The sequence below is a fragment of the Agrobacterium cavarae genome (genome assembly GCF_004310285.1).
In the GTDB taxonomy this organism is placed as follows: Bacteria; Pseudomonadota; Alphaproteobacteria; order Rhizobiales; family Rhizobiaceae; genus Agrobacterium; species Agrobacterium cavarae.
In genome coordinates, this window is record NZ_SISF01000022.1 from 57,672 (window position 1) to 114,456 (window position 56,785).

Annotated in this window: 57 protein-coding genes (1 of these 57 running past the window's edge); 19 read left to right on the forward strand and 38 right to left on the reverse strand. The window is 58.9% G+C overall.

The genetic code is table 11. The annotated features are described in order from the left end of the window. Positions 1-321 precede the first annotated feature (321 nt). The 9 genes from EYC79_RS02735 (at position 322) to EYC79_RS02775 (ending at position 9,213) form a co-directional block, all read left to right on the forward strand. Positions 322-549 carry a Flp family type IVb pilin gene (locus tag EYC79_RS02735; RefSeq protein WP_130977075.1) on the forward strand — a complete coding sequence of 76 codons (228 nt, stop codon included), beginning with the start codon at positions 322-324 and terminating at the stop codon, positions 547-549. 84 nt (positions 550-633) lie between these two features. Then, the gene (locus EYC79_RS02740; RefSeq protein WP_113272949.1) at positions 634-1,146 is read left to right on the forward strand and encodes an A24 family peptidase; all 513 of its coding nucleotides are present in this window, start codon (positions 634-636) and stop codon (positions 1,144-1,146) included. Between the two features lie 140 nt (positions 1,147-1,286). Further along, entirely contained in the window at positions 1,287-2,093 is an 807-nt protein-coding gene (gene cpaB / locus EYC79_RS02745; RefSeq protein WP_062427240.1) for a Flp pilus assembly protein CpaB, read from the forward strand. Then, positions 2,090-3,670, forward strand: a complete 1,581-nt coding sequence (locus EYC79_RS02750) for a type II and III secretion system protein family protein (RefSeq protein WP_130977076.1) — start codon at positions 2,090-2,092, stop codon at positions 3,668-3,670. The genes cpaB and EYC79_RS02750 overlap by 4 nt, the downstream gene beginning before the upstream one ends. Positions 3,671-3,684: 14 nt before the next feature. Continuing rightward, positions 3,685-4,359 (forward strand): CpaD family pilus assembly protein, encoded by a 675-nt coding sequence (locus EYC79_RS02755; RefSeq protein WP_130977077.1) that lies wholly within the window; start codon positions 3,685-3,687, stop codon positions 4,357-4,359. Positions 4,360-4,393: 34 nt separating this feature from the next. Beyond that, on the forward strand, positions 4,394-5,683 hold the full coding sequence (locus EYC79_RS02760) for a CpaE/TadZ family protein (RefSeq protein WP_130977078.1): 1,290 nt from the start codon (positions 4,394-4,396) through the stop codon (positions 5,681-5,683). A gap of 42 nt (positions 5,684-5,725) precedes the next feature. Beyond that, positions 5,726-7,216 carry a CpaF family protein gene (locus tag EYC79_RS02765; protein ID WP_130977079.1) on the forward strand — a complete coding sequence of 497 codons (1,491 nt, stop codon included), beginning with the start codon at positions 5,726-5,728 and terminating at the stop codon, positions 7,214-7,216. Further along, a complete protein-coding gene (locus EYC79_RS02770; RefSeq protein WP_130977080.1) occupies positions 7,213-8,217 on the forward strand; it encodes a type II secretion system F family protein in 1,005 nt (334 codons plus the stop codon). Before EYC79_RS02765 ends, EYC79_RS02770 begins: the two co-directional genes overlap by 4 nt. 9 nt (positions 8,218-8,226) lie before the next feature. After that, positions 8,227-9,213: a type II secretion system F family protein gene (locus EYC79_RS02775; protein WP_113225669.1), complete on the forward strand. Its 987-nt coding sequence runs from the start codon at positions 8,227-8,229 to the stop codon at positions 9,211-9,213. Between the two features lie 108 nt (positions 9,214-9,321). On the opposite strand, the gene EYC79_RS02780 is transcribed toward EYC79_RS02775, so the two are convergent. Further along, positions 9,322-10,038, reverse strand: coding sequence for a tetratricopeptide repeat protein (locus EYC79_RS02780; protein WP_245495177.1), 717 nt, complete (start codon positions 10,036-10,038; stop codon positions 9,322-9,324). Positions 10,039-10,281: 243 nt separating this feature from the next. On the opposite strand from EYC79_RS02780, the gene EYC79_RS02785 reads away from it, so the two are divergent. After that, a complete protein-coding gene (locus EYC79_RS02785; protein ID WP_130977082.1) occupies positions 10,282-11,679 on the forward strand; it encodes a leucyl aminopeptidase family protein in 1,398 nt (465 codons plus the stop codon). Between the two features lie 75 nt (positions 11,680-11,754). Here EYC79_RS02785 and pncB read toward each other — a convergent pair whose 3' ends face one another. The 7 genes from pncB to EYC79_RS02820 form a co-directional block, all read right to left on the reverse strand. Further along, complete coding sequence (gene pncB / locus EYC79_RS02790; RefSeq protein ID WP_062443305.1) at positions 11,755-13,059, reverse strand: nicotinate phosphoribosyltransferase; 1,305 nt, start codon at positions 13,057-13,059, stop codon at positions 11,755-11,757. A 163-nt stretch (positions 13,060-13,222) separates the two neighbouring features. Then, positions 13,223-13,591, reverse strand: coding sequence for a hypothetical protein (locus EYC79_RS02795; RefSeq protein ID WP_418121720.1), 369 nt, complete (start codon positions 13,589-13,591; stop codon positions 13,223-13,225). Positions 13,592-13,675: 84 nt separating this feature from the next. Next, complete coding sequence (locus EYC79_RS02800; protein ID WP_130977083.1) at positions 13,676-14,533, reverse strand: C40 family peptidase; 858 nt, start codon at positions 14,531-14,533, stop codon at positions 13,676-13,678. Between the two features lie 71 nt (positions 14,534-14,604). Then, positions 14,605-14,949 carry a MarR family winged helix-turn-helix transcriptional regulator gene (locus EYC79_RS02805; RefSeq protein WP_112955357.1) on the reverse strand — a complete coding sequence of 115 codons (345 nt, stop codon included), beginning with the start codon at positions 14,947-14,949 and terminating at the stop codon, positions 14,605-14,607. A gap of 314 nt (positions 14,950-15,263) precedes the next feature. Beyond that, the gene (locus EYC79_RS02810; RefSeq protein ID WP_062427252.1) at positions 15,264-16,370 is read right to left on the reverse strand and encodes a DUF475 domain-containing protein; all 1,107 of its coding nucleotides are present in this window, start codon (positions 16,368-16,370) and stop codon (positions 15,264-15,266) included. A 346-nt stretch (positions 16,371-16,716) separates the two neighbouring features. Then, positions 16,717-17,646: a DMT family transporter gene (locus EYC79_RS02815; protein ID WP_062443310.1), complete on the reverse strand. Its 930-nt coding sequence runs from the start codon at positions 17,644-17,646 to the stop codon at positions 16,717-16,719. Between the two features lie 89 nt (positions 17,647-17,735). Beyond that, a complete protein-coding gene (locus EYC79_RS02820) occupies positions 17,736-19,079 on the reverse strand; it encodes a formimidoylglutamate deiminase (protein WP_130977084.1) in 1,344 nt (447 codons plus the stop codon). Between the two features lie 85 nt (positions 19,080-19,164). Between EYC79_RS02820 and hutI the strand changes: the two genes are divergently transcribed. From hutI to EYC79_RS02845, 5 genes are read left to right on the forward strand one after another with little or no spacing between them, the layout of a single operon-like run. Continuing rightward, positions 19,165-20,409, forward strand: coding sequence for an imidazolonepropionase (gene hutI, locus EYC79_RS02825; RefSeq protein ID WP_130977085.1), 1,245 nt, complete (start codon positions 19,165-19,167; stop codon positions 20,407-20,409). 3 nt (positions 20,410-20,412) lie between these two features. Further along, on the forward strand, positions 20,413-21,948 hold the full coding sequence (gene hutH / locus EYC79_RS02830) for a histidine ammonia-lyase (RefSeq protein ID WP_113272961.1): 1,536 nt from the start codon (positions 20,413-20,415) through the stop codon (positions 21,946-21,948). A 1-nt stretch (position 21,949) separates the two neighbouring features. Next, positions 21,950-22,750 (forward strand): N-formylglutamate deformylase, encoded by an 801-nt coding sequence (gene hutG, locus EYC79_RS02835; RefSeq protein ID WP_130977086.1) that lies wholly within the window; start codon positions 21,950-21,952, stop codon positions 22,748-22,750. 12 nt (positions 22,751-22,762) lie between these two features. Then, positions 22,763-24,448, forward strand: a complete 1,686-nt coding sequence (hutU, locus tag EYC79_RS02840; RefSeq protein WP_062427258.1) for a urocanate hydratase — start codon at positions 22,763-22,765, stop codon at positions 24,446-24,448. 3 nt (positions 24,449-24,451) lie between these two features. Beyond that, the gene (locus tag EYC79_RS02845) at positions 24,452-25,018 is read left to right on the forward strand and encodes a HutD/Ves family protein (RefSeq protein WP_130977087.1); all 567 of its coding nucleotides are present in this window, start codon (positions 24,452-24,454) and stop codon (positions 25,016-25,018) included. Positions 25,019-25,178: 160 nt separating this feature from the next. Here the strand turns inward: EYC79_RS02845 and EYC79_RS02850 are convergent, their stop codons facing one another. Continuing rightward, positions 25,179-26,675, reverse strand: coding sequence for a CoA-acylating methylmalonate-semialdehyde dehydrogenase (locus EYC79_RS02850; RefSeq protein ID WP_112955341.1), 1,497 nt, complete (start codon positions 26,673-26,675; stop codon positions 25,179-25,181). A gap of 154 nt (positions 26,676-26,829) precedes the next feature. On the opposite strand from EYC79_RS02850, the gene EYC79_RS02855 reads away from it, so the two are divergent. Together EYC79_RS02855 and EYC79_RS02860 are read left to right on the forward strand one after the other, a co-directional pair. Then, positions 26,830-27,141, forward strand: coding sequence for a putative quinol monooxygenase (locus EYC79_RS02855; RefSeq protein ID WP_112955339.1), 312 nt, complete (start codon positions 26,830-26,832; stop codon positions 27,139-27,141). Continuing rightward, on the forward strand, positions 27,138-28,019 hold the full coding sequence (locus EYC79_RS02860) for a LysR family transcriptional regulator (protein ID WP_062427262.1): 882 nt from the start codon (positions 27,138-27,140) through the stop codon (positions 28,017-28,019). The genes EYC79_RS02855 and EYC79_RS02860 overlap by 4 nt, the downstream gene beginning before the upstream one ends. A gap of 9 nt (positions 28,020-28,028) precedes the next feature. Here EYC79_RS02860 and phnN read toward each other — a convergent pair whose 3' ends face one another. From phnN to phnG, 14 genes are all read right to left on the reverse strand, one after another. Beyond that, positions 28,029-28,628 (reverse strand): phosphonate metabolism protein/1,5-bisphosphokinase (PRPP-forming) PhnN, encoded by a 600-nt coding sequence (gene phnN, locus EYC79_RS02865; protein WP_245495173.1) that lies wholly within the window; start codon positions 28,626-28,628, stop codon positions 28,029-28,031. Next, positions 28,625-29,761 carry an alpha-D-ribose 1-methylphosphonate 5-triphosphate diphosphatase gene (locus EYC79_RS02870; RefSeq protein WP_062443340.1) on the reverse strand — a complete coding sequence of 379 codons (1,137 nt, stop codon included), beginning with the start codon at positions 29,759-29,761 and terminating at the stop codon, positions 28,625-28,627. Before EYC79_RS02870 ends, phnN begins: the two co-directional genes overlap by 4 nt. Next, positions 29,754-30,446: a DUF1045 domain-containing protein gene (locus tag EYC79_RS02875; protein WP_130977088.1), complete on the reverse strand. Its 693-nt coding sequence runs from the start codon at positions 30,444-30,446 to the stop codon at positions 29,754-29,756. Before EYC79_RS02875 ends, EYC79_RS02870 begins: the two co-directional genes overlap by 8 nt. 150 nt (positions 30,447-30,596) lie before the next feature. Beyond that, positions 30,597-31,946: a phosphonate ABC transporter, permease protein PhnE gene (gene phnE / locus EYC79_RS02880; RefSeq protein WP_130977089.1), complete on the reverse strand. Its 1,350-nt coding sequence runs from the start codon at positions 31,944-31,946 to the stop codon at positions 30,597-30,599. Continuing rightward, positions 31,946-32,920 (reverse strand): phosphonate ABC transporter, permease protein PhnE, encoded by a 975-nt coding sequence (phnE, locus tag EYC79_RS02885; RefSeq protein ID WP_111850273.1) that lies wholly within the window; start codon positions 32,918-32,920, stop codon positions 31,946-31,948. The genes phnE (EYC79_RS02880) and phnE (EYC79_RS02885) overlap by 1 nt, the downstream gene beginning before the upstream one ends. A gap of 166 nt (positions 32,921-33,086) precedes the next feature. Next, entirely contained in the window at positions 33,087-33,992 is a 906-nt protein-coding gene (phnD, locus tag EYC79_RS02890; protein WP_113266422.1) for a phosphonate ABC transporter substrate-binding protein, read from the reverse strand. Between the two features lie 94 nt (positions 33,993-34,086). After that, a complete protein-coding gene (phnC, locus tag EYC79_RS02895; protein ID WP_062443354.1) occupies positions 34,087-34,962 on the reverse strand; it encodes a phosphonate ABC transporter ATP-binding protein in 876 nt (291 codons plus the stop codon). 115 nt (positions 34,963-35,077) lie between these two features. After that, a complete protein-coding gene (locus EYC79_RS02900; protein WP_062427270.1) occupies positions 35,078-35,695 on the reverse strand; it encodes a DapH/DapD/GlmU-related protein in 618 nt (205 codons plus the stop codon). Then, positions 35,692-36,399, reverse strand: coding sequence for a phosphonate C-P lyase system protein PhnL (gene phnL, locus EYC79_RS02905; protein WP_062427271.1), 708 nt, complete (start codon positions 36,397-36,399; stop codon positions 35,692-35,694). Before phnL ends, EYC79_RS02900 begins: the two co-directional genes overlap by 4 nt. 1 nt (position 36,400) lies before the next feature. Next, positions 36,401-37,177 (reverse strand): phosphonate C-P lyase system protein PhnK, encoded by a 777-nt coding sequence (gene phnK, locus EYC79_RS02910; RefSeq protein ID WP_062427272.1) that lies wholly within the window; start codon positions 37,175-37,177, stop codon positions 36,401-36,403. Beyond that, positions 37,174-38,091, reverse strand: a complete 918-nt coding sequence (locus EYC79_RS02915) for an alpha-D-ribose 1-methylphosphonate 5-phosphate C-P-lyase PhnJ (RefSeq protein WP_130977090.1) — start codon at positions 38,089-38,091, stop codon at positions 37,174-37,176. The genes phnK and EYC79_RS02915 overlap by 4 nt, the downstream gene beginning before the upstream one ends. Positions 38,092-38,240: 149 nt before the next feature. Next, positions 38,241-39,350 (reverse strand): carbon-phosphorus lyase complex subunit, encoded by a 1,110-nt coding sequence (locus EYC79_RS02920; protein WP_113178849.1) that lies wholly within the window; start codon positions 39,348-39,350, stop codon positions 38,241-38,243. A gap of 3 nt (positions 39,351-39,353) precedes the next feature. Continuing rightward, positions 39,354-39,959 carry a phosphonate C-P lyase system protein PhnH gene (gene phnH, locus EYC79_RS02925; RefSeq protein ID WP_130977091.1) on the reverse strand — a complete coding sequence of 202 codons (606 nt, stop codon included), beginning with the start codon at positions 39,957-39,959 and terminating at the stop codon, positions 39,354-39,356. Beyond that, positions 39,959-40,417 (reverse strand): phosphonate C-P lyase system protein PhnG, encoded by a 459-nt coding sequence (phnG, locus tag EYC79_RS02930; RefSeq protein ID WP_130977092.1) that lies wholly within the window; start codon positions 40,415-40,417, stop codon positions 39,959-39,961. Before phnG ends, phnH begins: the two co-directional genes overlap by 1 nt. An 80-nt stretch (positions 40,418-40,497) precedes the next feature. Between phnG and phnF the strand changes: the two genes are divergently transcribed. Further along, positions 40,498-41,235 carry a phosphonate metabolism transcriptional regulator PhnF gene (phnF, locus tag EYC79_RS02935; RefSeq protein ID WP_165456946.1) on the forward strand — a complete coding sequence of 246 codons (738 nt, stop codon included), beginning with the start codon at positions 40,498-40,500 and terminating at the stop codon, positions 41,233-41,235. A gap of 35 nt (positions 41,236-41,270) precedes the next feature. On the opposite strand, the gene EYC79_RS02940 is transcribed toward phnF, so the two are convergent. From EYC79_RS02940 to rirA, 13 genes are all read right to left on the reverse strand, one after another. After that, positions 41,271-42,206 (reverse strand): TonB family protein, encoded by a 936-nt coding sequence (locus EYC79_RS02940; RefSeq protein WP_130977093.1) that lies wholly within the window; start codon positions 42,204-42,206, stop codon positions 41,271-41,273. Next, positions 42,203-42,706, reverse strand: coding sequence for a TonB system transport protein ExbD (exbD, locus tag EYC79_RS02945; RefSeq protein ID WP_130977094.1), 504 nt, complete (start codon positions 42,704-42,706; stop codon positions 42,203-42,205). Before exbD ends, EYC79_RS02940 begins: the two co-directional genes overlap by 4 nt. A gap of 4 nt (positions 42,707-42,710) precedes the next feature. Next, entirely contained in the window at positions 42,711-43,847 is a 1,137-nt protein-coding gene (gene exbB / locus EYC79_RS02950; protein WP_130977095.1) for a tonB-system energizer ExbB, read from the reverse strand. Between the two features lie 211 nt (positions 43,848-44,058). Next, positions 44,059-44,793 (reverse strand): histidine utilization repressor, encoded by a 735-nt coding sequence (gene hutC / locus EYC79_RS02955; protein ID WP_130977096.1) that lies wholly within the window; start codon positions 44,791-44,793, stop codon positions 44,059-44,061. 151 nt (positions 44,794-44,944) lie between these two features. Next, positions 44,945-45,730: an ABC transporter ATP-binding protein gene (locus EYC79_RS02960; RefSeq protein ID WP_062599077.1), complete on the reverse strand. Its 786-nt coding sequence runs from the start codon at positions 45,728-45,730 to the stop codon at positions 44,945-44,947. After that, positions 45,730-46,503, reverse strand: a complete 774-nt coding sequence (locus EYC79_RS02965) for an ABC transporter permease (protein ID WP_130977118.1) — start codon at positions 46,501-46,503, stop codon at positions 45,730-45,732. The genes EYC79_RS02960 and EYC79_RS02965 overlap by 1 nt, the downstream gene beginning before the upstream one ends. Positions 46,504-46,572: 69 nt before the next feature. Continuing rightward, on the reverse strand, positions 46,573-47,514 hold the full coding sequence (locus EYC79_RS02970; protein WP_130977097.1) for an ABC transporter substrate-binding protein: 942 nt from the start codon (positions 47,512-47,514) through the stop codon (positions 46,573-46,575). A gap of 98 nt (positions 47,515-47,612) precedes the next feature. After that, positions 47,613-48,368, reverse strand: a complete 756-nt coding sequence (locus EYC79_RS02975) for an ABC transporter permease (protein ID WP_130977098.1) — start codon at positions 48,366-48,368, stop codon at positions 47,613-47,615. After that, entirely contained in the window at positions 48,365-49,303 is a 939-nt protein-coding gene (locus EYC79_RS02980) for an ABC transporter ATP-binding protein (RefSeq protein WP_130977099.1), read from the reverse strand. Before EYC79_RS02980 ends, EYC79_RS02975 begins: the two co-directional genes overlap by 4 nt. Continuing rightward, entirely contained in the window at positions 49,300-50,496 is a 1,197-nt protein-coding gene (locus EYC79_RS02985; RefSeq protein WP_245495174.1) for an ABC transporter permease, read from the reverse strand. Before EYC79_RS02985 ends, EYC79_RS02980 begins: the two co-directional genes overlap by 4 nt. A 9-nt stretch (positions 50,497-50,505) precedes the next feature. Continuing rightward, a complete protein-coding gene (gene osmF, locus EYC79_RS02990) occupies positions 50,506-51,417 on the reverse strand; it encodes a glycine betaine ABC transporter substrate-binding protein OsmF (RefSeq protein ID WP_130977100.1) in 912 nt (303 codons plus the stop codon). Between the two features lie 168 nt (positions 51,418-51,585). Next, entirely contained in the window at positions 51,586-52,620 is a 1,035-nt protein-coding gene (locus EYC79_RS02995) for an AbrB family transcriptional regulator (RefSeq protein ID WP_130977101.1), read from the reverse strand. Positions 52,621-52,755: 135 nt separating this feature from the next. Then, entirely contained in the window at positions 52,756-53,232 is a 477-nt protein-coding gene (gene rirA, locus EYC79_RS03000) for an iron-responsive transcriptional regulator RirA (protein ID WP_062427286.1), read from the reverse strand. Positions 53,233-53,512: 280 nt separating this feature from the next. Here rirA and EYC79_RS03005 point away from each other — a divergent pair, with 280 nt between their 5' ends. Continuing rightward, positions 53,513-54,562, forward strand: a complete 1,050-nt coding sequence (locus EYC79_RS03005) for a Fe(3+) ABC transporter substrate-binding protein (protein WP_165456947.1) — start codon at positions 53,513-53,515, stop codon at positions 54,560-54,562. Between the two features lie 90 nt (positions 54,563-54,652). On the opposite strand, the gene fdhA is transcribed toward EYC79_RS03005, so the two are convergent. Further along, complete coding sequence (gene fdhA / locus EYC79_RS03010; RefSeq protein WP_165456948.1) at positions 54,653-55,843, reverse strand: formaldehyde dehydrogenase, glutathione-independent; 1,191 nt, start codon at positions 55,841-55,843, stop codon at positions 54,653-54,655. Between the two features lie 887 nt (positions 55,844-56,730). Then, a protein-coding gene (locus EYC79_RS03015; protein WP_130977103.1) for a restriction endonuclease crosses the window boundary here: on the reverse strand, positions 56,731-56,785 show its 3' portion. 1,160 nt of this gene lie beyond the right edge of the window; 55 of the gene's 1,215 nt are visible here — the last part of the coding sequence; its start codon lies off the right edge, out of view — the gene reads right to left on this strand; its stop codon occupies positions 56,731-56,733.

Here is a 56,785-nt window from a genome sequence, read left to right on the forward strand (position 1 = left end):
AATGAGAAAGTGCCGCGCGATCAAATACAATCCGACGTCGCTACAGCCTGTCGCATAACCGCACAATACCAGCGATGTTGCGATGAATTTCAGGCAAGATAGGCTCGCACTATCCTATACTCTTCAGACGTTCTCTCCATCAATCGTATTTTATCTTTTAATCTTTGGCTTTGTTTACCAAACGTTCGACATTACTCATTTAACGTTACGTTAAGCCCGTTCTTTAAACGCTTGGCAATCGAGATTTTGTAGGTTTGCCTCAACCGAACAACGGGAAACAGTTGTCGGCGTGCTGACAAACAACGAATTAGGAGAATCCGCATGACAAAGATTTTCGCTCGGTTCCTGAAGGACGAGTCCGGCGCCACCGCCATCGAATACGGCCTGATCGCGGCCCTGATCTCTGTTGCCATCATTGGGGGTGCGCAGACCATAGGCGGCAAACTCACATCAACATTCGAGAACATCGGTACCAAGCTGACAAATTCCGGCGCTGCCGGCGCCGCCACGGGCGGTAATGGTGGCAGCGGCGGCAACGGTGGCGGCTGATTGCAGCGACATTCGAACAAAGTGCCGCCCTCCGGGCGGCATTTTCTTTAGAAGAAGAGCCACCTGCCGCATTTGAGGTAAAGCATGATCACCGCTTCGATCTTTCTCGTATTCCCGCTTTGCCTAGCGCTCGCAGCATTGACGGACCTCTTTTCGATGACGATTCCGAACAGAATCTCCGTCATACTTATGGGGACCTTCATCGTGGTAGCACTTGCATCTGGGATGGACTGGCAAACATTTGGTCTGAGCTTTGCCGCTGGACTAGTCGTTTTCCTTGTTTGCTTCTCGATGTTTGCCCTCAATGTCATGGGAGGGGGAGATGCAAAGCTCCTCACAGCTTGCGCTGTCTGGTTCGGGTTCAACGACTCTCTCGCGACGTTCTTGATCGCAGTGGCCATTATCGGAGGTATTTTGACCCTTGGCATACTTCTCTTGCGTTCGCGCGCTCAAGAGATAATGGCGAGCGGCCTCCCTATTCCTGACTCGTTGCTGGTCGCAAAGAAGGTTCCATATGGTATCGCCATCGCGATCGCGGGTCTGTTGTTTTACCCGGAAGCACCCATCGTTCAGGCCGCAATGCGCGCCGTTTTATGATAGACGCTTAGAATCCCATTTAAACTTGCTAATACAGCACATTAATTTCTGATTAACCCAAAACAATCACTTCTTATTAACCATAATTACACGAATGGCAGGCCATCTTCTGGGTAGAGATTCTACTCCAAAGGCCCAGCATGAAGTCCTCACGTGTCGTTATCCTCTCCGTTGCCGTTGTGGCTGCTGGTCTTGCAGGCCTGCTGGCCATGCAGATTTCTGCGCCGCAGGCGGTGGTGGAGAAGGCAGAAGCCATTATCCAGAAAGAGCCGACCGTTAGCGTTCTGGTCTCGGCCGTTAATTTGCCCGTGGGTAGCCGGCTCGACGCAAGTTCCGTGCGCTGGGCGCGATGGCCCCAAGGCAGCGTCAATGATAGTTATGTCACCGAGGAAAAACGGCCTGATGCGATCGCCGAACTGACGGGCGCGATCGTTCGCCTCCCGCTTTTCGAAGGAGAGCCGCTTCGCTCCGAAAAGGTGGTCGATTCCAGCACGCGCATCATGTCCTCGCTTCTGCCCGCTGGAAAGCGGGCTGTGTCCACCGAAATATCGGTTGCCACCGGTGCGGGCGGCTTCGTTCTTCCCAATGACCGCGTCGATGTCATCATGGTGCGCAAAAATGAGGGCGGCGGCTTCTTGACCGAAAACGTTCTCAACAATGTCCGCGTTCTGGCGATCGACCAGCAGATCAAGGAAGGGCCTGACGGTACGCCGTCTGTCATTGGTGCCACAGCAACACTGGAACTGACGCCCGAGCAGGCCAAGATCATCACCGTCGCACACCAGATGGCGGACCGTCTGACCTTGTCGCTCCGCTCCGTTGCGGATGTGCAGGATAGCGACACGGCATCTGCAGATTATCTACTCAGCGGCGAATCCGGCAGACCGGCGATCCAGATCATCAAGTCTGGCTCGATCGTGCGAGAAAATGAGGGAGCCGCACAATGAGCAAGACGAACTCGATCCGACATGGCCTGAAGGCGGCGCTCATTGGTGGCATCGCCTTCAGCATTGGCTTTGCAGGCGTTCCCGGTGCATCCCACTTTGGGATCGGCACCATGGATGCGCTCGCCCAAAGTGCCAGCATTCTTCGGATCTCTGAAAGTGGCACGGGCGTGCGCAAGCGCGTGAAGCTTGGTCTGAACAAGGCCCTCGTCGTGGATCTGCCGCAGGATGCCCACGATATTCTCGTTGCCGATCCGAGCATGGCAGATGCGGTGACACGCACGTCGCGCCGTATCTATCTCTTCGGCAAGTCGGTCGGGCAGACAAACATCTTCATCTTCGGCGCCCATGGCGAAGAGATTGTCAGCCTTGATCTTGAGGTCGAGCGCGATATCACCGGTCTTGAGGCCAATCTGCGCCGCTTCATTCCGGATTCGGATATCAGGGTCGAAATCGTATCGGACAACATTGTTCTTTCGGGCAGTGTCCGTACCCCTCAGGATTCCGCACGCGCGGTGCAACTTGCCACAGCCTTCCTCCAGGGTGGTGAAGCAACAACGCGTAACATCACGGCGACCAGCGAAAGCAACGGCGACGGTGCCGTGGCGATCTTTGCGGAAAACCGTCAGAAGTCGTCGATCGTCAATATGCTGACGATCGAGGGCGAAGATCAGGTCACGCTGAAAGTAACGGTCGCCGAAGTCAGCCGCCAGGTTCTCAAGCAGCTCGGCTTCAACGGTTCCATCAGCGGCTCGGGCTCGGACTTCGGTGGAGCGGTCTCGTTCTCCAATCCAGCCAACCTTGGTAACGCGCTGGCGATCGGAGGCTCCGGCAATATCGGGGGCGCCATCGGCAAGGTCGCTCTGTCCAGCTATTTCAACGCCATGGAGCAGGCAGGCGTCATGCGAACGCTCGCTGAACCGAGCCTGACTGCGATTTCCGGCGAGCAGGCAAAGTTCTATGTCGGCGGCGACTTCCGTCTCGCAGGCGTTCAGAACGTCACTTTCGATGACAATAATGTGCCGACGGTAACGCGCCAGACCGACACGGTGGAATATGGCATCGAGTTGAATTTCCGGCCGGTCGTGCTGTCTCCCGGCCGCATCAGCCTGAAAATCGAGACCAACGTGTCCGAGCCGACCTATGAAGGCAACGTCGTCTCAGGCAACGGCAACACGAGCCGCGTTCCTGGCAGCACCTATCTTTCGATTCGCAAGCGCGAAGCATCGACGAGCGTCGAATTACCCTCGGGTGGCTCGATCGTGATTGCAGGTCTGGTGCAGGACAATGTCCGCCAGGCTATGTCAGGCCTCCCAGGTGCCTCCAAGGTTCCAATTCTCGGCACGCTGTTCCGCAGCAAGGATTTTATTCGCAACGAGACCGAACTCGTCATCATCGCCACGCCCTATCTCGTTCGGCCCGTGGCACGCAATCAGATCGCGCGGCCCGATGACAACTTCAGCCCGGAAAACGACTCCGCAACGTTTTTCATGAACCGGGTGAACAAGGTCTACGGCAACAACAGGCAGCAGGTTCAGGCACAGCCATATCAGGGCTCGGTAGGATTTATCTACAAATGACAAAAACGCACCCTATGACGAATTCTGTTTCTTATCTGCGCCTCTCTAACCTCGTCTGCATGCTCGCTGCGGTCGCTGCCCTGCAGGGATGTGCACGCGATCCTCAGACGACGGGCGCCATTCCGGACGACTATCGCACGCGCCACCCGATCACCCTGTCCGAAGCGCAACACTCGCTGGATATTCCAGTCTCTCCGGCAGACAACAGGCTGCCCGGGGCTATGGCCGAAAATGTGAAGGGCTTCGTCCAGAACTATGTGGCGAGTTCCACGAGCATCGTTCAAATGCAGGTGCCAACGGGCTCGGCCAATGCAGCGTCCGCGTCTATCATCAAGCGTCAAATCCGATCGATCCTGACATCTTCCGGCATTCCAGCGGGAAAGATCGCCGAGGTTCCTTACGGTGCTTCGCCCTATGGCGATGCGGCGCCCATACGGCTTTCCTATGTTGCCGTCACCGCCATGACGGGCCAGTGCGGCCAGTGGCCCGAAGACTTGAACAGCAACACCTCATCCAACAAGAACTGGTATAACTTCGGCTGCGCTTCCCAGAGCAATCTGGCGGCACAGATTGCCAACCCCATGGATCTTGTCGGCCCCCGCGGCATGAGCCCGATCGACGCTGAACGGCGATCGGTCGTACTCGGCAAGTATCGCGCCGGTAAGAACACAGCCACCACGAACGACTAAGACGCGCCTCCCAGCTTGAGCGACAGGATCTGATATGAACCCGGTGAACTACGATATTCGGCACAACAACGCAGATGTGCCAGTCGCCGAAGACACGCTCCGCCCAGGCGAGTTGGAGAGCGTTCGCCCTTTGCCACGCATCTCGATCCACGCCTTCTGTGAAAGCGAGGCTATGCAGCGGACGATGGAGCGGCTGGCAGCCGACCGACGGATGAACAAGGTCAGCATGCGGGTGACCAATGGCGAGATCGAAGCGGCTGCGAGAACGTTTTCATCCACGGCTACGCCTAATCTCGTCATTCTCGAAACCCATCGCGATCCATCGACGCTACTGAGCGATCTCGCACCTCTGGCAGAGGTGTGCGATCCATCGACGCGCGTCATCATCATCGGGCGTCACAACGATATCGCGCTCTACCGCGACCTGATGCGCAATGGTATTTCCGAGTATCTCGTTTCACCGATCAAAGCGTCGGACCTTATGGCGTCGATCTCTGCAATCTTCGTCGATCCGGAGGCTGAGCCGCTTGGGCGGAGCATCGCCTTCATCGGCGCCAAGGGCGGTGTCGGTTCTTCCACCATCGCGCATAATTGTGCCTTCGGAATATCGAGCCTGTTTTCCACCGAGACCATTCTTGCCGACCTGGATCTGCCCTTCGGGACGGTCAATATCGACTTCGATCAGGACCCCGCACAGGGAATTGCCGAGGCAGTCTTCGCGCCGGATCGGCTCGACGAGGTTTTTCTCGATCGCCTGCTGACCAAATGTTCTGAAAACCTGTCCATTCTGGCCGCGCCATCGCTTCTCGACCGTGCGTATGATTTCGATAGAGCGGCCTTCCAGCCACTTTTGGAGCTCCTGCAACGCAGCGCGCCGGTTGCGGTGCTGGACGTTCCACATGTCTGGTCGGACTGGACGCAGGCCGTTCTGGCAGAGGTCGATGAGGTGGTCATCACGGCCGTTCCGGACCTGGCAAATCTAAGAAACACCAAGAACCTTCTCGATGCATTGAAGAAGCTGCGACCGAACGACAAGGCGCCGCATCTGGTTCTGAACCAGGTGGGGATGGCGAAGCGTCCTGAGATCGATCCCACCGACTTCTTTGAGCCGCTGGAAATAGAGCCGCTTGCCATCATCCCCTTCGATGTTCAACTCTTCGGTGCTGCCTCTAACAGCGGGCGAATGATCAGTGAGATCGACGCCAAATCGCCGGTTGCGGAAACCTTCTCCCAGCTTTCGCACGTGCTCACGGGCCGATCGTCGGCCCGCAAAGCGAAACGACCGGGGCTCGGCAAGTTCATGGAAATCCTGAAACGCAAGTAAAACGTGGATTGGTCCACGAGACGACAGACCGGAAGACAAGAGATGTTTGGAAAACGTGGCGGCGAAGGCTTCGGGCGAAGCGCAAACAGTGGACGGCCTGCTTTGCCGGCTGCCCATCCGGCTGTCATGACTGCGCCGCCCGTGATGGACGAACCCCGCCCGTCCCAATCTATCGTGATGCAGCCACCTGCACCTAAACCCTCTGCGGTTCAAAAGGACACAGGCAGCCAGGCCCGCAAGCGTGCGCGCACCGAGGACTATTATCAGACGAAGGCTCAGGTCTTCTCCGCCTTGATCGACACCATTGATCTGTCACAGCTTTCAAAGCTTGACGGGGAGAGCGCGCGCGAAGAAATCCGCGATATCGTCAACGATATTATTACGATCAAAAACTTCGCGATGTCGATCTCCGAGCAGGAAGAACTGCTGGAAGATATCTGCAACGATGTTCTGGGTTACGGTCCGCTGGAGCCGCTTCTGGCGCGTGACGACATCGCAGATATCATGGTCAATGGTGCCGGGCAGACCTTCATCGAAGTCAACGGCAAGACGATCGAATCCGATATCCGCTTCCGCGACAATGCCCAGCTGCTTTCGATCTGCCAACGCATCGTCAGTCAGGTTGGCCGCCGCGTCGATGAATCAAGCCCAATATGCGATGCGCGCCTCCCGGATGGCTCGCGCGTCAACGTGATCGCGCCGCCACTCTCTATCGATGGGCCGGCGCTGACGATCCGTAAGTTCAAGAAGGACAAGCTGACGCTTGACCAGTTGGTGCGCTTCGGCGCGATCACGCCGGAGGGCGCTGTCCTTCTGCAGATCATCGGTCGCGTCCGCTGCAATGTCGTCATCTCCGGCGGCACAGGCTCAGGTAAGACGACCCTTCTCAACTGCCTGACGAGCTACATCGACCGCGATGAACGCGTGATCACCTGCGAGGACACCGCCGAGCTTCAGCTTCAGCAGCCGCACGTCGTGCGCCTTGAAACCCGCCCGCCGAATATCGAAGGCGAAGGCGAGATCACCATGCGTGACCTGATCAAGAACTGCCTGCGTATGCGGCCTGAACGTATCATCGTCGGCGAAGTCCGTGGACCGGAGGTCTTCGACCTTCTGCAGGCCATGAATACCGGTCACGACGGCTCGATGGGTACCATCCATGCCAATACGCCCCGCGAGTGCCTGAGCCGTATGGAATCGATGATTGCCATGGGCGGCTATACGCTACCGGCAAAAACCGTTCGTGAAATCATCGCTTCTTCCGTTGATGTCATCATCCAGGCCGCGCGTCTTCGCGACGGCTCCAGACGCATTACCCAAGTGACGGAAGTCGTCGGCATGGAAGGTGATGTGATCATCACCCAGGACCTCTTCAAATATGAGATCGAGGGGGAGGACTCCAACGGACGCTTGATCGGACGGCATGTTTCCAGCGGAATCACCAAGCCGCACTTCCACGATCGGGTTCGCTATTTCAACGAGGAACAGCGTCTTGCTGCTGCCTTGGAGGCGATGGAGCGCAATAGCCAATGACCATGACAATGCTGCTTCTCATCGTTCTCGTCGCCATTTCTGCTGGCTCGCTCGCCTATGTTTTCCTTTTTCCGCAGATCGAGACGGAGAAAAAAACTGCGACCCGCGTCAACCGCGTGAAGGCGGCCGAAACAGACCGCATCAACATGAAAGCCGCGCGCGATCGCCTTCAGGAAACCACCAAGCGTCGCAAGTCGACGCAGGACATGCTGAAGGAGCTGGAAAAAAAACAGAGCGAGAAGGCCAAAAAACGCAACACTGCAAGCGTGAAGAGCCTCATTCTCCAGGCCAATCTGTCGATCTCGCCCTCCAGACTCTATCTCATCAGCGCCGGTCTTTCTGTTTTCGCCGCACTGGTTGCTCTTCTTTACGACATGCCGCTTCTCGTGGCGCTCGGCATCGGCTTTATTGGCATCCTCGGTGCCCCGCGTTGGGTTTTACGATTTCTTGTGAAACGTCGTCAGACCAAGTTTCTCGAGGAGTTTCCGAATGCCCTCGACGTGATGTGCCGCTCGATCCGATCCGGCCTTCCACTCAACGAAGCGGTACGGCTCATCGCCTCCGACGGTCAGGAGCCAGTGAAGACGGAGTTCAGACGCGTCGTCGATTCCCAGCAGGTCGGCATGTCGCTACCCGAAGCCATCGAGCGCATGACGCTGACAATGCCTCTGCCTGAGGTGAGTTTCTTCGGAATCGTCATTGCAATGCAGGCACAGGCCGGCGGCAATCTGTCCGAAACGCTCGGCAACCTTTCAAAGGTGCTGCGCGATCGGCGCAAGATGAAAGCCAAGGTCAGCGCGTTGTCGATGGAGGCGAAGGCCTCCGCCGTGATCATCGGAGCCCTGCCCTTCATCGTAGCGTTCCTGGTCTATCTTACCTCCCCAGACTATCTGATGGTGCTGTTTACCGACCAGCGAGGGCACCTCATTCTTGGCTGCTCTGCGGTGTGGATGTCGATCGGCATCATCATCATGCGCAACATGATCAACTTCGAGATTTGAGGCCGTTCCATGTTTGATCATATCATGTCCAGCCTTCTCAACCTGCACTTGATCATCGGTGCTCTTGTTGCCTTTGCAGCTTTCTCCACCGTCTATACATTGGCTATGCCCTATCTGAACCGCGCGGACCTCAACCGACGGACGAAAGCGGTATCGACGGAACGCGAGCGCATTCGCGTGCGCGAACGTGAGCGGACGGATGGTGGGAACAAGGCCGGCAAAGCAAGCCTCCGAGCCACGCAGAGTAAATCCGCCACGAAGATCGTGGAGCGCTTCAACCTGCGTGAGGCGCTGGTGGATGCCAATACGATGAACAAGCTGAAGGCGGCAGGTTTTCGCTCTCAGAACGCGCTGAATACGTTTCTGGCGGCACGCTTCATTCTGCCCTTCATCTTTCTGACCCTCGCAGCGTTCTGGGTCTACGGCCTGAACAACCTTGCCAGTTACAGCTTTTTTGTCCGTCTCATGGCTGTCCTGTTGTTCGGCTATCTCGGATTTTACGCGCCGAATATCTATATCTCGAACCGCATCACCAAGCGCCAGAAATCCATCAAGCGGAGCTGGCCGGATGCGCTGGACCTGATGCTCATCTGCGTCGAATCCGGAACCACCATGGAAATTGCCATGCGCCGAGTGGCAGATGAAATGACGGAGCAGTCTCCAGAGCTTGCGGAAGAAATGGTGCTGACCGTGGCAGAGTTGTCCTTTCTACAGGATCGCCGTGTCGCGCTGGAGAATCTTGGATTGCGCACCCAGTTGGACGGCGTGAAGAACGTCGTTCAGGCGCTCATCCAGGCGGAACGCTACGGTACGCCGCTCTCCCAGGCTTTGCGTGTTCTGGCGCAGGAGGGTCGTGACGAGCGCATGAACGAGGCCGAGAAGAAGGCAGCCGCCTTGCCGCCCAAGCTCACCGTGCCGATGATCCTGTTTTTCCTGCCTGTGCTGGTTGCGGTGATTCTCGGCCCCGCCGGTATCCGCGTTGCCGACTCGTTCTGATGACGTTGCCGACAGCGCCAGCCGTGCCGTTCCAGACCGATGATGATGGGTCGCAATGCTGCGGCACACGGCTCCGCCGTCGCTGAGGGGATCTACAAGAAGAAGTGCTTAACGGACGTCCGTCTTCTTGTTCTTGTCGGAAAGCTGCGACCACGCATTTTGCTGAGACAGCATGCCGCGCAGATAGGTAAGGTTGGCCTGCGCCTGCTGAGGAGAGAGCTCCTGCGTGGCGATCTTCTGCGCTTCCTCAAAACGTCCCTGAAGGCCTACGACCAGCGCCAGATTCTGGCGAATACGGCTATCGGCACCGGGCTGCCCGGCGGCACTGCGCAGATAGGTCTCTGCGGTGCGCGGATCGTTTTGCAGAACGTAGGACATTCCAAGATTTGAGAGGATGCTCGGATCGTTGGGTTTCAGGTCAAGCGCCTGACGATACTTCGTCCGGGCTTCGTTCGAACGGCCCAACTGATCGAGAACCGCACCTTCCGCGGAATAGAGGCGCCAATCCGGTCTATCGGGGGTTTGCGCGCGCTGGATGGTGTTGAGCGCCTGTTCCAGCTGGCCAGCGGCAGCCTGGGACTTGCCGTAGGCCGCCAGAACCTCACGGTCTGCTGGATACGCGATCGCCACTTGCTGCATGACGGCAAGCGCCTGTGCGTTCTTACCCGTCATCATCAAGATGTTGGCGTAGTTGAGCCCGGTGTTGCGATCCTTGGGATTGCGGGCATAGGATGCGCCAACCGAGGCTTCCGCCTGGCGCAATTGATCCATGTTCATCTGATCATAGGAATGCGAGACGGCAGGAGAAATCGATCCCGTCGACATGCGGTCCGGACGGTTCGTGGAGCAGGCCGCAAGGCTAAGCGCCAGAACAGCGGCACAGGCACCCCGAAGGAGGATGCGCTTGTTGGCATGATGTGAGGAAATCGCAATCATGATATCGCCCCGGCCCTGTGATCGGATATTTCATCGAAGCAGCGTGCACCACGCAACTTTCGCTCCAGCAATAATCTGTTAACCCTAACAGAGTGTTAATTTGCTCGCCTCAGCCGTTTACGAAAGCAGACAATGGTCCCTTATCAATTCATCGAGCGCGCCACTCCCTTCAGTTCGAAACCTGGGGAAACACTTCCCGTTTTTGCGGTTACGCCCGCCCATATCGATCAAGGTGCCATTGATCCCATCGCTCTCGACTGGGCGAAGAAGGCAGGCTTTAAAGCAGAAGCGGGTGCCATCCTGTTGATTCCTTCTGCGGAAGGCGCTCTGGGCGGCGCGTTGCTTGGGCTCGGGACCAACCCTTCGGAGCTTCCTTTCATCGCCGGAAAACTGGCGCGCGAGCTTCCCGAAGGCGACTGGCATATCGAGACGGCACCGCTCACCGTCAATCGACTGGCGCTCGGCTTTGGTCTCGGCGCCTATCGCTTCGATAAGTATCGCGCCGCCAAAAGCATAGGCCCGAAACTTCTCATTCCCCGCGATGCCGAAGATGCGGAGATCAAGCGCGTGCTGGCCGGTGTCTTCCTGGCGCGCGATCTGATCAACGTTCCTACCAATGACATGGGGCCGGACGAACTCGAGATCGCTTTTCGCAGTCTGGCCGCCCACTACAAGGCGCAGGTTTCCGTCATCACCGGCGACGATCTCTTGAAGGAGAACTTTCCTCTTGTGCATGCGGTTGGCCGCGCCAGTGCCAGCGCGCCGCGCCTGCTGGAAATGTCATGGGGCAAGAAAGGTCATCCGCGCCTGACGCTCGTCGGCAAGGGTGTTTGCTTCGACACAGGCGGGCTCGATATCAAACCCTCCTCCTCCATGGCCCTGATGAAGAAGGATATGGGCGGTGCGGCTAACGTGCTTGGTCTCGCGCTGATGATCATGGATGCACGCCTGCCCATCGATCTTCGCGTCCTCGTTCCGGCGGTTGAAAACTCCATCTCCGCCAATGCCTTCCGCCCTGGCGACATTTACAAGAGCCGCAAGGGTCTGACCGTCCAGATCGACAATACCGATGCCGAGGGTCGACTGATTCTCGCCGATGCGCTGGCCTATGCCGACGAGGACGCGCCCGACCTGATGATCGACATGGCGACACTGACGGGGGCTGCGCGCGTCGCCCTCGGACCTGACGTCCCGCCCTTCTACACGGATGATGAAGACCTTGCGCACAGCATCGCAGAGGCCAGCATGGATACTGACGATCCGCTGTGGCGGCTACCGCTTCATATGGGTTACGATAAGGACATTCGCTCCCGCGCCGCCGACCTTACAAATGCGCCGTCCGGCGGCATGGCCGGATCGATCACCGCGGCACTCTTCCTCAAGCGCTTCGTCACTTCCACGAAGAAATGGGTGCATTTCGACATTTACGGATGGTCGCTCAGCGAGCGTCCGCACACTTCGGTGGGTGGCGAAGCACAAGCGATCCGCGCTCTGTTCCACTACATCTCCCGCAGCTTTGCGAAGAAATAAGCGGACGCATTTTCATCCTCGCCGCTCAAGGCGAGGATGACCGGGCCCGTGTGAGATTGCGGTTCTTGAAGACGCTTACACCAGGACCTTCTGGTCCTTACGGTCTTCCTGGCCGAAGAACTTCAGATAACGTTGCACCTCGTCTGCCTCGCCGGTCGCCTTTTGCGGATTGTCGGAAAGCTTGACCGCGGGGCGGCCATTGGCATCGCTCACCTTGCAGACGACCGAGATCGGCTTCAGGCCTTCGATGGTTTTCGGCGCACAACCGGCAAAATCATTGGTGAGGTTGGTGCCCCAGCCGAAGCTCATGCGCGCACGGCCTTCGAAATGCTTGTAGGTGTCGATAATAGCATCGACATCCAGTCCATCGGAGAAGATGAGAAGCTTCTTCTTCGGGTCGCGACCCATCTTCTTCCACCACTCGATGATTTTTTCACCGCCTTCGATCGGCGGCGCGCTATCCGGTCTGAAACCTGTCCAATCGGCCACCCATTCCGGCGCATTGCGCAGGAAGGCCGCCGTGCCGAAGGCATCCGGCAGGACGATCAAAAGATTGCCGCCATAGAGCCGATTCCAATCCTTCATCACCTGATAGGGTGCTGCGGCCAAGTCCTCGTCGTTCTGTGCCAGAGCGGCCACGACCATCGGCAGTTCATGCGCATTGGTGCCGACGGCTTCGAGATCGGAATCCATCGCCAGCAATACATTGCTCGTTCCGGTAAAGGCCGGGCCGATGCCTTCCTTCAGCGCTTCGACGCACCAGCGCTGCCACAGGAAGCTGTGGCGGCGGCGCGTGCCGAAATCGGAGATGCGCAGGCCAGGAAGTTCGCGCAACCGCTCCACCTTTGCCCACATCTTGGCCTTCGCACGGGCATAGAGCACGTCTAGGGTGAAATAGCCGAGCGAACGCATCGCGCTTCTCGAACGCAACTCATTGACGATGGCGAGCGCCGGTATTTCCCATAGCGTGGTATCCATCCAGCGGCCATGGAAATTCAGCTCGTACTGGCCGTCGCGCTTGAAGAGCTCATATTCGGGCAATTGATAGCTGGAGAGCCAGGAAAGAAACTCCGGCTCGAAAATCTGCGAGCGTCCGTAGAAGGTGTTACCGGCAAGCCAGATGCTTTCCTTCTTCGTCAGTCGAAGACTGCGCGCATGGTCGAGCTGCTCGCGCAGTTCGACCTCGTCGATTTCCTCTGCGAGCCGAACAGTCTTGGTCCGGTTGATCAGAGAGAAAGTCGCATTGACGTCCGGATAGAGCTTCCAGATCATCTGCAACATCAACAGCTTGTAGAAATCCGTGTCGATCAGGCTGCGGATAATGGGATCAAGCTTCCAGGTGTGGTTGTGAACACGGGTCGCTATGTCTGTCTTCGTCATTGCTGCTGCTATCCCCCGCGCCAGACCCTCGCATGAGGCAGGTCCGGCATCGCCGCGCATTTTCAAAGGTCATGAACCTTGTGGGTCAAAGACTTATCTGAAAAGCGCATGGCAAGTCCAGACCGGTTGACGCAGGTATGGTACGCGCGAAAGCCGAAGCAACTTAGAAGTCGGTGGCGGGCGGGTTGATGCCGGGATACCAGTCCTTCGATGTCGGCACTCGGGTGCCGAAGAAAGACGTGCCTGAGGAGCCGGAGCAACGATAGCCTTGAACAGGCAGGCCATCGCTGCCGAAGAGATCGCGATAAGGGCCGTTCGGGTTGCTGGATTCAACCACAGTCGAATGGCAGCGATAGCGTTCCTGCGGCTGCAGCGTCTTCGGGTCCTTCACGCCAGGCAGATTGGCATAGGCGTCGGGGGCAGGGAGATAACCGTCCTTGTAGACGATCTGGGCCATGCCAGCCTGAGGCAGTGCCCAGGCGACAAGGCACAACGTCAGACCGGCAAGAGCACGTCTCAGGCTTCTCATCATGTCGCACCCCAATGCAAGATGACGTTTATATAAGCAGAGCCTGCGTGATCCGCAGGATGCCTTTCAAAACGTTTTCGTGAGCAATCACGGACGGCGATAGGCTGTCGGCCTATCATAGAGCCAGCCAATCCGCTCAATGGCCTCGTCCAGATTTTCGCGTGCGACATTCATCGTATGGCCGTTGGCGTGCAGCAGCGTTTTCTCGTCCTCCATGATGCCCACATGGCCTTTCCAGAAGACAAGGTCGCCGCGGCGCAAGGCGTCGCGCTCGATTTCGGTTCCGAGAGACTTCACCTGCATATCCGTATCGCGCAGCGCAAATTTGCCGGTCATGGCCATCGACAACTGAACGAGGCCGGAGCAATCGATGCCGAAGCCGGAGCGGCCGCCCCAGAGATAGGGTGTTTCCAGAAAGCGCAGCGCGACCGCGACGTAGTCGCTCGAAATCTGCTGGTCGACGGGCAGACAATGGGAGGCAATCACCCCCTCGCCTTTTGCCGTCATCAGGTATCGCGTTCCGCGCGTCTCCTCCTCGCCGACGAATGTCAGGCGGCTGCCCATGGAAAGGGCTGCAACCGGTGGCTTTCTAAGTTCAGCAGCAGGATAGAGAAAGGTGCGGGGAGCGATGACGATATGGGTTGTCGCCTCCACAGCGCCCACCGCAGCATCTGGAACGTAACCGACATAACCATCAACCTCAGCCTGCACAAAGGCCCAACCGTCGGCACTATCGAAGACGCGGATCGGCTCGCCGAGCAGCAGTTCGGTATCGATGCCAGAGGCAATGTCCGGCTTCGGGCGAAGTCCGATAACGGGAAGGGCGACCTGGGCGGGTTCGCCAGTGATGAAACGCTGTGCCTCGACCCTGCCTTTAAGTTTCGCATCTGCGATATCGGCGCGGAAGACGTTCAGTCGGCGGTCAAGCGCTTCGGCAGATGTCATGGTCGTTCGGTCCTGGTTTTCGAAAGGTTTATCTGACGTTCATCGAACGGCAATGCGGCAACTTTCGAGCATTAAGCTTTTCGTGCTCCATCAATAATCAGATCGCCGAATTTTTCCAGATAAAGCGCGCCGGCGACCGTGCGTTTGATCACCACATTGCGGCGGTCCTTCGCATCGCGCTCACGATCGACAAGACCCATCGCGCCCATGCTGTCGAGTGCCCGCGTGATCACAGGCTTGGTGACGCCAAGTATACTCGCCAAGCCGCGCACGGTGTGCGGCGGTGGCACCAGATAGATCTGGAGAAGAATCGCCGTCTGTCTCAGTGTCAGATCAGGCGCATTGTCTTCCACCTGCGCCAACGCAACGCGGTGCCACAAGCCGAGCGCCTGGCTTGGCGACAATTCCACTGGCACGTTCGATCTCTCCGTCCTTTGAACAATCGCGCACATCATCGCGCCAAGCGGTGAATAAAAACAAAACCGCCGCCATCGAAGTTTTCTCTTCGAAATGGCGGCGGTCTGTCTCTGCTCTTTTTGAGCTTCCGTGTCCCCTCTGGACTTGGGAACTTAAGATGCAGGAAGCGTGCCAACCTGCCATTTCGACAGTTTGGCTTCTCCGCACCCTCGATTCGCATCGATTGCGAGGGGTCACGGGCGATTTTTTAAGCGCCGCGCAAAATTAAGGTGCAGCGACCCTCTGCCCTTGGAGTCAGAGGGTCTTGCGCTCGTCAGACTTTGGCACCATGCGCGGCACCAGCTTCGCGGGCTTTTTCCTGCCTGTTGTAGCGGATCGAAGACCAGAGCGCGATGCCGATGAGGGTCGCGCCGCCAAGACCGGTGATGACTTCCGGAATGTGGACGAGGCTCTGAGTGTACATGATCACCGAGAGGATCAGGATCGCGTAGAACGCGCCGTGCTCAAGGTAGCGATATTCCGCGAGCGTTCCCTTTTCCACCAGCATGATGGTCATGGAGCGCACATACATGGCGCCGATGCCGAGGCCGATGGCGATGATGAAAAGGTTCGACGTCAAAGCGAAAGCGCCGATGACACCATCGAAAGAGAAGCTGGCATCCAGAACTTCGAGGTACAGGAATGCGCCGAAGCCACCCTTCGCCGCGCCTTCCAGCATCTGCTGGCTGCGATCGAGGATGCCGCCAAGCACTTCCACCAGAAGGAAGGTCAAGAGGCCCCAGATCGCGGAGGTGAAGAAGACGTTGGCTGCCTCCGGTCCGAGATCAGGGTTGGTGCTGTTGCTGATGATGCGCGTGAAGATCAGCATGATGATCAGGACGAAGGCGATCTCGATGCCCTTGATCGAGGAATAGGTCGCGATCTTTTCCTCGAACCAGCGAACCCAGTGAACGTCCTTCTCATGGTCGAAGAAGAAGCTGAGGCCCACCATCATCAGGAAGGTGCCGCCAAAAGCCGCAATCGGCAGATGCGCGTCATGCATGATCTGGGCGTAACGATCCGGCTCGGTCGCGGCCATCACCATGGCCGTCCAGGGGCCGACATTGGCGGCGATGACGACGATCAGAAGCGGGAAGACGATACGCATGCCGAAGACGGCGATCAGAATGCCCCAGGTGAGGAAGCGATGCTGCCATTCCGGCGTCATGTCCTTCAGCTTGTTGGCATTGACGATGGCGTTGTCGAAGGAGAGCGAGATTTCCAGCACGGCCAGCACCGCGCAGATGAAGAAGATCGTGGCAGTGCCACTCACAGTGCCGGTCATTTCCCAGCCGAGATAGCCGCCGAGAAGCAGGCCGACGACCGTGACGATAAAGGCCCATTTGAAATAGGAGAGCGTGGATTGCGTGGTGGGGGTCATCACAAAGCCCCCGCAACATTAGAGCAGGAGATGTGCGTGACGTCGCGCGCCAGCACCGAATGCATGGTTGAGTTGTTCATGGGTGTTCATCCGCCGGCGTCATAAGCAGGCGGTACCGACATCGCGAGAGCGCCGTAAAACTCTCGCCAGAGGGGCCCGGCACCAAGGTTTCATCCTGCCCGATGTCAGGGGCAGCATGTCACTCTAGTCTCTCAACTTCGTGATTTCGTCAAGGTCAAAGTTGTTTTTTGGCTGGTCGTCGGCCTCTCCGAGGCCCGATGACTCCTGATTTACATCTTTCAGGTTGTATCCGGGCACCAGGCCATCGTTACGGTGCGATTAAGGATCAGACCAGATCTTCGATGGGCTGAACTGCCGTCTTAGCCTGTTTGCGCTTCACGGCATTCTCGCGGAAGAAGATGTAGAGTCCCGAGAGAACGATCAACCCCGCGCCAATGACGATGCTGAGCTGCGGCACATCGCCGAAGATCAGCCAGCCGAAGATGACGGCCCACAACAGCAACGTATATTGCAAAGGTGCGACTGTCGCCGCGTCGGCAAGTTTGAGAGCGCGGTTGACCAGCACATGTGCGGTCATCGCGACGATGCCGAGAAGGGCAAGCAGCGACAGATCGAAGCCCGATTGTATTGGAATCCAGCCGGACGGCGTGACGAGAATGGCAACAACACCCGCAAGCCCTGCCCCGATGATCTGCCAGAAGGCCAGTACCGTGTCCGGCGTATTGCGCAGCTGTCGGCCGGACAGCATCATAAAGGCGAAGGCGGCACTGCCGAGGATGGAAAAGAAGGCGGCGCTGGTCAAAGAGGCCGAACTCGGCTTCAACGCGATCAGCACACCAACGAACCCGATGCCGATCGCCGTCCACCGTCTCCAGCCGACTTTCTCACCCAGAAGGAAGGGTGACAATGCGGCCACATAGATAGGTGCAGCCAGCCAATAGGTCATGACGTCAGCCAACGGAAGTGCTGCGACGGCGAAATAGAAACAGAAGAGTTCGGCCGTTGAGAAGAACACACGTGCTGCCTGCAGACCGGGGCGCTCTACATTCACCAGCTTCGGCAGTCCTGCCTTCCAGACGATCGGCAACAGGATGATGACGGCCGCGATGCTACGCACGGCGATGACCTGACCGAGGCTGTAGGTGGAGACGAGGAACTTGCCCATCGCATCGTTGAGCGCGAAGAGCAGCATGCCGAAAAGCATGACCGCGACGCCGAGACCCGTCGGCGAAAGCTGGCGAAGAAAATGTGGCATGTGTCTGAACTCCCTGACCGCAATGACTCGGCGAGCTTGTTCTCCGAGTCAAGGTCGTCCGGCGCCTATGTTAGCTTCATCTATTCGCGTCAGACGGACAAAAGCTGCCGCATCGTATGCTGGAAGCGACCTGCAATTTCATCACGGCGGATATGTGCGCCGTCGCGCACCACAGGCTTGCCGCTGATCCACACGTCATGCGGCTTGACGAGATTGCCGAAAATCCAGCCATCGAGAATATCGTCGCCTTGCAGATAGGGAGCGGCCTCCACATTCAAGGATGAGAAATCCGCGGCATTGCCTGCGGCGATCCCGGCCTTGACACCCAAAGCCTTCGCGCCGCCCGTCAAAGCGCCATCGAACAGGGTGCGGCCCGTCGAGCCATTGGCCGGAGCAATGACGTTGCGCGCGCGGTGCGAAAGGCGTTGAGAATATTCGAGTTGACGCAGCTCTTCACCGACACCGATCAGCACATTGCTGTCCGAGCCGATGCCGAAGGTGCCGCCATGTTTGAGGAATTCAACGGCGGAAAAGGTGCCATCCCCGAGATTGGCTTCCGTGATCGGGCAGAGACCAGCAATCGCACCCTTTCTGGCCACGCCTTGCGTTTCGGCTTCGGTCATATGCGTTGCGTGGATGAGGCACCAGCGATCCGTGACCTCCGCATTCTCGAGCAGCCATTCCACCGGACGCCTGCCCGACCACGCGCTACAGTCTTCGACCTCTTTCACCTGCTCGGCAATGTGAATGTGAAGCGGCGCATCGGGCGCCAATTGCGCGGCAAAGCTCAGCTCTTCCGGCGTTACAGCGCGCAGGCTATGGGGAGCAACGCCGACGACGCTTGCGGGCAAAGCCGAGACAGCTCTGCGGCACCCCTCTAGCAGACGGGCAAAACTGTCAATCGAGTTGATGAAGCGGCGCTGGCCCTCCACAGGAGGCTCGCCGCCGAAACCGGAATGGGCGTAGAGCACCGGCAGCAATGTCAGAGAAATGCCGGTTTGTGATGCGGCGGCGGCGATCCGTTCGGCCAGCTCCGCAATGTTGGCATAATGAGCGCCATCCTTGTCGTGATGGAGATAATGAAACTCACCCACACGACCAAAACCGGCCTCCAGCATTTCCATGTAAAGCTGGGCTGCCACCGCCTCCACCTGCTCCGGCGTCATCGACAGCGCGAAGCGGTACATCAGCGTGCGCCAGCTCCAGAAACTGTCTTCAGTCGTACCGCGCCGTTCCACCATGCCGGCCATGGCGCGTTGAAAGGCGTGGCTGTGAAGGTTCGGCATGGCAGGCACGAGCACCGCGTGACGCTCTTCACCGGCGACGGCTTCCACGCCCTGCGTGACCGACAAGATCTTACCATCTGCGATCTCGAGGCGAACATTGGTCGCCCAACCTGTCGGCAACAAAGCGGTTTCAGCATGGATGAACATGTCGGCTCCTCAATTTCCTCGAACAGGCTCTTGCCTCTACCTCTATTATGTATATACATATTGATCAGAAGGGAAGGAAAAACTGATGACAAACCGGAATTCCACCTCGGCCGACAACGGCATTTCGCTCTGGCGAAACGCCCGCCTTGCGACGCTTGATCCTTCCCGTAACGGCCTTGGCATTATCGAAAGCGGCGCGATTGCCGTCAAAGACGGGCGGATCGTGTTTGTCGGCTCAGAGTCCGAGCTCCCTTCAAACCTGATCGCTGAGGCAGAGGCGATCGATTGCGAAGGCCGCTGGATCACGCCCGGATTGATCGATGGCCACACGCATCTGGTCTTTGGCGGCAACCGCGCCATGGAATTCGAGATGCGTCTGAATGGCGCAAGCTATGAAGAGATCGCCAAGGCTGGCGGTGGTATCGTCTCTTCCGTGCGTGATACCCGCACGAAGAGCGAAGACGAACTGGTCGCGGAAGCCCTTCCCCGCCTCGACACGCTGCTTGCCGAAGGTGTTTCCACCATTGAGATCAAATCCGGCTATGGGCTCAATATCGACACCGAACTGAAGATGCTGCGCGTCGCGCGCAGGCTCGAAACTTTGCGTCCGGTTCGTGTTCTGACCAGCTATCTCGCCGCCCATGCGACGCCCGCCGAATACAAAGGGCGGAATGCGGATTACATAGCTGACGTTGTATTGCCTGGTATGGAACGTGCGCATCACGAAAAGCTGGTTGATGCCGTGGACGGCTTTTGCGAAGGCATCGCTTTTTCCGTCGAGGAGATGCGCGTCGTCTTCGACAAGGCTAAAGCGCTCGGCCTGCCGATCAAGCTTCACGCAGAACAGCTATCCAATCTTCACGGCGCAGAACTGGCTGCCTCCTATGGCGCACTTTCCGCCGACCATCTGGAATATCTGGATGAGGCTGGTGCGAAGGCGCTCGCCACATCCGGCACTGTTGCCGTTCTTCTGCCCGGCGCTTTCTATGCGCTGCGCGAAACAAAGCTTCCGCCGATGCAGGCTCTGCGCGATACGGGCGCGGACATCGCGCTTGCGACAGATTGCAATCCCGGCACCTCGCCGCTGACATCTCTGTTGCTGACCATGAATATGGGAGCGACACTCTTTCGCATGACGGTGGATGAGTGCCTCACTGCCACGACCCGCAACGCCGCCAAGGCTCTTGGTATTCTCGCCGAGACCGGCACGCTGGAAGTTGGCAAAGCTGCCGATCTCGCCATCTGGAACATCGAGCGTCCGGCGGAGCTCGTTTATCGCATCGGCTTCAATCCGCTTCACGCACGCATCTTCAAGGGACGGACGATCTGAACCATGACCATCACTCTTCATCCGGGCGCAGTGCCACTTGCCGATCTCGCGGCAATCTATTGGGAGAATGGTGCCGCCAAGCTCCATCCCTCCTTCGATACCGGTATCGAGAAGGCGGCGAAGCGCATCGCTGATATCGCCGCCGGCAACGCGCCGGTCTATGGCATCAATACTGGCTTCGGCAAACTGGCCTCGATCAAGATCGATGCCGCGGATGTCGCGACCCTTCAGCGCAATCTGATCCTTTCCCATTGCTGCGGCGTTGGCGCGCCCCTGCCGGAAAATGTCGTGCGGCTGATCATGGCGCTGAAGCTGATTTCGCTTGGGCGCGGTGCGTCCGGCGTGCGGCTGGAGCTGGTGCGGCTGATCGAAGCCATGCTCGAAAAGGGCGTCATCCCGCTGATCCCGGAGAAGGGCTCGGTCGGCGCTTCGGGCGATCTCGCGCCGCTTGCGCATATGGCCGCAGTGATGATGGGCGAAGGTGAAGCCTTCTTTGGCGGTGAGCAGATGGCTGCCCGCGACGCGCTGGCAAAGGCCGGGCTGACGCCTGTAGTTCTAGCGGCCAAGGAAGGTCTGGCGCTGATCAACGGCACGCAGACATCGACCGCTCTGGCCCTTGCTGGTCTTTTCCGCGCCCATCGCGCGGCACAGGCAGCCCTCATCACCGGCGCGCTTTCCACCGATGCGGCGATGGGATCTTCGGCACCCTTCCATCCGGATATCCATACGCTGCGCGGTCACAAGGGCCAGATCGACGCCGGTGCGGCCCTTCGGCAGCTGCTGGAAGGATCGGAAATCCGCGTCAGCCATATTGAAGGCGACGAGCGGGTTCAGGACCCATATTGCATCCGCTGCCAGCCGCAGGTGGATGGCGCATGCCTCGATCTTCTGCGACAGGTCGCTAAGACGCTGGAAATCGAAGCCAATGCGGTGACGGACAATCCGCTGGTTCTTTCCGATAACTCGGTCGTCTCCGGTGGCAATTTCCATGCTGAGCCCGTGGCCTTTGCCGCGGATCAGACCGCCCTTGCGATCTGCGAAATTGGGGCGATTGCCCAGCGTCGTATCGCGCTTCTGGTCGATCCGGCCCTCTCCTACGGCTTGCCGGCCTTTCTTTCGAAGAAGCCCGGCCTGAACTCCGGGCTGATGATCGCCGAAGTAACGTCGGCTGCGCTGATGAGCGAAAACAAGCAGATGTCGCACCCGGCATCCGTCGATTCCACGCCGACTTCCGCCAACCAGGAAGACCATGTGTCCATGGCCTGCCACGGCGCGCGCCGCCTGCTGCCCATGACGGACAATCTTTTCGCCATCCTCGGCATCGAGGCGCTGTCTGCCGTGCAGGGCGTTGAACTGCGCGGTCCCTTGAAGACGAGCCCTGAGTTGCAGAAGGCCATGTCTGTTCTGCGCGCAGAAATTCCCTCGCTTGAGGAAGACCGCTACATGGCGCCCGATCTCAAGGCTGCATCCGACCTGATTGCAACAGGCGCCTTGGTCGATGCAATTTCGGGTGGCATTCTGCCGAAGCTGGAGGCCTAAGATGTCAGTCGTTGATATCCACCGCGGTCGGTCGCCCATCATTCTCGGCCTGCCGCACACTGGCACAGACGTTCCACCAGACATCTGGGAGCGGCTGAACGACAATGGCCAGCTGCTGGCAGACACCGACTGGCACATTCACGAGCTTTATGCCGGTCTGCTCTCCGACGCGACGACGGTGCGCGCCACCTTCCATCGCTACGTGATCGACGCCAATCGCGATCCTTCCGGCACCAGCCTTTATCCAGGCCAGAACACGACCGGCCTCGTGCCCGAAACGGATTTCGATGGCGAGGCGATCTGGAAAGAGGGTGAGGCGCCGACGGAAGAGGATATCGCTTACCGGCTGCAGCATTTCCATGCGCCTTATCATGCAGCGCTTGCAGCCGAGATCGACCGTGTGAAGGCGATCCATGGCGTGGCGATCCTCTATGATTGCCATTCCATCCGCTCGCATATTCCTTTCCTCTTCGAAGGAAAGCTGCCGGATTTCAACATCGGCACGGATATGGGCAAGACCTGCGACCCGGCGGCGGAGGCCATTGCCGTCGATGTGACCTCTGCGGCTGAAGGCTATACGTCCATTCTCAACGGCCGCTTCAAGGGCGGCTGGACGACGCGCCACTACGGCCAGCCGGATAAGGGCATGCACGCGATCCAGATGGAGCTTGCGCAATGCACGCATCTCGAAACCGAGAGGCCGCCCTTTGCCTATGATGGCGACAAGGCCGCGAAGCTTCGCACCCATCTCAAAACCATTCTGACGCGCATGGAAGATTTTGCGCTCGCTCTCAGACCATAAAGGGGAAAGATCATGACAAACCCGCGTCATAACGAACGAGAAGTCCGCGCACCGCAGGGTCCGGAACTCAACGCCAAGAGCTGGATGACCGAAGCGCCGTTGCGCATGCTGATGAACAACCTGGACCCGGATGTCGCGGAGCGCCCGCATGAACTGGTGGTCTATGGCGGCATCGGCCGCGCCGCGCGCACCTGGGAGGATTTCGACCGGATCGTCGCCACGCTGAAGGACCTCAACGAAGACGAGACGCTGCTGGTGCAATCCGGCAAGCCCGTCGGCGTGTTTCGCACCCACAAGGACGCGCCGCGCGTTCTGATCGCCAACTCCAACCTCGTTCCGCATTGGGCGACGTGGGAGCATTTCAACGAACTGGACCGCAAGGGCCTTGCCATGTACGGCCAAATGACGGCCGGGTCGTGGATCTATATCGGCACGCAGGGCATCGTTCAGGGCACCTATGAAACCTTCGTGGAAGCGGGGCGCCAGCATTTCGGCGGCAATCTCACGGGCAAGTGGATCCTGACCGGTGGCCTTGGTGGCATGGGTGGCGCACAGCCGCTCGCAGCCGTGATGGCAGGCGCCTGCTGCCTGGCTGTCGAATGCGACGAGACCCGCGTCGATTTCCGCCTGCGCACCCGCTACCTCGATGCCAAGGCGCATACGCTGGATGAGGCGCTAGCGCTGATCGACCAGTGGACCAAGGCGGGCGAAGCGAAATCCGTCGGCCTCATCGGCAACGCCGCCGATATCTTCCCGGAACTCGTCAAGCGGATGAAGGCGGGTGGTGCACGCCCAGATATCGTCACCGACCAGACGTCCGCGCATGACCCGATCCATGGCTATCTGCCTTCCGGCTGGAGCGTCGCCGAATGGCGCGCCAAGCAGGAGAGCGATCCGAAGGCGGTGGAGGCTGCTGCCCGCGCTTCGATGAAGACGCAGGTTCAGGCCATGGTGGATTTCTGGAACGCCGGTGTTCCGACGCTCGACTACGGCAACAATATCCGCCAGGTCGCCAAGGAAGAAGGTTTCGAAAACGCCTTCGCCTTCCCCGGCTTCGTGCCTGCCTATATCCGCCCGCTCTTTTGCCGCGGCATCGGGCCATTCCGTTGGGCAGCCCTTTCGGGTGATCCGGAAGACATCTACAAGACCGACGCCAAGGTGAAGGAACTGCTGCCGGACAACAAGCATCTGCACAACTGGCTAGATATGGCGCGTGAGCGCATCGCCTTCCAGGGTCTGCCGGCGCGTATCTGCTGGGTTGGCCTCGGCGATCGTCATCGCTTGGCGCTTGCCTTCAACGACATGGTCAAAAGCGGCGAGCTGAAGGCCCCGGTCGTGATCGGCCGCGATCACCTCGATTCCGGCTCGGTCGCCTCACCCAACCGCGAGACCGAAGCGATGAAGGACGGCTCGGACGCCGTTTCCGACTGGCCGCTGCTGAACGCGCTGCTCAACACCGCATCGGGCGCCACCTGGGTGTCGCTGCACCATGGCGGCGGCGTCGGCATGGGCTTCTCGCAGCATTCGGGTGTCGTCATCTGCGCCGACGGCACGGATGATGCCGCGCGCCGTCTGGAGCGCGTGCTGTGGAACGACCCGGCGACGGGCGTGATGCGCCACGCGGATGCCGGTTACGACATCGCGCTCGATTGCGCCAAGGAGAAGGGCCTTCGCCTGCCCGGCATTCTGGGTAACTGAGCGATGAGACGGCTTCGCGCGTCTGAGTACAAGCGTATGCCGTGGAAGAACGGCAAGGGAGAGACGGTGGAAATCGCCGTCTTTCCGCCTGGCGCGTCCATGGACGCGTTCGAGTGGCGGATCAGCATGGCAAGCGTCGCCAATGACGGCGCCTTTTCTCTGTTTCCGGAGATTGATCGAACGCTATCCATTCTGTCTGGGCACGGCATGTCGCTCACAATCGACGGTGCGGCACCGGTTCTTTTGACGATGGAAAGCGATCCGCTTCGTTTTGCCGCCGATGTTCCTGTCGACGCAACGCTTGTGGATGGCGCCATCACCGATCTCAACGTCATGACGCGTCGTGGGCGGTTCGCGCATAGCGTCGAGCGAAAGACTGGCCCGTTCTCGATCAGTGGCTGCTACAGCGGAGAGACCGTTTATCTTCTGGCGACGGGTCTGGTTACGGTGACCAGTGCAGGCGAGACGGTGGAACTTGAGGCGTTGGATTGCGTGCTCGTTGGAGAGGATGCCAGCGTTACGGCTGAGAATATCGTCTGCTATGAAATACGACTTCAAGGGGCTGCTTAGCGCTGGACTAAGAGACGGGCTCAAGCGATGCTCTGCTTGAAGATGACGGCCAACTTCGCTCTTAGCCGTCATCCTCGGCCTTGAGCAGAGGGAGAGTTTGGGCCACCAAAAGAAAGGCCCCGCGCAAACGGGGCCTCCATCCTTCAAACTTCAATCCGCATCACTTCATCGTCGGCATGACGAATTCAGCACCCGACTTGATGCCGGATGGCCAGCGGGCGGTGATCGTCTTGGTCTTGGTCCAGAACTTGATCGAATCCGTGCCGTGCTGGTTGAGGTCGCCGAAGCTCGAGGCCTTCCAGCCGCCGAAGGAGTGATAGGCGAGCGGAACCGGGATCGGAACGTTGACGCCGATCATGCCGATATTGATGCGGGAAGCAAAGTCACGGGCAGCATCGCCGTCGCGGGTAAAGATGGCGACGCCATTGCCATATTCATGCTTCATCGGCAGGTCGAGCGCTTCTTCGTAGTTCTGGGCGCGGACGACGGAGAGAACCGGTCCGAAGATTTCCTGCTTGTAGATATCCATGTCAGGCGTGACGTGGTCGAACAGGCAGCCGCCGACGAAGTAACCGTCCTCATAGCCCTGCAGCTTGAAATCGCGACCATCGACCAGAAGCTTGGCGCCCTGCTCGACACCGCTGTCGATCAGACCCTTGACGCGCGCCTGAGCTTCCTTGGTGATGAGCGGACCCATGTCGGCCTTGTCGTCGGTGTAAGGACCGATCTTCAGAGCTTCAATTTGCGGGATGAGTTTTTCGACGAGACGGTTGGCAGTCTCTTCGCCCACAGGCACGGCCACTGAGACGGCCATGCAGCGTTCGCCAGCCGAACCGTAACCGGCACCCATCAGCGCGTTGACGGCCTGATCGAGATCGGCATCCGGCATGATGATCATGTGGTTCTTCGCGCCGCCGAAGCACTGGGCGCGCTTGCCGTTCATGGCAGCGGTTCCATAGACGTAACGGGCAATCGGCGTGGAGCCGACGAAGGAGACAGCGCCGACATCCGGGTTGGTCAAAAGACCATCAACCGCGCTCTTATCACCATTGATGACGTTGAGAATGCCGGCGGGCAGACCTGCTTCGATCATCAATTCTGCGAGACGGATCGGCAAGGAGGGATCACGCTCGGATGGCTTGAGGATGAAGGCGTTGCCGCAGGCGATTGCGGGGGCGAACATCCACATGGGGATCATGGCTGGGAAGTTGAACGGCGTGATGCCAGCACCGATGCCGACAGGCTGGCGGATGGAATACATGTCGATCGCCGGGCCTGCACCTTCGGTGAACTCGCCCTTGGCGAGATGCGGAATGCCGCAGACGAACTCGCAGACTTCCAGGCCGCGAATGATATCGCCCTTGGAATCTTCGACCGTCTTGCCGTGCTCGCTGGAGAGAAGCACCGCCAGCTCATCCATGTGCTTGTTGAGGAGTTCGACGAACTTGAAGAAGACGCGGGCGCGACGCTGCGGGTTGGTCGCTGCCCATTTCGGCTGCGCGGTCTTGGCGCTCTGCACCGCGGCGAGGATTTCCGCATCGCTTGCCAGCGCCACGGTTGCCTGCACTTCGCCGGTTGCCGGGTTGAAGACATTCGACGTGCGGCCGCTCGTGCCTGCCACGCGCTTGCCGTTAATGAAATGGCCGATCTCGTTCATGGTGTCCTCCTTAGATTTTCGTTGCCGCACCTTCGCGCTTTAATTTGCACAAATCAATGACCGGGAGTAATCATCCGTTGTGCGTAAATTAAAGTCCTACGCCATGCTAGGCGATCGATGTTTAAGGTTTTTTGCAAAACGGAGGCAAAGTGCGATGGATCACAAGCGCATTGTGAGGATGGCGGAACTCGAAATCGATCCTGTCCATCTTGATGATTACCGCCGTCTCCTGATTGAGGAGATCGAGGCTTCGGTGCGACTTGAAGAGGGCGTCCTCGCTCTCAACGCCGTCGCCTTGAAGGATGCCCCGGATACAATCCGCATTCTTGAAGTCTACCGCGACGTCCAGGCTTATGAGGCGCACCTACAGACGCCGCATTTTCTCAAATACAAGCGCGAAACCCAGATGATGGTCCGGTCGCTGAGCCTTATCGATGTCGAGCCTGTAGCAATGGTGAGCAAATGAACTGGGATGATGTGCGCCTGTTTCTTGCGGTCGCCCGGACAGGCCAGATTCTTGCCGCCTCACGACGGCTTGGTCTCAATCACGCAACCTTGTCGAGGCGCCTGACCTTGCTGGAAACCGCCCTGGAGACGAGGCTCTTTGTCCGCCGCACCAATGGCTGCGAATTGACGGAAGAAGGGGCACGGTTTCTCATCTCCGCAGAGCGCATGGAAGCTGAAATGCTTTCCGCTCAGGCTGTTCTGGGCCAAGGCCTCTCAGCGATCAGCGGTACGGTCAGGATCGGAGCTCCGGATGGCTTTGGCGTCTCATTTCTCGCGCCGCGTCTCGGTGCATTGACGGCGGCGCATCCGGAATTACGGATCGAGTTGGTGCCTGTGCCGCGGTCTTTTTCGCTTTCCCACCGCGAGGCCGACATTGCCATTACAATCGAGCGGCCCGAGCAAGGGCGGCTGGTCTTTTCAAAGCTGACCGATTACTCACTCGGCCTCTACGCGTCGAAAACCTATCTCGAACAAAATCCGGCACCTCAATCTGTCGAGGATTTGAGACAGCATCGGCGGATTGGATATGTCGAAGATCTGATCTTTTCGCCATCGCTCAATTTTACCGCAGAAATCATGCGCGACTGGGACGCGACATTTGCGGTTTCCAGCGCGATCGGTCAAACCGAGGCGGTGCGTTCCGGCGCAGGGATTTGCATCCTGCATGACTACATTGCCCGTAACGATCCAAGCCTTGTGCGGTTGCTTCCCGAGATTTCCATCCGGCGATCCTACTGGACGGCCTATCACGAGAATGCCCGGCAACTTGCCCGCGTGAGGACGGTCGTGCAGTTTTTGCAGGATATCGTTGCAAAAGAACGTCGCAGCTTCCTGTAAGCGAACCGGCTAGCGAGCCGACAGACAATCCTGAAGCAGAGCCAGCAAGGCCGATCCGGCTTCTTCAATCTCGCCACTATTGTCGATGGTCGTCACATCGAAACTATCGCAGATGGCATCGACCTTACGATCGAGCCTGCCCATAATCTCGGCCATGCTTTCACGTCCGCGATTTGCCAGCCTCTCCGACAGAATTTCCGGCCGGGCCGTAACCACGACCACCTTCAATGACGGGAAAGCACTTCTGAAATGCGGCAGCGCCGAGCGCGAGCCGTTGGCCACCGCCACACCACCCGTCTTCAGATGCTCTTTCACCGATGCGGGAATGCCGTAATGCAGGCCATGGGCGCTCCATGACACGCAAAATTCGCCGGCTACCTTTTTCCGCTGAAACGCTTCTTCGGTGCAGCCCTGGTGGTTCTCACCACCCGCATCGCTGTCTCTCGTGATGACACGACGGACGAAATGCACATCGGGATTATCCCGCAGGTGGTCTGCGGCATAATCAATGAGCGTATCCTTGCCGGCGCCACTCGGGCCGACGACGACGATCATCGTTCCGAGCAGGTTGAGGCCTGGTGACAGTGAGTCAGACGATGCGAGGCTCATGCGACACGTTTTCCCTGTCGCCAGACGCTCCGCACCACCGGCACGCCGCTTTCGCGGCGAACGCGCACGAGGTCTGCACGCAGTCCTTCGGCAATGGAGCCGCGATCCGTCAGGCCAACCGTCTTTGCCGGCGTTGCCGTCACCATCGCAAGCGCCTTGGGAAGGGTGATGCCTTCCACCTGATCGGCCAGCAGGAAGGGTGCGTAAAGCAGACTGAAAGGCACGTAATCCGACGACAGCACGTCGAGAACGCCGAGTTCGGCAAGATCGCGGGCAGCAATATTGCCGGAATGGGATTTGCCGCGAACGATGTTCGGGGCGCCCATCAGCACACTCATGCCAGCGGTGTGCGAGGCTTGGGCAGCCTCGACACTCGTTGGAAATTCGGCAAGCCGCACACCGTGGCCAATGGCTTCCTCGACATGCGCTTCCGTCGCATCGTCGTGGCTTGCCACTGTGATGCCGCGCTCGGCGCAGCGGGCCGACAGATAGTCGCGGTGCTTGCCAGAGAATTTTTCCGAGGCAGAGACGCGTCGATCGACAAAAGCCTTGAAGGCTTCGTCACTCAAGCCGCGCTTCTTCTGGTAGAACATGACGTACTGATCCATCGTCTGGAACTGACGCTGGCCTGGGGAATGGTCCATCAGCGAGATCAGCCGCACATGCGGATCGTTTTCGAAGTCTTCGAAATGCTCCAGCACGTCGGCGGAGGCGACTTCGCAGCGTAGATGCAGCAGGTGGTCGGAGCGAAGGCGATCTTCACCCTTCGCCTTTTCGATGGCGTCGGCCATGTCGCGCATTTCGCCGCGCGCAAAGCCGCCATCCTCATCCGAGCCAAGACGCAGGCAATCGAAGACGGTGGTGATGCCGGAGGATGCGACCTGCGCATCATGCGCCTGAATGGCGGCGATCTTGTCCCAGGTTACACCCGGGCGGGGCGAATAATGCTGCTCCAGGTGGTCGGTGTGCAATTCGACGAGGCCGGGGATCAAATAGTCGCCTTCGAAATCGTCGCCGGTTCTTGATGAACCCTCACTGATATCGGCAATCACGCCATCGCGGATCAGGACGGAGCCTTGGACGACATCGTCGGACAGCACGATGCGCGCATTGGATAGGACATGTTCAGCCATTTCGGACATCTTTCGTATTGGGAGCAGCCAGTGGCTGCCAGCTATGAACGGTAAAGGCTTCGCCCCGCTCCTTTTCGACGAAAAGGCCAAGGCCAGAGATCGTCAGCGGGCGATGGATGAAGCCGGCAAATGTCTTGGTGAGGATATCCGCCATCTCGTCGCTGCGTCCGTCACTCACCGGCCCGGTCAGGGTCATGTGGAAGCGGAAATCGTCCATGACATAGGGATAGCCGAAGCGATGCAGGTTGGCGCGCTGGCTTTCGCTCAGCGTCTCGGGTTTCCGACGAGCAATGTCGCGCTCGGAGAGGGGCGCGCGGAAGGGCTCGAAATGCTGGACCACATCGGCAGCAAAATCCTGGAGCGGCTGGTGGAGTGCCGCAGGCACCAGAGCGAAGAAGGGTCCGAGCGATCCGACAACGACGTCCGGAATATCGAAGGCGGTGCGTGAGGATGCAAAGGCCGAAAATGCCTCGACCAGTTGCTCTTCGCTTTTGTCGGCGGCGAGCTCGAACGGTGCTTTCAGCGTGGCGTGGAAGCCGTAGCGTCTCGGATCTTCCGTCACATCGGCGAAGCTCACGTAATCGTCAAACACCTCTTCGGAAAAGGCGTGGCGCCCCAGCCACCGCGACGCTGTCTCAGTCAGCGGATCAGTGGCGGAAGGCGAAAAATAGAGAGCGTAGCGCACGATGTCGCACTTTCAAACGTCATGAAAACAGCGGAAGCGTCATTTGAGACGACTCGTCTCTACCCCGCAAGGTCAGAAGTGCGAGGTAGACCTTTTCCATGACAGAATGATGATATCGCCAGACAAATTTGCCGGATATGGACGTCGAGTTTAGTGATGCGGTTTCCCGATCAGGCGGGAGCGAATCGCGTTCGACATATTGTCAAAAAGGAAGACAACGATGAGGATCAACAGCACCATATAGGCGACCTTGTCCCAATCTTGATTGGTGCGCATGGCTTCCAGAAGCTTGAGGCCGATACCGCCGGCCCCGACCGCGCCGATAATGGTGGCGGAGCGGGTGTTGCTTTCCCAGAAATAGAGCGACTGCGAGATGAAAACCGGAAGCACTTGCGGAATGACGCCATAGCGATTGACGATCATGGGCGACGCACCGACAGACTTCACGCCCTCGCGCTGCTTGTCATCGACATTTTCCAGCGCCTCGGCATAGACCTTTCCAAGCGCGCCGGTATCGGTGAAGAAGATCGCGGCGATGCCGGGGATCGGTCCGGGGCCGAAGCTGCGGGTAAAGAACAGCGCCCAGATCAGCATATCGATGGAGCGCAGGAAATCGAACACGCGCTTCATGCCCCAGTTTGCCGCCCTGTTGGCGGTGATGTTGCGCGCGGCGATGAAGGCGAGCGGGAACGCAACGAGCGTGCCGAGCAGCGTGCCGAGAAACGCCATGACGAGCGTCTGCAGCAGTTTGGACAAGATATCCTCATGCTGCCAGACGTCGTTCCCCAGAAAGTCATCGACCATTTTCGAAATGTTGGACTGCGCTTGATCGATGCGGTGCTGCCAAAGGGCGAGCGACGCGAGCTCCCCCCAGCTTTTGCCCCAGAACTGCGAACGTGTGTCGAAGAAGAAATTGGCCCAACCGAGGAAACGGCGCTGGACGTAAAGTTGCGAGGTGCGGATTTCCGCCTGTCCGGCAAAACCATATTCGACGACGACCTTGTTCTCATCCTGGCGAATCTGAGGCGGCGCGCCGGCGGGCGCCGTAACGCGGTCTGCGCCGATCGTCACCGGATAGAGCTTGCCGTCGATATAGACGTTCGCCTGCGTCGGCGTGACATCGATACGGTTCTGCCCACCGCCATAGATCACGCTATAGCCGCCATCCGGCAGCGGCTGCAGCCAGCTGATATGGGCATTGGCCGGATATTGACCACGGCTCGTCCACTGCGGAACCACCTTGCCATCTTCAAAGCGAAGTCGCGGCTGAGCGCGCCAGGAATACCAGTCCTGAATATAGCTCGACGCGCGCTCCCAACGGCCATTCATCAAGGCCGGACCGACATTGAAGGCGAAGAAGCAGATGACGAGATAGGCGAAAACCGCGACGAGGCCGAGGAACAAGCCGTACCGGCGCAGGAAGCTCTGCTGGAAGACCTGCGGATATTGCGAAAGAAGGCGTTCGCGATCCGCGCCGTTGATGACAAAGCTCGTGGACATCAGGCCGCTCCCCGTCCGAATTCAAAGGATTGATGGCCGATCAGCCTGCGGCGCAGCCAGCCGGAAAACTGGTCGACAGCGATGATGGTGACCAGCAGCATGATGATGATGGCATAGGTCTTGGCGGCGTGATCATTGCCGATCGCCAGGCGGAAGACCTCGCCGATACCGCCGCCGCCGACAGCACCGATGATGGTGGAGGCGCGCACATTGATTTCAGCGCGCAGCAGCGCATAGGAGACGAAATTCGGCAATACCTGCGGCACGATGGCAAAGCGTACCCGCTCCAGCCAGTTGGCACCCGATGCCCGCAAGCCCTCATCCGGCTTCATGTCGGCGTTTTCCACGACTTCGAAGAAGAGTTTTCCGAGCGCGCCGACGGTATGAATAGTGATGGCGACGATGGCGGCAATGGGCCCGAGCGAAAGGATGGCAGTCAGCAGTCCGGCGATGACGATTTCCGGAAAGGCCCGCATCACTTCCAGCATGCGTCTGACGGCGAAACGCACGGCACCGGCGCCGACGAGATTGGTGGAGGCAAAGAAGCACAGCGCGAAAGCGAAGGCCGTGCCGATCAGTGTCGAAACCAGCGCGATATTCAGCGTGATGATCAGCTGATAGAAGAAATGCGGAATATAAAAGCCGTCGCCGATATAGACCCGCTCCGAGACATAGTCGTATTTCAGCGAGCCATCGGCATAGGGTGACGGCAGATCGAACATGGCGCGAACGACTTCCATCGGGCTGTTCGGCAGGAAGGTCTTCATAAAATCGAAGAAATAGGGCAGCCGCTCGAAGAACTTGCCGGAATTCGCGCTATTGGCGAAATCGAGCGAGGCAAAAAGCAGCGCAAGAAAGACGACGATGGCGATTCCGGTGTAGATACGTCGCGTGACCAGCTGTTGCTGGTAGTGCTGCATGACCTTCTTCGAGGTCTCGCCCAACGTATCTGGGGTGATTGGCGTGCTGGCCATATCTTTTGCGTCCTTACCGGAGCCATGCGGGTGACGATGGATTCACCGATGCTCTCACTCACCGTTTCAGCGGCATCCCTCAGGAAGCGTGACGGCTTTCCCGGGTTGCGCTTTAAAAAAACGGCGGCGTCTTTCTGACGCCGCCGTCTCATACAAATGCTGGCAATCAGCCGCCGATCACGGCCTTACGCGCGTCGACGATCGTCTGGTAGAAGGACGAATCGACCTTGATGTATTCCTTGTTCTTGCCCTGGGTGAAGCCCTGGAAGCAGGCCAGATCCTTCTTCGGCAGTTCAAGGAAGAAGTTCTCGATCTTCTGCTTCATCGGTTCGCCAACCTTGTTGGCAACCATCAGCGGACCGTTCGGGATCAGTGGCGACTTCCAGACTTCAACCAGATCGTCCATGTCGAGGTTGCCCTTGGCGACCATCTGGTGAAGGTTGCCGGACGTATAGCCTTCTTCCCACTTGCCAACGCCGGAGCCGAAGGTGGTGCCGACATCGAACTTCTTGTCGAGAACGGCGAGAACGAGGTTCTCATGGCCGCCGCCAAAGCCGGTTTCAGAGAAGTATTCCTTGACCGGCTTGCCGGTTTCCTTCGGCAGAGCGACGTTCGGGATGAGATAGCCAGAGGTGGAGTCCGGATCGGCAAAGCCGAGCTTCTTGCCCTTGGCGTCTGCCAGCGTCTTGATGCCGGAGTCCTTGCGGGCAACCATGATGGTGTAATAGCCGCTGGAGCCGTCAGCGCCGGTGTATGTCAGGATCGGATCGACAGCCTTCGGGTCCTGAATAGCGATCTTGGCGTAGGAGGACGCGCCCATGGAAGCAATGTCGATGGTGCCGCCCAGCAGACCCTGGATAACGCCGTTATAGTCCGGCGACGGGAAGAGCTGAACCTGCTCAACACCGGTGGCAGCCTTCAGGCCATCGGCAATGCACTGCGCGTTGCGCAGCTGGTCGTTGGAGTTTTCGCCGCCATCGAGGCCGATGCGCAGAACCTTGACGTCCTGAGCGAGCGCCGAACCGGCCAGAAGGCCAAGTGCAACCGCCGAAAGAAGAGCTTTCTTCAACATGGATTTATCTCCGTTTTTCCGGCGAGCCGGAGTTTGACACGATATGGAATGTGATATTGGCCCCTGACGCGGGCGGATCGATGCTGTGCAGTCCTTACAGTCCAGCCATGGAAAGCGGCTTGGGAGCAGAAGCTTCAGGACCGGCAGATGGGTGTTGGGCGCGCGCGGCAAGCTCCGCACCTTCAATGGTGATGCTGGTCGACGTCATGGTTTCGTCGATGCCGGCACCATGAGAATCAGTACCGTAGATTTCCTTGACCGCGCGGGCATCGAGTTCGGCGGGCGTGCCGTCGAAGACGACGCGACCGGCCGCCATGCCGATGATGCGCTCACAATAATTGCGGGCCGTATCCAGCGTGTGCAGGTTGGTGATGACGGTGATGCCTTCGCGCTCATTGATGTCGCGCAGCGCATCCATGACGATTTTTGCGTTGAGCGGGTCAAGCGAGGCAATGGGCTCATCGGCAAGCAGCATGCGCGGTGACTGCATCAATGCACGTGCGATCGCCACACGCTGCTGCTGGCCGCCCGACAGCGTGCCGGCAGGCTGCATGGCCACATGTTCGATCCCCAGGCGCTCCAGTGCTGAAATCGCCATCAGACGCTCTTCGGTGGTGAAGATGCTGAGCAGGCTCAAGACCGTGGAGCGGTGATCGAGGCGACCGAGCATGACGTTGGTCAGAACGTCGAGACGCGGCACGAGATTGAATTGCTGGAAGATCATGGCGCAATCGCGCTGCCAGTGGCGAAGCGCGGCGCCGCGGAGCGAGGAGACCTCGAGATCACCAAAATGAATGGAGCCGGATGTGGGATCGACCAGGCGGTTGATCATGCGCAGCAGGGTGGATTTGCCTGCACCCGAACGTCCGATGACGCCGACCATCTGGCCCTGGGGGATGTCGAGCGTCACGCTGTCGACGGCGGTCGATTTGCCGAAGCGGCGCGTTACCTGCTTGAGGTGAAAAGTCATAGGCCAAATCCAGTCTCGTTATTTCGGATTCGGCCTATCAGGGGTGCGTGAAGCGCGAATGTCAGTTTGATGAAGAAATTGTTACAAGGCTGACGTTACGGGAGATGGTGTTCGTCTACCCATCATACTTGGCAAGAAAGGCTTCCGCTTCGAGCGAACGGAAATCATCGAGGGCAGCGCGAAGCCTCGCGTGATCCCAATCCCACCAGGCCAGTCGGTCCATGCGCTCGCCGATCTCTTCTGGAAAACGGCGCCGGATGAGTTTGGCCGGGACACCGCCGACGATGGTGTAGGGTGCAACATCTTTCGAGACCACGGCACCGGCACCGACCACGGCGCCATTGCCGATGGTGACGCCGGGCAGGATGGTCGCGCCGTGTCCGATCCAGACATCATGGCCGATGACGACGCGTCTGGCGCGTCTTGCGGCGAAGAACTCCGTCTCGTCCTCCGCATCATCCCAATAATTATGGGCGCGGTAGGTGAAGTGGTGCAGCGTCGCGCGCGACATGGGATGGTTGGTTGCGTTGATGCGCACCGAGGCGGCGATATTGACGAACTTGCCAATCGTCGCGCACCAGACGGCACCGTCCTGCATGATGTAGGAGTAGTCGTCCATCTCCACTTCTTCGATGCGGCAGCGCTCCGAGACCTCGATGTAACGGCCGAGCTTGGAATTGACGACGCGGGCGCTTTCGTGAATGGCCGGTTCCAGGCCAACTTTGACACTCATGCTGCAATCTTTCTGGGTGAGAACTGCGAGACATCGAGGATGCGATCGGCCACGGCTTCACGCACTTCCTCATCGTGAAAAATGCCAAGAAGGGCCGTTCCTTCGGCCTTCTTTTGCCGGATCATCTCCACCACCACCTTGCGGTTGGCCGCGTCGAGCGACGCCGTCGGTTCGTCCAAAAGCAGGATGGCGTGGTCGGTGATGAAGCCGCGGGCAATGTTGACGCGCTGCTGTTCGCCGCCGGAGAAGGTGGCGGGTGGCAGGGACCACAATTCCCGTGGCAAGTTGAGCTTCGACAGCAACTCCCCTGCCCGCTCGCGTGCCTCTTCGACCGGAACTTTTCGAGCAAGCAGCGGCTCCGCCACCACATCGACGGCGGCGACGCGCGGGACGGTGCGCAGGAACTGGCTGACATAACCAAGGCTGCGGTGACGGACTTCGAGCACTGTGCGGGGTGCGGCACTGCCGATATCGACCATCTGTCCCTCATGCTTGATGAGGATCTGGCCGCTATCGATAGCGTAGTTGCCGTATAGCATCTTGAGGATGGAGCTTTTGCCGATCCCCGAAGGCCCGCCAAGCACGACGCATTCGCCTGCCTGGACGGAGAAGTTCACATTGCGCACAACGGGCAGTTCGATCCCGTCACGCAGATGCATGGTGAAGCTTTTGAAGACTTCCGAAACAATGAGGGGGGTCGGCATGTCACACCTGCAGGATCGAGGAAACGAGAAGCTGGGTATAGGGCTCGCGCGGATCGTCCAGCACGCGGTCGGTCAAGCCATGCTCGATGACGTTGCCACCCTTCATCACCATCATGCGGTGCGACAGGAGGCGCGCAACCGCAAGGTCATGGGTGACGACAATGACGGACAGGCCAAGATCGTTGACGAGACCGCGAACGAGATCGAGAAGCCTTGCCTGGACCGAGACATCCAGACCGCCGGTCGGCTCGTCCATGAAGACAAGGCGCGGCGAGGTGACGAGGTTGCGGGCGATCTGCAGGCGCTGGCGCATGCCGCCGGAAAAGGCACGCGGCTGATCATCGATGCGATCGGTGCCGATCTCCACCCGCTCCAGCCATTCGCTGGCGGTGTTGCGGATATTGCCATAATGCCGGTTGCCGACCGCCATCAGCCGTTCGCCGACATTAGCGCCGGCAGATACCGTCATGCGCAGACCGTCAGCCGGATTCTGGTGAACGAAGCCCCAATCGGTACGCATGAGGAAACGGCGTTCCGCCTCGCCCATATGGTAGAGATCGCGCAGAGACCCGTCGCGCATGCGATATTCGACGCTGCCGGTGGTCGGCATCAGCCGGGTGGAAATGCAGTTCAGCAGCGTGGTCTTGCCGGAACCGGATTCGCCGACGATCGCCAGGACTTCGCCCGGCCAAAGATCGAAGGAGACGTTGCGGCAACCCGCGCGGTCGCCGTAATATTTGGATACGTCGCGGACTTTCAAAAGCGGCTGGTCGCTCATTCTGCGGCCTCCTTCACATCGGCCAGCAGATGGCCGCGATGGCCATGTTCGCGCCGATCTTCGCAATGGTCGGTATCGGAGCAGACGAACATGCGCCCGCCCCGATCATCCAGGATGACTTCATCGAGATAGACATGGTCCGCACCACACAGCGCACAGGGCTTGTCGAAGGTCTGAATCTCGAAGGGATGGTCGTCGAAATCGAGGCTGACGACTTCGGTGTAAGGCGGCACGGCATAGATACGTTTTTCACGCCCGGCACCGAAGAGCTGCAAGGCTTCCGACATGTGCATTTTCGGATTGTCGAATTTCGGCGTCGGCGACGGGTCCATGACGTATCGTCCTGCGACCTTCACCGGATAGGCGTAGGTTTTGGAAATGCGACCATTATGGGCAATGTCCTCATAGAGACGCACATGCATCAGGCCATATTCTTCCAGCGCGTGCATGACGCGGGTCTCGGTCTCGCGTGGCTCGAGGAAGCGCAAAGGCTCAGGGATCGGCACCTGGTAGACCAGCACCTGACCTTCCGTCAGCGTTTCTTCCGGAACGCGGTGACGGGTCTGGATGACGGTGGCTTCCTTGGTATGCGTGGTGACGGCGACATTGGCAACCTTCTGGAAGAAGGCACGGATGGAGACGGCATTGGTCGTATCATCCGCCCCCTGGTCGATGACCTTCAGCACATCCTGCGGCCCGAGGATCGAGGCTGTCACCTGCACGCCGCCCGTTCCCCAGCCGTAGGGCATGGGCATCTCACGCGAGGCAAACGGCACCTGGTAGCCGGGTATGGCGATGGCCTTCAGAATAGCGCGGCGGATCATCCGCTTGGTCTGTTCGTCCAGATAGGCGAAATTGTACGTAGCGAGACCTTCATCGGTGAAGGTCTCTTCAAATGAAACTTCTTCAAGCATCGTGCGTTGTCCTTCCGTAAGTCACAACGGATGTCAGGAGTAAATGATCATGGAGATCGGAATTCTCATTGCGCTGTTCTTCACTGTATTTGCAGCATCCAGCGTATTTTGCGCATACTGGTTCAACGAGCAGCGCTGAGACCAAGTCTTTATTCGGCAGCATCGTTCAACCAACTTTCATCTGATCTTTGCGCAGCCTCGAAATCGGCGCGCATCTTTCTGACGAGACCAAGTTCAGCCTGGAAATCGACATAGTGCGGGAGTTTCAGATGCTCCACGAAACCTGTCGACTGAACATTGTCCGCATGCGAAATCACAAATTCTTCGTCCTGAGCCGGTGCGGTTCTGTCCTCACCGAATTCGTCTGCGCGTAACGCCCGGTCCACCAGCGACATTGCCATGGCTTTGCGTTCGCTTTGCCCGAAGACTAGGCCGTAGCCGCGAGTGAATTGCGGCGGCGCCTTGGCCGAACCCTTGAACTGGTTCACCATCTGGCACTCTGTCACCTGAATATCGCCGATGGAGACGGCAAAGCCGAGTTCGGGGATATCCAGCTCGACCTCCACCTCGCCAATTCTGACTTCACCAACGAAGGGATGGTTGCGGCCGTAGCCGCGCTGGGTTGAATAGGCCAATGCGAGGAGGAAACCTTCATCGCCGCGGGCAAGCGACTGCAGCCGCAAATCACGTGCCATGGGAAATTCCATCGGTTCACGCGTCAGATCGCCGGGAATATGATCTTCCGGCATATCACCATCACTTTCGATCAGGCCTTCTTCCGCCAGAATTTCCGAGACGCGCATGATGTGTTCGGCTTCTGAATCGCGCAGGACAGGCTCCTCCACCTCTCCATCTTCGAGAAGCGACGGATCGAGCAGGCGGTGGGTGTAGTCGAAGGTCGGGCCCAGCAACTGTCCGCCGGGCAGATCCTTGTAGGTCGCCGACACGCGGCGCTCGACCAGCATCTCGCCTGTTTCCACCGGGTTGGAATAACCGAAACGTGGCAGTGTCGTGCGATAGGCGCGCAGCAGAAAGATCGCCTCGATCATGTCCCCACGCGATTGCTTGACGGCAAGAGCTGCGAGCGAGCGATCATGAAGTGAGGCTTCGGCCATCACCCGGTCGACGGCCAGGCCAAGCTGTTCGACGATCTGGCCAATCGTCATGGCCGGCAGGTTGCGGTCTCCACGACGGCGATCGGCCAGCAGGCGGTGTGCATTGGCAATGGCGGTTTCTCCGCCCTTTACGGCAACATACATGGCTCAGGCCTCCGTCTTTATACGGGTGGAGCGCGGCAGGCAGATGAAGTGGCTGCCGCAGGTGAGGATAACATCGACGCCGCGGGGGAAGACCGCGCGGTTCTCGCTCCAAAGCCGCACGAAGATGTCGGGCAAGCCTGAAGGGCGGATGATCTCGCTCTCGCGAATGCCTGGGCCGGAAAGGCGCAAGGCCGGGCCGCCGGTCAGATCCGGTACTTCGATGATCACGGTTGCGGAGCGGTCGGGATATTCTTGGCTACCCTGAGCGAAGAGATCGAAGGAGGACAGCGTGCTTCCGGCATCCAGAACCGCGAAACGGGCTTCAGCCTTGGTGGGCGCCATCTGCGCTCCGGTGTGGAAGCTCAGCCAGCTTGGAACGACGGATTTCGAAAAGGCACCGTTCATCCACACGGGCGTTTCGTAATCGCAAAGGGTGAGAAGAATGCCGCCTGCGGCCTTGCCGAGAGGGCTTGGCGGCTGGATCGGCAGATCGAACGACTGCAGCTTTCCCGGCCGCGCCATGCCGTCCATGGCAGCCTTGAAGATGTGCTGGGAATCGAAGACCGGATCGGAAAAGCCGCCGGTTACGATGTTTGCTTTGGCGGACATTAGTCGTCTCCCCGTACCATGGTGAAGAAATCGACGCGGGTTGCGGCGGTTTGCTGGATGGCGTCGGTCTTGCGCTTTTCAAGCCGAGACGCGACCACCGAGAGGACCTCACGCTCAACGAGAGGACGGGTCGTCTCTTCTTGCCAAAGCGCATCGGCGATCGCTGCGTACCAAGCCTGCTTGCGGCTGGTGCCGAGCGCATGGGCATGGCCGATCGTGCCGGAGGCAAGCTTGACGGTGGCGCGCGTCACGGTCGCTTCTCCGAGATTGAAGGGCGAACCGCCGCCGCCGATCTTTCCGCGCACCATAACGAGCCCGGTTTCCGGTCCACGCACCTTTTCGACTTGCGGCTTGGTATCCAGAGCGCTCCAGCAATTGAGAAGCTCTTCAACCGTCGCACGGGCCAGCAGCCCTGCGGCCCGCTTTCTCGCCTCTTGAATTTCGGTCGGTTCGTTCATTTTATCCTCAAACGTCTATTGATATAGACAACCATACAAGATAGCTTAGATGTAAGCCTCCAGCATGACAAGCGTGTGACATGACCCTGACGAACAATATGCGAAAGAAGAATGGCGTGGCGCTTTGGCGCCAGATTGCCGACAGGATCAGAACGGCGATTGCTGCGGGCGAATATGACGGCACCGGCATGTTACCGTCTGAAATGGTGCTGGCGGAGCGCTTCGGCGTCAATCGCCATACCGTCAGAGGCGCCATTGCAGCGCTTGCGGATGAAGGCATCGTTCAGGCGCTGCAAGGCCGCGGTACACTCATCACCCGAAAAGATCGCCTGAATTTCCCGATCTCGAAGCGAACGCGTTTTACCACTGGTCTTGGCGATCAGGCACGGGAAATGGAAGGGCTGCTCTTGGCGCATTCCCTCGAGGGAGCGACGACAGCTCTTGCCGATAAGCTGAATGTTGCGCCGGGTACGCCACTGATCCGGCTGGAGTTGCTGCGAAAGGTCGATCAGAAGCCAGTGTCTCGCTCGACATCCTGGTTTCCCGCTGAGCGCTTCGGCGGCATCGCCACTGACTATGAAGACACGGGCTCAATTACAGAGGCGCTGAAGCGATCGGGCGTGGAAGACTATGTCCGGGCATCAACCATCGTGTCTGCCCGGCATGCGGAGGCCGACGATCTGGCGGATCTCGAATTGTCCCCAGGGGCCATTCTCCTCGTCTCCGATTCCTTGAATGTCGACATGGACGGCCAGCCGATCCAGTTCGGCACCAGCCGCTTTCCGGCGGATGTGGTGCAATTCACCGTGGAGAATTGACGCCAGATACAAGACGGTCGCCTTGCAGGCGACCGCTATCTGATCTGGACGGGAACGACGAAGGACGTCTGCGCACCCGGCGGCGGGGTCGAGACCGAGGCTCTGCCAATCGACGATTTGATTTTGGCATCGACGGCTTCATCGCCTGTGGATTTTACCACGCTGAGCCTGCCAATCGACCCGTCGTTTTGCACGACGAAGGACACTGTCACCGTCATTCCTGAACGTCCTGCACCGCGAACGATACGTCGGGCAACAGCGCTTTGAACTTTCGACGCCCAGTCTGCCGGAGAGATTGAAGACGATGCAGAGCCAGCGCTGTTGCGAGACGCCGCCGTTTTGTCCGACTGCGTCGCCTCAGCCTTGGCGATATCGCGGCGCTGAGATTGCTGGGGCGCCGGCGTCGGCTTTTGCACTCGCTTCTTTTCCGGCTCTTTTTCCTTCTCCACCTTCTTTTGTACCGGTGGCGGAGGTGGACGAAGCACAGGAAGCGGAACCTCGACATTTTCGAGTTCCGCCACCTGCTGCTGCTCGATGGGATCGACTTCCTGCACCGGTTCTGGCGGCGCGGGCTCCTCCACAGGCTGCTGCACCACCTCTGGTGGCACTTCGGGGGTAGGCTCGGGCTCCACTGGCGGCTCTTCAACGACAGGCTCTGGAACCGGCTCCGGCGGAGGTTCTACGGGCGGCGGTTCTTCGACAGGCTGGGTGACGTTGCTTTTGACCTCTTCCGTCTCGACCTCGTCATTGGCTTCGACCGTTTCTTCGGTATTGACGGCCTCCGGCAGGGCCGCAAGCTCAATCATGATCGCCGCCTGAGGCGCGTTATCGCCCTGCTCTTCGGGCTTTTCCTGCATCAGATAATAGGCGCCTGCGGCATGCACTGAGATCATCACCAGTGCCGCGACGGACCAGAGTGCGATCTCTCCCAGGCGGGATTGTCTGGAGCGAGGGTAGACGGGGTCCGTCACTGCGTCCCTCCATTTGGGGCAAGTGAAGGCTGGCTGGACTGGCCGGAGTTGGAAACCGGTGCGCCTGCTGGCGCAGAACCTGCAGTGCCCTCCAACCCGACAAGCGCGATCTTAAGATAGCCGCTATCACGCAGGAGGTTCATGATTTCCATGAAATGGCCGTAGTCGACGGCCTTGTCGGCACGCAGGAAGATGCGCGTATCCTTCTTGCCGCCTGTCTTGGCATCCAGGCTGGAAGCAAGGGCTTCACGCGCCACCGCATCATTGCCGATATTGAGCGAGAGGTCGTCCTTCACCGTCAGATAAAGAGGCTCATCGGGGCGCTCGGCCGGTTTTGCTGTCGAAGCCGGAAGGTCGACATTGACATCCACGGTCGCAAGCGGTGCTGCCACCATGAAGATGATGAGCAGCACCAGCATCACGTCGATGAACGGCGTGACGTTGATTTCGTGGTTTTCGGGAAGGTCGTCCCCGTGGCTTTCTCGAATACCGCCTGCCATGATCTTATCGTCCTACCAGGGAAACCTGGGGCTTGCTGGCGCTGCCCGGTGGGATGCGGCGGAAATCGAGGTCACGGCTGACCAGACGTTCGACGCCAGCGGCGACATCGGCCAGCAGATGACGATAGCCGGTAATGGAACGGGCAAAGACGTTGTAGATCACCACGGCAGGAATGGCGGCCACAAGACCGATTGCCGTTGCCAGCAAGGCTTCGGCAATGCCGGGCGCCACGATCGCAAGGTTCGTCGTCTGCGATTCGGAAATGCCGATAAAGGCGTTCATGATGCCCCAGACCGTGCCGAAGAGACCAACGAAAGGTGATACCGAGCCGATCGAGGCCAGCACACCTGTGCCGCGCGACATGCGGCGTCCCGCATGGGTTTCGATACGCGACAGGATGGAGGAGATGCGTTCCTTGATGCCTCCGCCATCGGTATGAGCCACAACCGCGTCGGAGAGCTGCATCTCATATGAGGCCATGCGCAACATCAAGGCCGCGGGACCGCCCTTGCTCTCTACCGCCTCTGTGGCTTCCGCCAGCGTTTTCGCCTTGTGAACGATTTTCAGCGTCGAGCCCGCCCGCACGCGCGCGGCGCCAAGCTCGATCGATTTCGCCAGCCAGACCGTCCAGGTGATGAGCGAGGCGAGAGCAAGGCCGATCATGACGCTTTTGACGACCCAATCGGCCGCCATGAACATGCCCCAGGGAGAGAGGTTGTGCGGAATATCGGACCGTTCATCGGCACTGACCTCCACCGCAGAAAGAGCCTCGCCGGATGGCGCTGGCTGTGCTGCCGGCGGCTCTGCTGATGCAGGTGCCTGTGCGTCCAACGGCTGAGCCGGAGCTTCCGTGGCCGGAGCAGCCGCTGCAGGCGCCTGCTGATTCTGTGGTGCGGCTTGCTGCGCCTGTGGCGTCTGCGAGGGCTGAGTGGGGGCGGATGGGGCGGAATTCGTAGCCGGCGAAGGAACCTGCTCCGTCTGAGTGGTCGCAGGCATGTTCTCTGAGGGTGCCGCCGTCTGGGCAACCGCCTGCACGGAGGAGGCGCAGATCAAGACAGTCACCGCCAGCGCCATGGGTCGGCAGCGAGTCCAGGATGCCATGACAGGATTGGACGAAGAAATCGAGAGTATGGAGGTCATCAGATGGTCCCGGGTTTTCTGTACTGCACGACGACCAGACGCATCGGCATAGAGCCCTCACCCGCACCAAGGTAGCGGACATGCAAGCCCGCTCCGCTATAAGTGGAGTAAGATTAGCCACTAATACATTGCGGAAACCGGAGCTGTAAACTCATCTTTTACAAAAACATGCGTGATGAAGCGATGTTTCTGCGCCTCCGCTCGTGCACCATCACTGCTGTTGCATTGGCAGGAATTGCGCCACGAGTTCATGACGCTCGCCGGGATAGGTCACCGTGACATGGGTGACATAGACTTGACCATGCCAAGTCCGTCTCTCAACGACGAGGCAAGCGGTACCGACAGGAATGGCCAGCGCATCGGCGATCCGACGATCGGCGGAGATGGCGCGGATGCGGTGCTCGGCAGCACTCCAGGGGACCATCTGCAAAAGCCATGACCCCGGACCCACCGAGGAGAAATCCGCATCCTTTGCCTCGGGCACGGCGGACACGTTGACGATGCGATCCTCAAGACAAAACGGTATGTCGCCGGTGAAGTGCCGGCAGGTCAGCGAGAGAATGCTGGCCCCCGCCTTTACCTCCAGGGCGGCGCGATCCTGCGCTGTGGCCTTGCGCAACTCGCGATGATCCAGATGATAACCGTAGGTCAGGCCCATCTGCTGAACTTCGCGCTGGATATCGTGGATTTCCAGAACGGCGGATTGGGCGTGCGGCCGTGTGACGAAGCTGCCGGAGCGACGGCGGCGCTCGATCAGGCCCTTTTTGACCAATTCGGTCAGCGCCTTGTTCACCGTCATGCGGGAACAGTCATATTCCTTCGTCAGCTCGTGCTCGAAGGGAATACGATAGCCGGGGGGCCATTCGCCCGACAGAATCCGGCCTTCCACGTCGCTCATGATGCGTTCGTGTAAGGACCTTTCCTGCGGTGCCGCCGCTTCAGCCATGGTTTTCGTTCCGTTTACGGCATCGGCTCGAAAATCGGCATCGATTTTCGGAAAAGCACGATGCGTATATTCAAAAAGATAAAGCGTCTTTTGTGCGTCCAATACGACGCACAGGCTTTAATAGCCCGTCTGCTACCACCGTCGCCAAGGCTTAGCCATGGGTGGCTGCCACAATAGCCTCACCGCGGATTTCCTCTGTCAGCCGCGCACGCAGCTCCGAGAATTCAGGGCTTGCCTTGACGGTGTAATGACGCGGATGCGGAAGATCGACCGGGGTGATCGACTTGATGCGACCGGGACGCGCCGACATCGTGACCACACGGTTGGCCATGAAGACCGCTTCCTCGATATCATGCGTCACGAAGATCACCGTCTTCTGCTCCCGCTCCCAGATGCCCAGCAGCAGTTCCTGCATGAGGCCTCGCGTCTGGTTGTCCAGCGCGCCGAAGGGTTCATCGAGCAGCAGAATGCGCGGACCGTTGGCCAGCGCTCTGGCAATTGCCGTTCTCTGCTGCATGCCGCCGGACAGTTGTTTCGGCCAGTGGTTCTCGAAGCCTCTCAAGCCCACCTTGTCGATGTAGCTATCGACGATCTCCCACTTCTCCTTCTCCGCTACCCCGCGCTCGCGCAGGCCAAAGGCCACGTTTTCGCGGATAGTGAGCCAGGGAAACAGCGTGTAGGACTGGAAAACCATGCCGCGATCGGCGCCCGGTCCCTTCACCTCCTGGCCAGCCAGCAGAACCTTGCCGGTTGTCGGGCGATCGAGGCCGGCGATGATACGAAGCAGCGTCGACTTTCCGCAGCCGGATGGCCCGAGAATGGTGACGAAGTCGTTCCTGGGAATTTCGAGATCCGTCGGCTGCAGGGCAAGTGTCGGCGTGCCGCCACGCACGCCCGGAAAGGTGCGGCTCACGCCCTGGATGACGAGTTCATTCATCAGGCAAGCCTCCAGGCGAACAGTTTGCGATTGAGAGACTTGAAGGCAAAGTCCGAGATAAGTCCGATGACACCGATGACGATGATGCCGAAAATGATCTGGCCGGTCGCCATCAGCGCCTGGCTGTTGATGATCATATAGCCAATGCCGGACGACGCGCCGATCAATTCCGCAACGATGACATAGGTCCAGGCCCAGCCGAGAACGAGCCGTAGAATCTCGGCAATATCCGGTGCATTGGCGGGAATGAGAACCCGGCGCACAACGCCGCGATCCTTGGCACCGAGCGTATAGGCAGCCTCGACGAGATCACGCCTCGTTGCGGCAACGGCAACGGCCACCATGAGGATGATCTGAAACACTGCGCCGATGAAAATCACCAGCAGCTTCTGCATTTCCCCGATGCCGGCCCACAGGATTAGCAGCGGTACGAAAGCTGAAGCGGGAAGATAACGGGCAAAGGAGACGAAAGGTTCGAGCAACGCTTCGATCGGTTTGTAAGCACCCATGGCGATGCCCAGCGGTACGGCGATGATCGAAGCCAGGACGAAGCCGCCCACCACGCGCCAGATGGTCATGCCGATATCATAGGAGAAGCCTTGCGCGGTGATCAGATAGATCCCGTCATTCAGCATGGTGATGGGGTCTGCGAGGAAGGTCGGCGAAACGAACCCACCCAATGTCGCGATACCCCAGGCGAGGAAGAACAGCACGAAGAACAGGATGCCGAGCGCAATCCGCGTGCTGTGTCTGATAGGCTGTAGTGGCTGCATGTCGATCCCGGCAGTCATGAGGCGGTGCGCGGCGGCAAGCCGCGCCCGATGTGATTACGTGATGGCCGATTACTTGATGAAGGAGGTATCGGCGAGCGTCGAAAGATCAGGCTTCGACTTGATGACGCCGATTTCAAGAAGCAGATCGGCAGCCTTCTCCGAGAAGGTCTTAAACTCGCCTTCGAAGAACGTCTGGTTGGCTGCCTTGTCCTGCCATTCGAGGAACTTGGCGGAGTTGCCGAAGGCCTCGCCCGACTGCTTCACATCCGCGCCCATCGTGGCGTAAGCCTTTTCAGGATCGGCCTTGATGGCCTCGAGCGCTTCGAAATAGCTTGTCGCCAATGCCTTTGCCGCTTCCGGATGGGCTTTCAGGAATTCCGGCGTGCAGCCGAAGGTGTCCATGACGGCTGGATAATCCAGCGTGGTGGCGATGATCTTGCCCTTGTCAGGTGCGGCACGAACCGTCGACAGATAGGGCTCATAGGTCATGGCGGCATCGTTCTGGCCGGCGACGAAGGCTTGCGCTGCCGGGCCGGGCTCAAGGTTTACCACCTTGACGTCCTTGAGCGTCAGGCCGTTCTCCTTGAGGATCCAGGCGAGGAAGAAGTATGGCGAGGTACCAGGGGCCGATGCGGCGATGGTTTTGCCCTTCAGGTCGGAAATCTTGGCAATGTCATTGCGAACCGCCATGCCATCCGCACCATGCGACTTGTCCATCTGGAAGATCTGCGTGGATTTCACGCCATTGGCGTTCCATGCCACCCAGGTTTCGACGGTGGTTGCCGCGCATTGGATGTCACCAGACGCCAGCGCCAGATGGCGGCTTGCCTGCGGGATTTTCTTGATATCGACCTTGAGGCCGTTCTTTTCAAAAATACCCGTTTCCTTGGCGAGTGTCAGCGGCGCAAAGCCGGTCCAGCCGGACATGCCGATGGTGACGGACGTTTCAGCATGGGCCGCAGTGGCAAAAAGTGCGGCGGCGAAAAGGGTAGAACCCAGTGTCTTTCTCATGATCGATCCCCTGTTGCTTTATTTTTGAGCGGCGATTTTCTCCGCTTCTTTAGGGGGCATTAATTCATAAGGGAAATAATTTGTCTAGACAAAATGCGTTACCGACCGGCACGATGTGCGGCCTTGGCTTCCAGCGTCGAAAACACACTGTGGATCAAAACGGCAAGTGCCGCCACGATCAAACCGCCCTGCAGGATGAAGGCAAGATTGTTGGATTGCAGACCGGCAATGATGACCTCGCCCAGCGTGCGCGCTGCCACGGTCGAGCCGATCGTCGCGGTTGAGAGGCTGATGACGGCGGAAAGGCGAATGCCGGCGAGGATCGCAGGCATTGCAAGCGGGATATCGATCTTCCACAGCCTTTGCCACCCGGTCATGCCCGCACCGCGGGCTGCTTCAGTGATTGATGCCGGAACTGTGGTCAGGCCCGTAAGGGTGTTTTCGAAGACGGGAAGTAGGGCATAGAGAAACAGCGCCACCAGTGTTGGCTTCTGCCCAAATCCCATGATCGGCACCGCAAGTGCAAGCACGGCAACCGGCGGAAACGTCTGGCCGATATTGACGATGCTGCGCGACAACGGCAGGAATTCTCGACCAAACGGCCGGCTGACCAGAATGGCGAGTGTCGCGGCCACCAGTGTGGCAGCCGCCGTCGCCACCCCGACAATTGCAAGATGGGATAGCGTGAGGGACAGAAGATTGGCCTGCTGGTAGATAGCGGGTGCGTTGGTCTGGACAAGCGGTGAGAAGATCGGCGCGAAAGTGCCTGGTGTCGCCAAAAAGACGACGAGCAGCAGCGCCAGCCCCAACAGGAGCGGAGGTCCGAGCAGCGCTTTTGGGTGCGCGCGCGTCATGAACGGCCCGCAGCTTGCTGCAGCAGAGTTTCGCGCCGGATGCGGCCGATCTTCTGCCCGTCGGTGCCGACAACCGGGAGACTGTCTCTTCCCGCCCAGAGCATGGCGGACAGTGCATCGCGTTGGCTAAGGCTGCCGGTGAGCGGTTCGCCTTCCGCCTCTCCGGGTTCGACGATCTCGGAGACGGTTGCTACGGAAAGAAGCCGTAAAGGCCTTTCCCGCTCGCCGATCAGCGTTCTGACGAATGGCGTTGCCGGGTTGAGGACGAGCTCCGCCGGTGGTCCATATTGCACGACCTTTCCCTTATCCATGACGGCAATCCGATCCGCCAGGAAGAAGGCCTCATCCATATCGTGGGTGACGAGCACGATGGTGACACCGAGTTTCTTCTGAATTGCCAGGAGATCTTCCTGCGCCTTGGCGCGGATGATCGGGTCGAGCGCACCGAAGGGTTCGTCCATCAAAAGAATGTTCGGCTCGGCTGCCAGCGCTCGCGCCACGCCGACGCGCTGCTGCTGACCTCCCGAGAGTTCGCTTGGGAAGCGGTCGGCATAAAGCTTTGGGTCAAGTTGAAAAAGGGTAAGCAGTTCCTGGACTTTCGCCGAGACCCGCTGCCGATCCCAGCCAAGCAGTTCCGGCACGGCCGCAATGTTCTGCCCCACTGTCCGATGCGGAAAAAGCCCATGCCCCTGAATGGCATAACCGATGCTGCGACGAAGCTCGAAGCCTGGCAGATCCAGAACATTGCGCCCATCAATACGAATAAGGCCCGAGGTCGGCTCGACGAGACGATTGATCATGCGCAGAAGCGTCGTCTTGCCCGAGCCGGATGTGCCGACGATGACGGTAACGCTTTGGGGTTGGACAGCGAGGCTCACTTTATCGACGACCGTCGCTTCGCCATATCTTTTGGTGAGGCCTTCGATTTCGATCATGTGGCTTTTCCTCGTGACAGGAGCTTGCTGTCGATCAGGGCATCCAGCAGAATTGCCGCGGCAAATCCCAGGATGACGGTCGGGATGGTTCCGAGAAGAACGAGGTCCATGGCCGTTTGGCCAATCCCTTGGAAGACGAAGACGCCGAAGCCCCCGCCGCCGATGAGCGCCGCAATCGTCGCAAGCCCGATGTTCTGCACCATCACGATGCGGATGCCGGTCAAGATAATGGGAAGCGCCAGCGGAAACTCCACCTTGAACAGGCTTTGCCGGCCCGTCATGCCAATACCGCGCGCCGCATCACGCACGGCGGGTGAAACGCCTGTGAGCCCGACGACCGTATTGGAAACGATCGGGAGCAGGGAATAAAGAAACAGCGCAACGAAGGCCGGAGCGGCGCCGATACCGCGGATACCGATCTGCGAGGCGCCCGGGACATGGGTGCCGATCCAGCCCAGCGGCGCAATCAGGAGGCCGAAGAGCGCGATGGATGGGATCGTCTGGATGATGTTGAGACTGTTCAGCATGGCGGCGCGGATGCGCTCCACCTTGAAACAGAGCACTCCCAGAGGAATGCCGGCCAGCATGGCGGCGAAGACGGAGCCCAAGGCCAGTTGAAGGTGGCGCTGCGCTTCCGTCCAGAAGATATCGGAGCGGCTCTGATACTCCTTCATGATCGAGAGATCCTTCCACAGGCCAGAGAGCAGGAAGGCGCTGAGAAGAAGCAATGACAAAGCCAGAAGGATGAGACGTGTCAGAGGCTTTGGATCAAGCCTCGCGATCGCATCCGTCGCCAGAACCACCAGCCCGGCGAGCAAAAGCCAAGAACCACTGGCCGCCGACACGCGGGCATAGGTGTTTTCAGGCGGAATGAGAGACGACGCCGAAAGGCCGACCGCAACGGCCAGCGCGACCAGTGCCGCAAAGGCCGTCGCCAAACGGACCTTTGTGTTGGCGACGAACAGCGCCACCGCCGCGGCCAAAATGATGATGCCGATCAGGCCGTAACCGACAGGGGGCGGCATGCTGTCCAGCAGAAAGCGCCCTTCCCCCTGCACGATACGGTTTGCGCGGAAGCTGACGAAGGGCGGAACGAGTGCAGCATAGAGGAGCAGGCCGCAGATCAGCACGCCGACCTTGTCGACATGTCGTGTGACATTCTGCGGCTTTGAAATGGCGCTCTCGCTCTGCAACGACACCTCTTACTTCACGAAGCCGTTCTTGGTGAGAAAATCGAGCGCAACAGCCTTGGCCTGCTCCCCGCCCACCTGCACACGGCCATTCAGCTCCTGCAGTGTCGTAAGATCGAGCTTTTCGAAGACCGGCTTCAGGACCTTCTCGATGTCAGGATGCTTCTTCAGCACCTCTTCGCGGATGATGGGTGCAGGCTGATAGACCGGCTGCACATTCTTGTCATCCGTGAGGACGACGAGGCCGGACGGCGCAATGCCGCCATCGGTGCCATAGACCATGGCAGCGTTGGCATTGTTGGTCTGGTTGGCGGCCGCGGCAATCGTCGCTGCCGTATCGCCGCCCGAAAGCGTGATCAACTGCTCCGGCTTCAGCGTGAAGCCATAGGTCTTCTGGAAGGCGGGCAGAGCTGCCGCCGAGTTGACGAATTCAGAAGATGCAGCAAGGACGATCTGGCCGCCGCCGGCAACATATTTGCCGAGATCGCTCAGTGTCTTGAGATTGTTCTTCTCCGCCACATCCTTGCGAACCGCGATACCCCAGGTGTTGTTGGCCGAAGAAGGCGACAACCAGACGATCTTGTTGGCGTCGTAGTCCAGCGTCTTGGCTTCTTCATAGGCCTTGGCGGCATCCTTCCAAAGAGGATCGTCTGCCTTTTCGAAGAAGAAGGCGGCGTTGCCGGTATATTCCGGATAGATATCGATTTCGCCTGCGATAATCGCCTTGCGCACGACGGGCGTCGCGCCCAGCTGGATGCGGTCGGTGGTGGCGATATTGTTGACGTTCAAAACCGACTGGATGATGTTGCCGAGAACGCTGCCTTCGGTGTCGATCTTGGATGAGACGACGACCTGCGCTTGGGCAATGGAGGCATAAAGAGCAAGCGCAAATCCAGCGCCGGCCAGCTTCATCAGACGGTTCATGGGCAATCTCCACTCGGAACGGTTACGCGGGCAGGACAATGCCTCGTCTTTCTGACCAATACGAATGAGCGACTGTCCCCGGTTCAGCACGAAGTAACGAGGCAGGCGGCAAAAAAGTTGCAGCGAAAACTACGGACAGAGGAAAATCCGCAGTTTCGTGTCAGACGATCAACGCCCGCGCGCCTGTTTACCGATCACGAAAGGCATAAGCACCGAGAGAAACAACAGGCGCAGCACGTGATGTGAGCCGACATAGGCCGTATCCGCATGCATCATCACCGCCATGGCTGCCATCGTCTCGAGCCCACCGGGCGCAAATGCAATCATCACGGCGTTGAGCGGAACACCCGTCAGACTGGAAACGAGCACGGCAATCGAGCAGGCAAGGACGACGACCGCGACTGTGACAACGGCACCCGCCAAAAACGCTTTCCTCATATCCTTCAACGAGGAGCGCGAGAAGCGCGTGCCGATCAGGCTTCCAAGGACGATATAGGTAGGGATGGCAAGCCAATCCGGTACGCCGCCGCTGGAGAAGCCCGTGACGTGTGAGCTGATGGAAACGGCAACACCACCGAGAAGGAGTGCCGCCGGAAAGCGCCAGCGCATGAAGACAAGACCGACCGCCAGCGAGGCAAGCAGGGTCAATCCGAGTTCCAGCGCGGGCATGGGCGGCGGCAGGATGGAGGGTTCGACACTGACGAGATCGAGATATTTCACGATCAGCGGTACGGTGAGCGTCAGTGCCAGAACGCGCACACTCTGGATGACGCTGACGGTTGCAAGATCGCTCTTGGTCTCTGCCGTCAGGCTGATGATGTAGCTGAGGTGGCCGGGAGACGCACCGAGCATTGCCGTCGTGTGGTCGTAACGGAAGATGAAGCGCAGGATCCAATAGGCTGCATAAAGAAGCACCACCACCGTCAACAGCACAGCAACAAAGCTCAAGGGCCAAGTTTTGGCCGCTTCGAAGACGTTCGGGGTGATGTTGGTTCCCATCGATACGCCGACGATGACGAAAGTGGCGCTGCGAAGATTCTTTGGCACCGAAAGCGTCAGGCCGAGAAGGCTTGCGCCGGTGACGGCGAGTGCCGGGCCGCAGAGAAAGGGTGCCGGAAGGCCCACCAACACGCCGAACAGCGCGCCAAGACTGCCGATGAAGACGGTCAAGGCAAGGCGAGAAAGCTCGGATATGGAGATCATGGCACCAGTGAGAATCAAAACGCAAACAGGAGACGCCCACTTGCGCCGTCATCGTCGCCGAAATCAAGCTCTTCCAAAAGAAAAGCCCGCCGGCAATCTTGCGGGCGGGCTTTTGAAAAAGTCTCGATGTGATGATCAGGCCGCTGCGACCGGCGTCGGATGCACGCGAGGCGCCAGCTGATCGAGACCGAGAAGAAAGTTGATCTGCGGGCGGGCCTTGACGAGATCGTCGATCGAATATTCGGTCAGAACGTCGAAGAATGCGTTCAGCGCCTTGCGAAGTGCGGAGTTAAGACCGCAGCTATCGACAAGCGGACATTCGACGGCGCCGTCCTCGAAACATTCCGCCATGGCAAAGCTGTCTTCGGTGACTTTGACCACGTCGAACAGGCTGATCTTGTCGGCTGGTTTGCCGAGCTTGACGCCGCCATTGCGGCCGCGAACAGTTTCAACGAGGCCGGCCTTGGTGAGCGGCTGAAGAATCTTGAAGAGGAAAAGCTCCGACACGCCGTAAGCCTTGGCGATTTCAGGGATGCGGCTCAGATTGCCATCATTGGCGGCGCAATACATCAACATGCGGACTGCATAGTTGGTCTGTTTGGTCAAACGCATGCTGATCTCCTGATCGGTAATGTGGAGTTATATAGTTTGTTTTTCAGTTTAGAACAATTCCAGACATGAAAAAAACTTCCTTACCCGCTCGATCTCCGGTGGTTGACCGTTGACCGGCCCGCCGATTCATGAACAAAGAACTCCACTATTCAATCCTACTGCATCGGCCCGAAAATCGGAACCGATTTTCGAAAAAGCATGATGCGTAGATTCAACGGGAATCGCGCGTCCTCTGTGCATCCAAGAATGGACGCACGGCGCGCTAAGGGAGACCTGTGGCATGGCAAGATTGAAAACCAGCTTTTCGACGCTCGGTGCGGTGTTATCTGTCGCCTGTGGCAGCACATCATCGGCCTTTGCCGGCGGTGAGGTTAATGTCTACTCTTACCGCCAGCCTGAATTGATCCAGCCGCTACTCGACGCCTTCACCAAGGAAACTGGGATCGAGACAAATGTTCTCTTCCTGGACAAGGGACTGGTCGAACGCATTCAGGCCGAGGGCGTCAATTCTCCCGCCGATATTCTGCTGACTGTCGATATCGCCCGGCTGGTCGAGGCCAAGGAGGGTGGTGTCACGCAGCCGGTGCTCAACGACCCGATCATCGAAAAGGATATTCCGGCCAATCTTCGCGACCCGGAAGGCGAGTGGTTTGGACTGACAACCCGTGGACGCGTCGTGTACGCCTCAAAGGAGCGCGTGCCTCAGCAGTCGATCACCTATGAGGAACTTGCCGATCCGAAGTGGAAGGGCAAGATCTGCATTCGCGACGGGCAGCATTCCTACAATATCGCCCTCTTTGCCTCGATGATTGCTCATCACGGCCTGGACTATACGCGCACCTGGCTCACGGGCCTCAAAAACAATCTGGCGCGCAAGCCGGACGGCACGGATCGTAGCCAGGCGAAGTCCATCTATTCCGGCGAATGCGATATTGCGCTGGGCAACACCTATTATGTCGGCTTGATGCTGACCAATGTGCAGGAACCGGAAGAAAAGGTCTGGGCCAACAGCGTCAAGGTCATTTTCCCCAATGCCGAAGATCGCGGCACCCACGTCAACATCTCCGGCGTTGCCATGACGAAGTATGCGCCGAACAAGGAAAACGCCCTGAAGCTGATGGAATTCCTGGCGTCAGGAGAAGCGCAGGAAATCTACGCCAAGCAGGTGTTCGAGTATCCGGTGCTGCCCGGTGCCCAGCCCTCTGATGTGGTCAAGGGCTTTGGGCCGATCAAGCCCGATACATTGTCGTTGACCGAGATCGCTTCGCACCGGAAAGAGGCTTCCGAACTGGTCGACGAAGTCGGCTTCAATGACGGGCCGTCGCAGTAAAAGCAGGCCTATACAACTTCCTGATGACATAAAAAAGCGCCCGCGACGACATCGCGGGCGTTTCTTTGTGGTGTCGTGGCACTGAAACTATTACGCCGCCTTGATCAGATCGCCATGCGGATCGAGAACGAACTTGGTCGCAGCACCCTGATCGAAGCTTTCATAGCCTTGCACCGCGTCATCCAGCGCAATGATCTTGGCATTGACGATATCGGCGATCGGCAGGCGGTCATGCAGGATGGCCTGCATGAGTTGGCGGTTATATTTGAGAACCGGCGTCTGGCCTGTGTGGAAGGATTGCGCCTTCGCCCAACCAAGACCGAAGCGCAGCGACAGGCTGCCTTGCTTGGCCGCCTCGTCCACTGCACCCGGATCTTCCGTCACATAGAGACCCGGAATACCGATGTTACCGGCCGCACGGGTGATCTCCATCATCTGGTTGAGAACGATAGCAGGCTGTTCACCGCCGGCATGTCCGCGCGCCTCGAAGCCAACGGCGTCGATCGCGCTATCGACTTCATTGGTGCCGACAATCTCGGCAATCATGTCGCCTAAGCGATCGCCTTTGGACAGATCAACAGGCTCGAAGCCGACCTTGGCGGCATGCGCCAGACGATCCTTGTTGAAGTCGCCGATCATCACGACGGCTGCACCGAGAATACGGGCAGAGGCTGCAGCAGCAAGACCGACGGGACCCGCACCCGCCACATAGACGGTCGAGCCGACGCCGACGCCAGCTTTCACCGCACCGTGAAAACCGGTGGGCAGGATATCGGACAGCATGGTCAGGTCACGGATCTTCGACATCGCCCTGTCGCGGTCGGGGAATTTCAGAAGGTTGAAGTCGGCATAGGGGATGGTGACGTATTTCGCCTGGCCGCCGATCCAGCCGCCCATATCGACATATCCGTAGGCGCCGCCGGCGCGGGACGGATTGACGGTGAGGCAGACGCCTGTGTCCTGCGACTTGCAGCAACGGCAACGACCGCAGGCAACGTTGAACGGTACAGAGACGATATCGCCGACCTCGAGCATCTCGACGTCGATGCCCTTTTCGATGACTTCGCCGGTGATCTCGTGACCGAGGACAAGACCCGGCATGGCGGTCGTGCGACCCCGCACCATGTGTTGGTCCGATCCACAAATATTGGTCGAGATCACCTTCAGGATCACGCCATGCTCGATCCTGCGTCCATCCGGGGCTTCCAGCCTCGGATCGTCAATATCACGAACCTCCACCTGACCCGGCCGTAAATAGACAACGCCTCGGTTCCTGCTCATATCCATCTCCTCCATGGTTTGAACATCAATGCCGAAGCCGTCAGGGCTGCGACATTCTCCACTGTCGGACGATCAATAGGCGATCCGGCAAAGACTGGGGCGTCCAGTTCCTAACCGACGGATCCTCCGGAGTGATCCTCCTCCTGGCCGGTTGAGCCCGGCCATCGACACAAATGACGCTACCTCCTCAAGTGGCGTTTCAATGCTGACAGCAGACCACGTGAGGCTGAGGTAAACGTTCTGGATTACGACACGCCTTGTGTGTTCAACGACACTGAGGTCCAGCGTCTAACCGAGAGATGGCGCGTTCCAGGCGTCAGTTTCCGACGGATTTAACGGGATCGGGGTTTGATATTGGATGTCGGGCAGGCGCGCGCTCACTGTGTGGCTGGAAGTGAAGCCGGCGAGATCTAGAGCTATTGGATTGGATTTCGCAATTGTCTCAGGGGCTTACTGCTGTACGAAAGAGTCATCGGATTGTTGACAAATGACTTTCGTCAGGGTCAGGCTCTCACTGAGCCCCGCTGAAAGAGGGCTGCCGTTTTCATTCCGTTCGAGTGGGATCGCATTGTGGAGCGACTAAGGGCTTCTTCCGCCGCCGCGCACTCTGGGAGGCAAGCATTTCTGCTCCAGAAACGACAGAACCCCGCGGCTTTGAGCCGCGGGGTTTTGATGATCGTCGTATATTTGGTTGCGGGGGCACGCAGCTACCGAAACCGACATTCGCTTCAAGTCTCAGTTTGAAGTGAAGGCTTGTATAAGACGACAGCACATGCGCTGTAGTACATAACTGTGCAAACTGTTGCGGCTCAATCAGCCGGATCTACTCAGCAATTGCAAGATGGCCGCCACTCCCGGGAACAGGCCCTTGTCTTTCGAGGGCGACCTCAGTCACAGAGATTGAAATGGGCGGGTTCGCCGTTCCAAGCACTGAACAAGTTG

Excerpts from the sequence above, each read along its gene's own strand:
- EYC79_RS02775 (WP_113225669.1), top strand. The coding sequence starts at position 8,227 with ATGTTTGATCATATCATGTCCAGCCTTCTCAACCTGCACTTGATCATC.
- EYC79_RS02755 (WP_130977077.1), top strand. The coding sequence starts at position 3,685 with ATGACGAATTCTGTTTCTTATCTGCGCCTCTCTAACCTCGTCTGCATG.
- hutI (WP_130977085.1), top strand. The coding sequence starts at position 19,165 with ATGACAAACCGGAATTCCACCTCGGCCGACAACGGCATTTCGCTCTGG.
- EYC79_RS02795 (WP_418121720.1), bottom strand. The coding sequence starts at position 13,591 with ATGATGAGAAGCCTGAGACGTGCTCTTGCCGGTCTGACGTTGTGCCTT.
- EYC79_RS02780 (WP_245495177.1), bottom strand. The coding sequence starts at position 10,038 with ATGTCGACGGGATCGATTTCTCCTGCCGTCTCGCATTCCTATGATCAG.
- hutH (WP_113272961.1), top strand. The coding sequence starts at position 20,413 with ATGACCATCACTCTTCATCCGGGCGCAGTGCCACTTGCCGATCTCGCG.
- phnE (WP_130977089.1), bottom strand. The coding sequence starts at position 31,946 with ATGTCCACGAGCTTTGTCATCAACGGCGCGGATCGCGAACGCCTTCTT.
- EYC79_RS02855 (WP_112955339.1), top strand. The coding sequence starts at position 26,830 with ATGGATCACAAGCGCATTGTGAGGATGGCGGAACTCGAAATCGATCCT.
- pncB (WP_062443305.1), bottom strand. The coding sequence starts at position 13,059 with ATGACGAAGACAGACATAGCGACCCGTGTTCACAACCACACCTGGAAG.
- EYC79_RS02965 (WP_130977118.1), bottom strand. The coding sequence starts at position 46,503 with ATGCAGCCACTACAGCCTATCAGACACAGCACGCGGATTGCGCTCGGC.
- hutU (WP_062427258.1), top strand. The coding sequence starts at position 22,763 with ATGACAAACCCGCGTCATAACGAACGAGAAGTCCGCGCACCGCAGGGT.
- EYC79_RS02750 (WP_130977076.1), top strand. The coding sequence starts at position 2,090 with ATGAGCAAGACGAACTCGATCCGACATGGCCTGAAGGCGGCGCTCATT.
- fdhA (WP_165456948.1), bottom strand. The coding sequence starts at position 55,843 with ATGAGCAGGAACCGAGGCGTTGTCTATTTACGGCCGGGTCAGGTGGAG.
- EYC79_RS02845 (WP_130977087.1), top strand. The coding sequence starts at position 24,452 with ATGAGACGGCTTCGCGCGTCTGAGTACAAGCGTATGCCGTGGAAGAAC.
- EYC79_RS02740 (WP_113272949.1), top strand. The coding sequence starts at position 634 with ATGATCACCGCTTCGATCTTTCTCGTATTCCCGCTTTGCCTAGCGCTC.
- EYC79_RS02860 (WP_062427262.1), top strand. The coding sequence starts at position 27,138 with ATGAACTGGGATGATGTGCGCCTGTTTCTTGCGGTCGCCCGGACAGGC.
- EYC79_RS02870 (WP_062443340.1), bottom strand. The coding sequence starts at position 29,761 with ATGGCTGAACATGTCCTATCCAATGCGCGCATCGTGCTGTCCGACGAT.
- hutC (WP_130977096.1), bottom strand. The coding sequence starts at position 44,793 with ATGGCTGAAGCGGCGGCACCGCAGGAAAGGTCCTTACACGAACGCATC.
- EYC79_RS02735 (WP_130977075.1), top strand. The coding sequence starts at position 322 with ATGACAAAGATTTTCGCTCGGTTCCTGAAGGACGAGTCCGGCGCCACC.
- EYC79_RS02815 (WP_062443310.1), bottom strand. The coding sequence starts at position 17,646 with ATGCCACATTTTCTTCGCCAGCTTTCGCCGACGGGTCTCGGCGTCGCG.
- phnG (WP_130977092.1), bottom strand. The coding sequence starts at position 40,417 with ATGAACGAACCGACCGAAATTCAAGAGGCGAGAAAGCGGGCCGCAGGG.
- phnE (WP_111850273.1), bottom strand. The coding sequence starts at position 32,920 with ATGGCCAGCACGCCAATCACCCCAGATACGTTGGGCGAGACCTCGAAG.
- EYC79_RS02970 (WP_130977097.1), bottom strand. The coding sequence starts at position 47,514 with ATGAGAAAGACACTGGGTTCTACCCTTTTCGCCGCCGCACTTTTTGCC.
- EYC79_RS02810 (WP_062427252.1), bottom strand. The coding sequence starts at position 16,370 with ATGACCCCCACCACGCAATCCACGCTCTCCTATTTCAAATGGGCCTTT.
- EYC79_RS02820 (WP_130977084.1), bottom strand. The coding sequence starts at position 19,079 with ATGTTCATCCATGCTGAAACCGCTTTGTTGCCGACAGGTTGGGCGACC.
- EYC79_RS02960 (WP_062599077.1), bottom strand. The coding sequence starts at position 45,730 with ATGAATGAACTCGTCATCCAGGGCGTGAGCCGCACCTTTCCGGGCGTG.
- EYC79_RS02765 (WP_130977079.1), top strand. The coding sequence starts at position 5,726 with ATGTTTGGAAAACGTGGCGGCGAAGGCTTCGGGCGAAGCGCAAACAGT.
- EYC79_RS02770 (WP_130977080.1), top strand. The coding sequence starts at position 7,213 with ATGACCATGACAATGCTGCTTCTCATCGTTCTCGTCGCCATTTCTGCT.
- cpaB (WP_062427240.1), top strand. The coding sequence starts at position 1,287 with ATGAAGTCCTCACGTGTCGTTATCCTCTCCGTTGCCGTTGTGGCTGCT.
- phnC (WP_062443354.1), bottom strand. The coding sequence starts at position 34,962 with ATGACTTTTCACCTCAAGCAGGTAACGCGCCGCTTCGGCAAATCGACC.
- hutG (WP_130977086.1), top strand. The coding sequence starts at position 21,950 with ATGTCAGTCGTTGATATCCACCGCGGTCGGTCGCCCATCATTCTCGGC.
- exbD (WP_130977094.1), bottom strand. The coding sequence starts at position 42,706 with ATGGCAGGCGGTATTCGAGAAAGCCACGGGGACGACCTTCCCGAAAAC.
- EYC79_RS02900 (WP_062427270.1), bottom strand. The coding sequence starts at position 35,695 with ATGAGTGTCAAAGTTGGCCTGGAACCGGCCATTCACGAAAGCGCCCGC.
- phnN (WP_245495173.1), bottom strand. The coding sequence starts at position 28,628 with ATGAGCCTCGCATCGTCTGACTCACTGTCACCAGGCCTCAACCTGCTC.
- phnD (WP_113266422.1), bottom strand. The coding sequence starts at position 33,992 with ATGTTGAAGAAAGCTCTTCTTTCGGCGGTTGCACTTGGCCTTCTGGCC.
- rirA (WP_062427286.1), bottom strand. The coding sequence starts at position 53,232 with ATGCGTTTGACCAAACAGACCAACTATGCAGTCCGCATGTTGATGTAT.
- EYC79_RS02760 (WP_130977078.1), top strand. The coding sequence starts at position 4,394 with ATGAACCCGGTGAACTACGATATTCGGCACAACAACGCAGATGTGCCA.
- phnK (WP_062427272.1), bottom strand. The coding sequence starts at position 37,177 with ATGAGCGACCAGCCGCTTTTGAAAGTCCGCGACGTATCCAAATATTAC.
- EYC79_RS02920 (WP_113178849.1), bottom strand. The coding sequence starts at position 39,350 with ATGTATGTTGCCGTAAAGGGCGGAGAAACCGCCATTGCCAATGCACAC.
- EYC79_RS02850 (WP_112955341.1), bottom strand. The coding sequence starts at position 26,675 with ATGAACGAGATCGGCCATTTCATTAACGGCAAGCGCGTGGCAGGCACG.
- phnL (WP_062427271.1), bottom strand. The coding sequence starts at position 36,399 with ATGCCGACCCCCCTCATTGTTTCGGAAGTCTTCAAAAGCTTCACCATG.
- EYC79_RS02995 (WP_130977101.1), bottom strand. The coding sequence starts at position 52,620 with ATGATCTCCATATCCGAGCTTTCTCGCCTTGCCTTGACCGTCTTCATC.
- exbB (WP_130977095.1), bottom strand. The coding sequence starts at position 43,847 with ATGACCTCCATACTCTCGATTTCTTCGTCCAATCCTGTCATGGCATCC.
- EYC79_RS02980 (WP_130977099.1), bottom strand. The coding sequence starts at position 49,303 with ATGATCGAAATCGAAGGCCTCACCAAAAGATATGGCGAAGCGACGGTC.
- phnH (WP_130977091.1), bottom strand. The coding sequence starts at position 39,959 with ATGTCCGCCAAAGCAAACATCGTAACCGGCGGCTTTTCCGATCCGGTC.
- EYC79_RS02785 (WP_130977082.1), top strand. The coding sequence starts at position 10,282 with ATGGTCCCTTATCAATTCATCGAGCGCGCCACTCCCTTCAGTTCGAAA.
- EYC79_RS03005 (WP_165456947.1), top strand. The coding sequence starts at position 53,513 with ATGGCAAGATTGAAAACCAGCTTTTCGACGCTCGGTGCGGTGTTATCT.
- EYC79_RS02800 (WP_130977083.1), bottom strand. The coding sequence starts at position 14,533 with ATGACATCTGCCGAAGCGCTTGACCGCCGACTGAACGTCTTCCGCGCC.
- phnF (WP_165456946.1), top strand. The coding sequence starts at position 40,498 with ATGACCCTGACGAACAATATGCGAAAGAAGAATGGCGTGGCGCTTTGG.
- EYC79_RS02975 (WP_130977098.1), bottom strand. The coding sequence starts at position 48,368 with ATGACGCGCGCGCACCCAAAAGCGCTGCTCGGACCTCCGCTCCTGTTG.
- EYC79_RS02915 (WP_130977090.1), bottom strand. The coding sequence starts at position 38,091 with ATGCTTGAAGAAGTTTCATTTGAAGAGACCTTCACCGATGAAGGTCTC.
- osmF (WP_130977100.1), bottom strand. The coding sequence starts at position 51,417 with ATGAACCGTCTGATGAAGCTGGCCGGCGCTGGATTTGCGCTTGCTCTT.